Annotated in this window: 53 protein-coding genes and 1 pseudogene (1 of these 54 running past the window's edge); 24 read left to right on the top strand and 30 right to left on the bottom strand. The window is 75.2% G+C overall.

The window, feature by feature from the left end:
• A protein-coding gene (modA, locus tag ACZ6Q9_RS26410) for a molybdate ABC transporter substrate-binding protein (protein WP_393450167.1) crosses the window boundary here: on the bottom strand, window positions 1–533 show its 5' portion. It extends 238 nt beyond the left edge of the window; the window shows 533 of its 771 coding nt (coding positions 1–533); it begins with the start codon at window positions 531–533; its stop codon lies off the left edge, out of view.
• Window positions 534–577: 44 nt separating this feature from the next.
• Entirely contained in the window at window positions 578–1,003 is a 426-nt protein-coding gene (locus tag ACZ6Q9_RS26405) for a TOBE domain-containing protein (protein ID WP_393266523.1), read from the bottom strand.
• A gap of 214 nt (window positions 1,004–1,217) precedes the next feature.
• On the opposite strand from ACZ6Q9_RS26405, the gene ACZ6Q9_RS26400 reads away from it, so the two are divergent.
• Complete coding sequence (locus tag ACZ6Q9_RS26400) at window positions 1,218–2,351, top strand: transporter substrate-binding domain-containing protein (protein WP_393448507.1); 1,134 nt, start codon at window positions 1,218–1,220, stop codon at window positions 2,349–2,351.
• Window positions 2,243–3,349 (top strand): hypothetical protein, encoded by a 1,107-nt coding sequence (locus ACZ6Q9_RS26395; protein WP_393448510.1) that lies wholly within the window; start codon window positions 2,243–2,245, stop codon window positions 3,347–3,349. Before ACZ6Q9_RS26400 ends, ACZ6Q9_RS26395 begins: the two co-directional genes overlap by 109 nt.
• A gap of 89 nt (window positions 3,350–3,438) precedes the next feature.
• On the opposite strand, the gene ACZ6Q9_RS26390 is transcribed toward ACZ6Q9_RS26395, so the two are convergent.
• The 3 genes from ACZ6Q9_RS26390 to ACZ6Q9_RS26380 form a co-directional block, all read right to left on the bottom strand.
• Entirely contained in the window at window positions 3,439–3,831 is a 393-nt protein-coding gene (locus ACZ6Q9_RS26390; protein WP_393266516.1) for an SCO5389 family protein, read from the bottom strand.
• Window positions 3,832–3,998: 167 nt separating this feature from the next.
• The gene (gene smpB / locus ACZ6Q9_RS26385; protein WP_396829875.1) at window positions 3,999–4,493 is read right to left on the bottom strand and encodes an SsrA-binding protein SmpB; all 495 of its coding nucleotides are present in this window, start codon (window positions 4,491–4,493) and stop codon (window positions 3,999–4,001) included.
• Window positions 4,494–4,544: 51 nt separating this feature from the next.
• Complete coding sequence (locus ACZ6Q9_RS26380; RefSeq protein ID WP_396829876.1) at window positions 4,545–5,438, bottom strand: LysR family transcriptional regulator; 894 nt, start codon at window positions 5,436–5,438, stop codon at window positions 4,545–4,547.
• Between the two features lie 94 nt (window positions 5,439–5,532).
• Between ACZ6Q9_RS26380 and ACZ6Q9_RS26375 the strand changes: the two genes are divergently transcribed.
• The 6 genes from ACZ6Q9_RS26375 to ACZ6Q9_RS26350 all read left to right on the top strand — a co-directional run bounded on the left by ACZ6Q9_RS26375 (window position 5,533) and on the right by ACZ6Q9_RS26350 (window position 10,845).
• Window positions 5,533–6,351, top strand: coding sequence for an NAD(P)-dependent oxidoreductase (locus ACZ6Q9_RS26375; protein ID WP_396829878.1), 819 nt, complete (start codon window positions 5,533–5,535; stop codon window positions 6,349–6,351).
• Window positions 6,348–6,770, top strand: coding sequence for a RidA family protein (locus tag ACZ6Q9_RS26370; RefSeq protein ID WP_393448519.1), 423 nt, complete (start codon window positions 6,348–6,350; stop codon window positions 6,768–6,770). Before ACZ6Q9_RS26375 ends, ACZ6Q9_RS26370 begins: the two co-directional genes overlap by 4 nt.
• Window positions 6,771–7,049: 279 nt before the next feature.
• Complete coding sequence (locus ACZ6Q9_RS26365) at window positions 7,050–7,676, top strand: hypothetical protein (protein WP_466021439.1); 627 nt, start codon at window positions 7,050–7,052, stop codon at window positions 7,674–7,676.
• Entirely contained in the window at window positions 7,568–9,010 is a 1,443-nt protein-coding gene (locus tag ACZ6Q9_RS26360; RefSeq protein WP_466021438.1) for an ABC transporter ATP-binding protein, read from the top strand. The genes ACZ6Q9_RS26365 and ACZ6Q9_RS26360 overlap by 109 nt, the downstream gene beginning before the upstream one ends.
• Before the next feature lie 184 nt (window positions 9,011–9,194).
• Window positions 9,195–10,244 (top strand): aldo/keto reductase, encoded by a 1,050-nt coding sequence (locus ACZ6Q9_RS26355; protein WP_393266505.1) that lies wholly within the window; start codon window positions 9,195–9,197, stop codon window positions 10,242–10,244.
• 61 nt (window positions 10,245–10,305) lie between these two features.
• On the top strand, window positions 10,306–10,845 hold the full coding sequence (locus ACZ6Q9_RS26350) for an RNA 2'-phosphotransferase (protein ID WP_393266502.1): 540 nt from the start codon (window positions 10,306–10,308) through the stop codon (window positions 10,843–10,845).
• Window positions 10,846–10,974: 129 nt separating this feature from the next.
• Here ACZ6Q9_RS26350 and ACZ6Q9_RS26345 read toward each other — a convergent pair whose 3' ends face one another.
• From ACZ6Q9_RS26345 to ACZ6Q9_RS26335, 3 genes are read right to left on the bottom strand one after another with little or no spacing between them, the layout of a single operon-like run.
• Window positions 10,975–11,487, bottom strand: coding sequence for an NUDIX domain-containing protein (locus ACZ6Q9_RS26345; RefSeq protein WP_396829881.1), 513 nt, complete (start codon window positions 11,485–11,487; stop codon window positions 10,975–10,977).
• A gap of 53 nt (window positions 11,488–11,540) precedes the next feature.
• Window positions 11,541–12,101: an NADAR family protein gene (locus ACZ6Q9_RS26340; RefSeq protein WP_396829882.1), complete on the bottom strand. Its 561-nt coding sequence runs from the start codon at window positions 12,099–12,101 to the stop codon at window positions 11,541–11,543.
• 57 nt (window positions 12,102–12,158) lie between these two features.
• The gene (locus ACZ6Q9_RS26335; RefSeq protein WP_357461723.1) at window positions 12,159–12,530 is read right to left on the bottom strand and encodes an ArsR/SmtB family transcription factor; all 372 of its coding nucleotides are present in this window, start codon (window positions 12,528–12,530) and stop codon (window positions 12,159–12,161) included.
• A gap of 273 nt (window positions 12,531–12,803) precedes the next feature.
• Between ACZ6Q9_RS26335 and ACZ6Q9_RS26330 the strand changes: the two genes are divergently transcribed.
• The 8 genes from ACZ6Q9_RS26330 to ACZ6Q9_RS26295 all read left to right on the top strand — a co-directional run bounded on the left by ACZ6Q9_RS26330 (window position 12,804) and on the right by ACZ6Q9_RS26295 (window position 23,639).
• Complete coding sequence (locus ACZ6Q9_RS26330; protein WP_357701971.1) at window positions 12,804–13,310, top strand: hypothetical protein; 507 nt, start codon at window positions 12,804–12,806, stop codon at window positions 13,308–13,310.
• Window positions 13,310–14,716, top strand: a complete 1,407-nt coding sequence (locus tag ACZ6Q9_RS26325; protein WP_396829883.1) for a hypothetical protein — start codon at window positions 13,310–13,312, stop codon at window positions 14,714–14,716. Before ACZ6Q9_RS26330 ends, ACZ6Q9_RS26325 begins: the two co-directional genes overlap by 1 nt.
• Complete coding sequence (locus ACZ6Q9_RS26320; RefSeq protein WP_396829884.1) at window positions 14,713–16,353, top strand: VWA domain-containing protein; 1,641 nt, start codon at window positions 14,713–14,715, stop codon at window positions 16,351–16,353. The genes ACZ6Q9_RS26325 and ACZ6Q9_RS26320 overlap by 4 nt, the downstream gene beginning before the upstream one ends.
• A 15-nt stretch (window positions 16,354–16,368) precedes the next feature.
• The gene (locus tag ACZ6Q9_RS26315) at window positions 16,369–17,481 is read left to right on the top strand and encodes an ATP-binding protein (RefSeq protein ID WP_393266487.1); all 1,113 of its coding nucleotides are present in this window, start codon (window positions 16,369–16,371) and stop codon (window positions 17,479–17,481) included.
• The gene (locus ACZ6Q9_RS26310) at window positions 17,478–20,309 is read left to right on the top strand and encodes a DUF5682 family protein (protein WP_393266485.1); all 2,832 of its coding nucleotides are present in this window, start codon (window positions 17,478–17,480) and stop codon (window positions 20,307–20,309) included. The genes ACZ6Q9_RS26315 and ACZ6Q9_RS26310 overlap by 4 nt, the downstream gene beginning before the upstream one ends.
• 304 nt (window positions 20,310–20,613) lie before the next feature.
• Complete coding sequence (locus ACZ6Q9_RS26305; protein WP_393266484.1) at window positions 20,614–20,964, top strand: YciI family protein; 351 nt, start codon at window positions 20,614–20,616, stop codon at window positions 20,962–20,964.
• A 2-nt stretch (window positions 20,965–20,966) separates the two neighbouring features.
• On the top strand, window positions 20,967–22,178 hold the full coding sequence (locus tag ACZ6Q9_RS26300) for an RNA polymerase sigma factor (protein WP_393266481.1): 1,212 nt from the start codon (window positions 20,967–20,969) through the stop codon (window positions 22,176–22,178).
• 324 nt (window positions 22,179–22,502) lie between these two features.
• Window positions 22,503–23,639: a carboxylate-amine ligase gene (locus ACZ6Q9_RS26295; RefSeq protein WP_393266479.1), complete on the top strand. Its 1,137-nt coding sequence runs from the start codon at window positions 22,503–22,505 to the stop codon at window positions 23,637–23,639.
• Window positions 23,640–23,682: 43 nt separating this feature from the next.
• On the opposite strand, the gene ACZ6Q9_RS26290 is transcribed toward ACZ6Q9_RS26295, so the two are convergent.
• Both ACZ6Q9_RS26290 and ACZ6Q9_RS26285 read right to left on the bottom strand, forming a co-directional pair.
• On the bottom strand, window positions 23,683–25,467 hold the full coding sequence (locus ACZ6Q9_RS26290) for an N-acetylglutaminylglutamine amidotransferase (protein ID WP_396829886.1): 1,785 nt from the start codon (window positions 25,465–25,467) through the stop codon (window positions 23,683–23,685).
• A gap of 202 nt (window positions 25,468–25,669) precedes the next feature.
• On the bottom strand, window positions 25,670–26,095 hold the full coding sequence (locus ACZ6Q9_RS26285; RefSeq protein WP_396829888.1) for a MarR family winged helix-turn-helix transcriptional regulator: 426 nt from the start codon (window positions 26,093–26,095) through the stop codon (window positions 25,670–25,672).
• Between the two features lie 78 nt (window positions 26,096–26,173).
• Between ACZ6Q9_RS26285 and ACZ6Q9_RS26280 the strand changes: the two genes are divergently transcribed.
• A complete protein-coding gene (locus ACZ6Q9_RS26280) occupies window positions 26,174–27,967 on the top strand; it encodes an ABC transporter ATP-binding protein (protein WP_396829975.1) in 1,794 nt (597 codons plus the stop codon).
• Between the two features lie 82 nt (window positions 27,968–28,049).
• Complete coding sequence (locus ACZ6Q9_RS26275) at window positions 28,050–31,142, top strand: NACHT domain-containing protein (RefSeq protein ID WP_396829890.1); 3,093 nt, start codon at window positions 28,050–28,052, stop codon at window positions 31,140–31,142.
• 51 nt (window positions 31,143–31,193) lie between these two features.
• Here ACZ6Q9_RS26275 and ACZ6Q9_RS26270 read toward each other — a convergent pair whose 3' ends face one another.
• Window positions 31,194–31,949 (bottom strand): TetR family transcriptional regulator, encoded by a 756-nt coding sequence (locus ACZ6Q9_RS26270; RefSeq protein ID WP_396829891.1) that lies wholly within the window; start codon window positions 31,947–31,949, stop codon window positions 31,194–31,196.
• Between the two features lie 108 nt (window positions 31,950–32,057).
• Between ACZ6Q9_RS26270 and ACZ6Q9_RS26265 the strand changes: the two genes are divergently transcribed.
• Window positions 32,058–32,999, top strand: a complete 942-nt coding sequence (locus tag ACZ6Q9_RS26265; protein WP_396829893.1) for an ABC transporter ATP-binding protein — start codon at window positions 32,058–32,060, stop codon at window positions 32,997–32,999.
• Window positions 32,996–34,621, top strand: coding sequence for an ABC transporter permease (locus tag ACZ6Q9_RS26260; protein ID WP_396829895.1), 1,626 nt, complete (start codon window positions 32,996–32,998; stop codon window positions 34,619–34,621). The genes ACZ6Q9_RS26265 and ACZ6Q9_RS26260 overlap by 4 nt, the downstream gene beginning before the upstream one ends.
• Before the next feature lie 87 nt (window positions 34,622–34,708).
• On the opposite strand, the gene ACZ6Q9_RS26255 is transcribed toward ACZ6Q9_RS26260, so the two are convergent.
• From ACZ6Q9_RS26255 to ACZ6Q9_RS26235, 5 genes are all read right to left on the bottom strand, one after another.
• Window positions 34,709–35,704: a transketolase family protein gene (locus ACZ6Q9_RS26255; RefSeq protein ID WP_396829897.1), complete on the bottom strand. Its 996-nt coding sequence runs from the start codon at window positions 35,702–35,704 to the stop codon at window positions 34,709–34,711.
• Entirely contained in the window at window positions 35,701–36,594 is an 894-nt protein-coding gene (locus ACZ6Q9_RS26250) for a transketolase (protein ID WP_396829899.1), read from the bottom strand. The genes ACZ6Q9_RS26255 and ACZ6Q9_RS26250 overlap by 4 nt, the downstream gene beginning before the upstream one ends.
• A gap of 20 nt (window positions 36,595–36,614) precedes the next feature.
• The gene (locus tag ACZ6Q9_RS26245; protein WP_363703302.1) at window positions 36,615–37,937 is read right to left on the bottom strand and encodes an MFS transporter; all 1,323 of its coding nucleotides are present in this window, start codon (window positions 37,935–37,937) and stop codon (window positions 36,615–36,617) included.
• 17 nt (window positions 37,938–37,954) lie between these two features.
• Entirely contained in the window at window positions 37,955–38,929 is a 975-nt protein-coding gene (locus ACZ6Q9_RS26240; protein ID WP_396829901.1) for an NAD(P)-dependent oxidoreductase, read from the bottom strand.
• A gap of 101 nt (window positions 38,930–39,030) precedes the next feature.
• Window positions 39,031–39,765, bottom strand: coding sequence for a FadR/GntR family transcriptional regulator (locus ACZ6Q9_RS26235; RefSeq protein WP_396829903.1), 735 nt, complete (start codon window positions 39,763–39,765; stop codon window positions 39,031–39,033).
• 165 nt (window positions 39,766–39,930) lie between these two features.
• Between ACZ6Q9_RS26235 and ACZ6Q9_RS26230 the strand changes: the two genes are divergently transcribed.
• Window positions 39,931–42,309, top strand: a complete 2,379-nt coding sequence (locus tag ACZ6Q9_RS26230) for a hypothetical protein (protein WP_396829905.1) — start codon at window positions 39,931–39,933, stop codon at window positions 42,307–42,309.
• On the opposite strand, the gene ACZ6Q9_RS26225 is transcribed toward ACZ6Q9_RS26230, so the two are convergent.
• Both ACZ6Q9_RS26225 and ACZ6Q9_RS26220 read right to left on the bottom strand, forming a co-directional pair.
• On the bottom strand, window positions 42,261–42,593 hold the full coding sequence (locus ACZ6Q9_RS26225; protein ID WP_396829978.1) for a hypothetical protein: 333 nt from the start codon (window positions 42,591–42,593) through the stop codon (window positions 42,261–42,263). The genes ACZ6Q9_RS26230 and ACZ6Q9_RS26225 overlap by 49 nt on opposite strands.
• Window positions 42,587–42,823 carry a DivIVA domain-containing protein gene (locus ACZ6Q9_RS26220; protein WP_396829980.1) on the bottom strand — a complete coding sequence of 79 codons (237 nt, stop codon included), beginning with the start codon at window positions 42,821–42,823 and terminating at the stop codon, window positions 42,587–42,589. Before ACZ6Q9_RS26220 ends, ACZ6Q9_RS26225 begins: the two co-directional genes overlap by 7 nt.
• 371 nt (window positions 42,824–43,194) lie before the next feature.
• Between ACZ6Q9_RS26220 and ACZ6Q9_RS26215 the strand changes: the two genes are divergently transcribed.
• A complete protein-coding gene (locus tag ACZ6Q9_RS26215) occupies window positions 43,195–43,434 on the top strand; it encodes a winged helix-turn-helix domain-containing protein (protein ID WP_393448552.1) in 240 nt (79 codons plus the stop codon).
• Here the strand turns inward: ACZ6Q9_RS26215 and ACZ6Q9_RS26210 are convergent.
• On the bottom strand, window positions 43,400–44,308 hold the full coding sequence (locus tag ACZ6Q9_RS26210) for a hypothetical protein (protein ID WP_396829907.1): 909 nt from the start codon (window positions 44,306–44,308) through the stop codon (window positions 43,400–43,402). The genes ACZ6Q9_RS26215 and ACZ6Q9_RS26210 overlap by 35 nt on opposite strands.
• 341 nt (window positions 44,309–44,649) lie before the next feature.
• Here ACZ6Q9_RS26210 and ACZ6Q9_RS26205 point away from each other — a divergent pair, with 341 nt between their 5' ends.
• Window positions 44,650–44,883 carry a hypothetical protein gene (locus ACZ6Q9_RS26205; protein WP_396829909.1) on the top strand — a complete coding sequence of 78 codons (234 nt, stop codon included), beginning with the start codon at window positions 44,650–44,652 and terminating at the stop codon, window positions 44,881–44,883.
• 103 nt (window positions 44,884–44,986) lie between these two features.
• A complete protein-coding gene (locus tag ACZ6Q9_RS26200) occupies window positions 44,987–46,003 on the top strand; it encodes a DUF559 domain-containing protein (RefSeq protein ID WP_396829911.1) in 1,017 nt (338 codons plus the stop codon).
• Between the two features lie 120 nt (window positions 46,004–46,123).
• On the opposite strand, the gene ACZ6Q9_RS26195 is transcribed toward ACZ6Q9_RS26200, so the two are convergent.
• The 11 genes and pseudogenes from ACZ6Q9_RS26195 to ACZ6Q9_RS26145 all read right to left on the bottom strand — a co-directional run.
• On the bottom strand, window positions 46,124–46,852 hold the full coding sequence (locus ACZ6Q9_RS26195) for an HD domain-containing protein (RefSeq protein ID WP_393266435.1): 729 nt from the start codon (window positions 46,850–46,852) through the stop codon (window positions 46,124–46,126).
• A 90-nt stretch (window positions 46,853–46,942) separates the two neighbouring features.
• The gene (locus ACZ6Q9_RS26190; protein WP_396829913.1) at window positions 46,943–47,713 is read right to left on the bottom strand and encodes a hypothetical protein; all 771 of its coding nucleotides are present in this window, start codon (window positions 47,711–47,713) and stop codon (window positions 46,943–46,945) included.
• 16 nt (window positions 47,714–47,729) lie between these two features.
• The gene (locus tag ACZ6Q9_RS26185; RefSeq protein ID WP_393448561.1) at window positions 47,730–48,188 is read right to left on the bottom strand and encodes a hypothetical protein; all 459 of its coding nucleotides are present in this window, start codon (window positions 48,186–48,188) and stop codon (window positions 47,730–47,732) included.
• The gene (locus tag ACZ6Q9_RS26180; protein ID WP_396829915.1) at window positions 48,185–49,114 is read right to left on the bottom strand and encodes a hypothetical protein; all 930 of its coding nucleotides are present in this window, start codon (window positions 49,112–49,114) and stop codon (window positions 48,185–48,187) included. Before ACZ6Q9_RS26180 ends, ACZ6Q9_RS26185 begins: the two co-directional genes overlap by 4 nt.
• The gene (locus ACZ6Q9_RS26175) at window positions 49,111–49,626 is read right to left on the bottom strand and encodes a phage tail protein (protein ID WP_357460080.1); all 516 of its coding nucleotides are present in this window, start codon (window positions 49,624–49,626) and stop codon (window positions 49,111–49,113) included. The genes ACZ6Q9_RS26180 and ACZ6Q9_RS26175 overlap by 4 nt, the downstream gene beginning before the upstream one ends.
• Window positions 49,607–52,249, bottom strand: a complete 2,643-nt coding sequence (locus ACZ6Q9_RS26170; RefSeq protein WP_396829917.1) for a putative baseplate assembly protein — start codon at window positions 52,247–52,249, stop codon at window positions 49,607–49,609. Before ACZ6Q9_RS26170 ends, ACZ6Q9_RS26175 begins: the two co-directional genes overlap by 20 nt.
• Window positions 52,246–52,746, bottom strand: a complete 501-nt coding sequence (locus ACZ6Q9_RS26165; RefSeq protein ID WP_396829919.1) for a GPW/gp25 family protein — start codon at window positions 52,744–52,746, stop codon at window positions 52,246–52,248. Before ACZ6Q9_RS26165 ends, ACZ6Q9_RS26170 begins: the two co-directional genes overlap by 4 nt.
• The gene (locus tag ACZ6Q9_RS26160) at window positions 52,743–53,081 is read right to left on the bottom strand and encodes a hypothetical protein (RefSeq protein WP_393448575.1); all 339 of its coding nucleotides are present in this window, start codon (window positions 53,079–53,081) and stop codon (window positions 52,743–52,745) included. The genes ACZ6Q9_RS26165 and ACZ6Q9_RS26160 overlap by 4 nt, the downstream gene beginning before the upstream one ends.
• The gene (locus ACZ6Q9_RS26155; RefSeq protein WP_393448578.1) at window positions 53,081–54,670 is read right to left on the bottom strand and encodes a contractile injection system protein, VgrG/Pvc8 family; all 1,590 of its coding nucleotides are present in this window, start codon (window positions 54,668–54,670) and stop codon (window positions 53,081–53,083) included. Before ACZ6Q9_RS26155 ends, ACZ6Q9_RS26160 begins: the two co-directional genes overlap by 1 nt.
• A complete protein-coding gene (locus ACZ6Q9_RS26150) occupies window positions 54,667–55,413 on the bottom strand; it encodes a CIS tube protein (protein ID WP_393448581.1) in 747 nt (248 codons plus the stop codon). Before ACZ6Q9_RS26150 ends, ACZ6Q9_RS26155 begins: the two co-directional genes overlap by 4 nt.
• Window positions 55,413–55,628: pseudogene (locus ACZ6Q9_RS26145) on the bottom strand (hypothetical protein); the annotation flags it as partial. The gene ACZ6Q9_RS26150 and the pseudogene ACZ6Q9_RS26145, both read right to left, overlap by 1 nt.

Here is a 55,628-nt window from a genome sequence, read left to right as displayed (position 1 = left end):
AGCGCGCCCCGGACGTCCTGCTCCAGGGTGACCGGGGTGAGGCTGACCGAGGCGGCGTCGAGCGCCGTGCGCGCCGCCGCGCCGCAGGGCACCTGCTCGGCGCAGAGCGCGACGGTCAGCCCGGGGCGGGTCAGGTCGGCCAGCCCGGTCACGCCGCGCGGGTTGCCCTTCGGCACGGCGACGACGAGCTGGTTGCGGGCGAAGACGGCGGGGTCGCCGTCGGCGTTGCCGGCCTCGGTGACCGTGGCCATGTTCCGCGTCGCCGCCGCGGCGAACACGTCGGCCGGCGCGCCCTGGTTGATCTGGGCGGCCAGCGCCGAGCTGCCGGCGAAGTTGAAGACCACGGTGGTGCCCGGGTGGGCCGCCTCGAAGTCCCGGCCGAGCCGGGTGAACGACTCGGTCAGCGAGGCCGCGGCGAACACCGTCACCGTGCCGCCGACGCCCGTGCCGCCGGCCGGGCCCCCGGCGGCCGAGCCCTCGCCGCCGCAGCCCGCCAGGCCCGCGAGGGCGAGCACCGCCGCCACCGTACGCAGCCAGCGCCGGCCCGGGCGTCCGGGCCGTGGCCGAGGTGTCGCCGTCACGATGTCTGCCTTCCCTTGCTGCTGGCCGGGGTGGTGGCCCGTTCCACCACCACCGTGGTCGACTTGATCACCGCGACGGCCAGCGAGCCGACCCGCAGGTCCAGCTCGTCGACGGCCTCCCGGCTCATCAGCGAGACGATCCGGAACGGCCCGGCCTGGATGTCGACCTGCGCCATGACGGTGTCCTTGACGACGTTGACCACGATGCCGCGCAGCCGGTTGCGGGCCGAGGAGGAGTCCGACCGCTCGTCGGGGTCGGCGGCCTGCCCACGCGCGAACGCGGCGAGGTCGACCCCGTCGATCACCCGGTGCCCGTGCTCGTCGCGGCCGGCGGTGAGCCGGCCGGCGTCCACCCACCGGCGCACGGTGTCGGCGCTGACCCCGAGCAACTCGGCCGCCTCGCCGATGCGGAACGTCGTCACCGGCCCATCCTAACCATCCGGCAGATGCGATGAGTTGGCCCGCTCTGCCCTCGCGATTGCCGCCTCCTGGGCAGATGGCCCTGGCGTTCGCGAGAGGCGGCACGCATCACCCGGGGCGTCGACACGGGCGGTGTCGGTCGCTTTCCGTACTGTCGCGGCGGTGCGGCGTGGACCACAATGGAGGGCTCGCGCGGGCGGCGACCGGGAGGCCGAGTTGGGTCAGGACAAGGAGACCGGCGGCGACTCGCCGGGGCTGCCGGCCGTGGCGGCGGCGTCCGGTGGCATGTCGCGGTCCCGGCAGGTGCGCCTGGCGGCGCTGCTGCTCCTGCTGGTGGTGGTCGCGGTCGCCGCGGTGCGGGTGATCGTCGCCAGCGGCCCGCCCACCTGGGACGAGCTGCGCGAGCGGGCCGGGCTGACCAACCGCGACAGGCTGCTCATCGGGGTGAAGGACGACCAGCCCGGGGTGGCGCAGAAACTGGAGAACGGCGCGTTCGAGGGCTTCGACATCGACATCGCCTACATGATCGCCGAGGACCTGGGCTTCGACGCGCCGGAGGTGACGCTGCTGCCGATCGAGAGCGAGGACCGGGCCCGACGGCAGGCCCGCGACACCGACGGCAGCTTCGTCACGGTCGACCTGGTCATCGCCTCCTACAGCATCACCGAGGAGCGCCGGGACCAGGGCGTGGTCTTCTCCTTCCCCTACCTGGAGACCGAGCAGTCGGTGCTGACGCGGGCGTCCGACCGCCGGCAGGTCGCCAGCCTGCGGGACCTCGACAAGGCGAAGGTCTGCACGCTGGGGACGTCCACCTCGGAGCAGCGCCTGCGCGAGGCGGGCGCGAACCCGATCGGTCGCAACCGGATCAGCCAGTGCGTCCAGGCGCTCTACGACGGCGAGGTCGACGCCGTCACCACCGACGCGGCGATCCTGGCCGGCTTCGTGGGCCCGCGTCCGCCCGGCGAGCTGCCGCCGGCGACGAAGCTGCTGCGGCGTACGGAGTTGCGGCACTGGGACATCGGCGCGGACGCGGCGGAGAAGTGGGGGGTGAACACGGGGCCCAACCCGGCGATGCGGGACCTCGTCAACCTCTCCCTCTACCAGTCGGCGAAGGGCCCGGACGGCGACCGGTGGAAGGCGGCGTTCGACCGCTATCTGGCCTCGGAGCAGCAGTACAGCAACCCGCAGCAGGTGGCGGTCGGCCGGCAGCCGGAGCCCGAGGAGAAGGTGGAGGTGCGGCAGTGGCCGTGGGAGAGATGGGCGCTGCCGTCTCCGAGCCGGCCGCCGTCGGGCGTCCGGACCGCCGCCCGGGCACGAAGCAGGCGCAACAGGCGCAGCAGTGGCTGCTGACGCTGCTGCCCGCGTTCCCGGTGCTGCTGCTCGTGCTGCGGCTGTGGCGGCTCAGCCGGCAGGACATGCCGACGATGCTGCTGCTGGTGCAGTACGTCAGCCCGCTCGGGCTGCTCAGCGCCCTGCTGATCGCGCTGGTGTGGGCGTTTCCGCTCGTCGTGCTGGTGCTGGCCGTCCTCGGCCGGCTGCTCCAGGTCAGCGCGCCTGACCGGTTCGACCCCGAACGCTCGCTGCTCGCCTACGGCACCGTGCGTACCCCCGGCTGGGTCCTGGTGGCGGCGATCGCGCTGGCGGCCCTCACCTGGCAGTTGCGGTTCCTGCCGCTGCTGTTGATGCTCGCCCTCTGGCTGCTGGCGCTGCGGACCCGGCTGCGCCACCCGGACCGGCCCCGCCGGCTCCTGGTCACCGGCCTGCTGCTGCCCGTCGTCGCGGGGGCCGCGAGCTACGCGTGCCTGGCGCCGGCCGTCCTGGCCGCCGCCCGGCACGGGGAGCTGGCCACGGCCCTGCTGCTGGTCGTGCCGCCGCTGGGGGCGGCGGTGCTCACCGGCCCGGTGCCGCGCCCGGTCGCCCCGGCGCTGACCCGCACCCTGGCGTACGCGGTGGCGGCGGTGGTGCCGCTGGTGATGGGGGTGGTCTTCCTGCGGGTCCCGCTGCTGCCCGCCGTCGCCGTGGAGGTCGGCGCCGAGTCGGGCCCGGCCCGGGAGGTGGTACGCGGCCAGGCGGTCACCGTCACCGACCGGATGACGATCGTGCTCGACGCTCGGGGCGAGGTGCGCTTCCTGCCCAACGACCTGGTACGCGGCCAGCGGCTCTGCCCCGACCCCGGGCGGATCCCGGTCAGCCGGGTCGACGTGTACGGCTGGCCGGTGGAGGAGACGGCGCTGGACTGGATGATCCCCCGGCAGCCGGTGGGCCGGCCGGACCCGCGCTGCCTCGGCCGCCTGCCGGCCCCCGGTCCCGCCGCCCCGCCCGCGCCGCCCTCCCCGGGCCCCCGCTGACCCGACGCGGGCTGCGTGTCCGCGGCCTGTCCGTCGACCGGCGGGCGGAACGGCGTCCCGTCCCGCCCGCGGTCGCGCGACCGGGCGGATCAGCAGTTGCGCAGCTCGGGGGACTGGTTGAGCAGCTGGCCCCGGGCGGAGACGAACCGCCGGTAGGCGTCGGAGTCGACGGCGGCCGGGCGGAACGCGGCGACCCGGTGGCAGTTCTGGAACGCGAGCTTCACCTGGAAGTGCCGCTCCAGCCCGGCCCGGATGGCGTCGCTGGCGAGCGCCCGCAGCAGTTGGCCGCGCTCGGCGTCGCCGGGCGGCGGGATCACGTTGTCGGCGTGGTCCGTGCCGGTGGACTCCAGCTCGGCGACCACCCGGCTGACGGTCTGCCAGGCGTACGGCAGCGAGTCGCGGACGCAGGCGATGAACTCGGTGTCGTCGACGGGGCCGCGCTCGGCGGCGTCGAGCAGGGCGGGGGAGACGGTGAGAGACATGCTTCTCCTCGGGCTCACTGATAATGACTACGATTGCCATTACCGACTCGCGTCGAGCAGACCACGGGCGGCGACGCCCCGTCAAGCACCGACAGGCGCGCCGCGGCGACGCAGCGTGACGTGAGGGCACCGCAGGCGGCGAACCAGGGAAGAGGTGGTGGCGGCGGTCAGCCCCGCCGGGTGGTGCGGCCCTTGAGGCGGCGGCCCAGCTCGCGGGCGATCTCCCGGTCGGCGTCCCGCGCGGCCAGCGCCTGCCGCTTGTCGTACGACTTCCGGCCCTTGGCCAGGGCGAGTTCGACCTTCGCCCAGCCGCCCGCGAAGTACATCGACAGCGGCACCAGGGTCAGCCCGCCCTCGCGGGTCTTCTCCAGGATCCGGGCGATCTCCACCCGGCGCAGCAGCAGCTTGCGGGTCCGTCGGGGCGCGTGGTTGGTCCAGCTGCCGAAGCCGTACTCGGCGATGTGCAGGCCGTGCAGCATGAGCTCGCCGTCGTGTTCCTGGGCGAACGCGTCGACCAGCGACGCCCGGCCCTCGCGCAGCGACTTGACCTCCGTGCCGGCCAGCACGATGCCCGCCTCGTAGGTCTTCAGGATCGTGTAGTCGTGCCGCGCCTTCTTGTTCGAGGCGATCAGCGTGCGCTCGGTCTGCCGGCCCGCGTTCACCCGGTGGAGGATATCCGCCCGGCGCCCCGGGCGACGGGCCCGGTGTTTCGTTCAGAGCCGGCGGGCCTCCCCGGCCAGGCCGGCGAGCAGGCGGGCGACCGCGGGCGGGTGGTGCCGCCTGGCGGCGGTGGCCGCGTACACCCGGCGGGCCGGCGCGTCGTCGGCGTGCAGGCGCAGCAGGGCCAGGTCGGCAGGGGCGGCCCGGACCGCCAGCGCCGGCACCAGCGCGACCCCGAGACCGGCCGCCACGCAGCCCAGCTTGCCGGTCCAGTCGGCGGCGACGATGTCCACCCGGGGCCGGAAGTCGGGCGGCATGGTGGCGCGCATCAACGGGTCCTCGCCGCCGGGCGACCCGGCGACGAACGGGTCGTCGGCCAGCTCCGCCAGGCGCACCGTGCGGCGCCGGGCCAGCCGGTGCTGCCGGGCGACCGCGACCAGCAGGCGCTCGTCGAGCAGGTGGTGCAGGTCGAAGCGCCCGGGGTCCAGCGGGCGGTCGGGCGGCGCGCTCACCACGGCGACGTCGGCGTCGCCGGCGAGCAGCAGCTCCAGCAGGTCCGGCGTCCGCCCCTCCACCACCGACAGGGCCACCCGCGGGTGCGCGTCCCGGAATCCGGCCAGCGCGCGCGGCACGAGGGCCGCCATCGCGGTCGGGAACGCGCCCACCCGCAGCCGGCCGCCACCCAGCCCGCGCAGCGCGTCGAGGTCCCGGTGCGCGGTGGCCAGCCGCTCCAGCACCGCGTCGGCGTGCGGCAGCAGGCACCGCCCCGGCTCGGTCAACGCGACGCCGCGCGGAAGGCGGTCGAACAGCGCCACCCCGAGGTCGGCCTCCAGCGCGGCGACCTGCCGGGAGACCGCCGACTGCGTGTAGCGCAGCTCGCGGGCGGCGGCCGTGATCGAGCCGTGCCGGGCCACCGTCCGGAACACCTCCAGGGCCAGCGGCTGCATCCCGCGAGCGTACGTGAACCCATGCACCACCCGCATGGCGGCCATCGGAAAGATTCGTTGGTCGCATGGCAGCGCGCTGCCTACGGTTTCCCGCATGACGAAGATCGCCGTACTCGGCACCGGGCGGATGGGGGCGTCGATCGCCCTGCGCCTGCTCGACGCCGGCCACCAGGTGACGGTGTGGAACCGCACCGCCGCCCGCGCCGCCCCGCTCGGGCAGGCCGGCGCGGACGTGGCCCGGACGCCGGCCGGGGCCGCCCACGACGCCGAGGTCGCCATCACGATGCTCACCGACGCCGCCGCCGTCGAGGCGGTGCTGTTCGGGCCGGACGGGGCCGTCCCGGCCCTGCCACCGGGCGCCTGCCTGGTCGAGATGTCCACCATCGGCCCAGCCGCCGTCCACGACCTGGCGACGCGGCTCCCCGCCACCGTCGACCTCGTCGACGCCCCGGTGGGCGGGAGCGTGGCCGCCGCCCGCGCCGGCCGGCTGCGCGTGCTCGCCGGCGGCACCGACGCCGCCGCCCGGGTCGCCCCCGTCCTGGCGGCGCTCGGCGCCGTACGCCACTGCGGCGGCACCGGCAGCGGGGCCGCGCTGAAGCTCGTGCTCAACACGGCGCTGCTCGTGGCCCTCGGCGGGCTGGCCGACACCCTCGCGGTCGCCCGCGCCGTCGGCGTCGACCCGGCCGCGGCCCTCGACGCGCTGGCCGGCGGTCCGCTCGGCGGCGTGCTCGGGCGGGCCGCCGCCCGCGACGCCGACTTCCCGGTCGCCCTCGCCCGCAAGGACCTCGACCTGGCCCGTGCCGCGCTCGGCGCCACCGCGGCCCCGCTGGTCCGGGCGACCCGCACCGTGCTCGACGCCGCCCCCGACCCGACCACCGACATCGCCACCCTCGTCAGCCTGGAGCGCTCGTGAACCTCACCCTCGACAACCCGCCCGCCGTCGCGGCGCCGTTCGGCGACCGGTTCGCCCACGTGGCCCGCCTCGACCTGCCCGGCGGCGCCCTGCTGGTGCTCGCCGGCCAGGTCGCCGTCGACGACGCCGGCCACCTGGTCGGGCCGGGCGACATCGTCGCGCAGTCCGAACGGATCTTCGAGATCGTCGGCGGCGTGCTGTCGGCCCACGGCGCGGGACTGGCGGACGTGCTGCACATCCGGACGTTCCTGACCGACCTCGGCGACCTGCCCGGGTACGCCTCGGTCCGGCGTCGGCTCTTCACCGCCACGCCCCCGCCCGCCAGCACGACGGTGGAGGTGAACCGCCTCTTCCTGCCGGGCGCGTTGATCGAGGTGGAGATCACGGCCGCCGTCACCGGCCCGGGCGCCGCGGCCTGATCCATGCCGGCCCGGTCACCTCCGGCGGTGGCCGGGCCGGCGTGCGTGGTCGCGGGCACCCGGGGCCGACCGTAGGGGCCGGGCGTCGCCGGACCAGCCGGGCGGTGGCGCGGGCCGGCCCCGCGACACGCCGTTAGCACGCTCGTTCGACACGCCGAACACGTGGAGACATCGTGCGATCGCAGCCAGTAGTCTCGGGCGGTCCTCGCCGGTCGGACGCGTCACGGCCACCCCGCCCGGCGGGGGCATCCGGTCAGCCCCGCCGCCCGAGGAGCGTCCGTGGAGTCGATGACCCGCCAGCGCCGGCCGTCCGGGGAGGACGACCACCCCGACGACGCCTCCGCCACCGCGCTGCTGCCGGAGCTGGAGGACGCGGACTGGATGCACCACGCGCGGGAGTTCGCCCACACCAGCTTCTGGGCGGTCGCCCGCCGACTGCCCCGGCTGGTCCGGGAGGCGGTCGCGCTGGCCTGGTCCACCAGCCGCCGGGACACCGTCGCCTCGATCGGCCTGAACGTCGCCGCCGGGGTGATGACCACCTTCGGGCTGCTCGCCACGACCAGCGTCCTGCGCGAGCTGTTCACCGCCGGGCCCACCCCGGACCGCGTCCGCGCCGCGCTGCCGGCGCTGACCCTGGCGGCGGCGGCTGTGGCGGCGCGGGGCGGGCTGACGATCGCGGCCGGCTGGGCGCAGGCCCGGCTGACGCCCCAGATCAACTACGAGGTCGAGCTGCGGCTCTTCGAGGCCACCACGGCGGTCGACCTGGCCGCGTTCGACGACGCCGGTTCGCCGAGGAGATGGACCGGGCCCGGGACCGGGGCATGGGCGAGGCGGCCTACATCGTCGACCACACCGTCAACCTGGTCACCGGGGTGGTGGGGATGCTCGCCACCGCGGTGGCGGTGACGGTGATCCAGCCGGTGCTGCTGCCCTGCCTGCTCCTCGCGGCGGTGCCGCAGGCGGCCACCGCCGTCCGGATCGCCCGCCGGCAGTATCTGGCCATGCTGGCCAGGATCACCCGGCAGCGGCGGATGCGGATGCTGGCCCAGCTGATGGCCAACCGGCACACGGCCGCCGAGGTCCGGTCCTACCAGATGCGCGACTTCCTGCTCGCCGAGTACCGCGCCATGATGACCGTCGAGACCCGCGCCCACCTGCGGCTCGTCCGGGCGCAGACCACCACCCGGGTGGCCGGCGCGACCGCCGCGGGCCTCGCCACCTTCGGCGTCTACGCGGTCCTCGCCGCGCTGCTGCTGAACGGCATGGTCGCGCTCGCCGCCGCCGCGACCGCACTGTTCGCCCTCCAGTCCGCCCGCACGAGCCTCAACGTCGCGGTCCTCGCCACGAACTCGCTCTACGAGGACGCCCTCTACTACCAGGACTACCGCGACTTCCTCGACCGGGCCGGGGCGCGGGTCCCGGCCGGCGGCGGGCGGGCGGTGGACGGGTTCGACGCGGTCGAGTTGGACCGCGTCAGCCTGCGCTACCCGGACACCGAGCGGCCGGCCGTCGACGAGGTCAGCCTCACCGTGCGGCGCGGCCAGGTGGTCGCCCTGGTTGGCGAGAACGGCTCCGGCAAGACGACCCTGGCCAAGCTCATCGCCGGGCTCTACCGGCCGACCGGCGGCGCGGTCCGCTGGGACGGGGTCGACGCCCGCGAGCTGGATCCGCGGGCCACGGGCGGACACGTGGCGGTGATGACGCAGGACTGGTGGAAGTTCCCGTTCACCGCCCGGCAGAACATCCGCATCGGCCGGCACGACCGGGCGCCCGAGCGGCCGGGGCCCAGCGTGCACGACGCCGCGCGGGCGGCGGCCGCGCACGACATGATCGCGGGCCTGCCCTTCGGGTACGACACCCTGCTCGACCGCGAGTTCAAGGACGGACAGGACCTCTCCGGCGGGCAGTGGCAGCGGCTCGTCGCCGCGCGGGGCCTCTACCGGCACGCCGCCCTGTTGATCTGCGACGAGCCGTCGGCCGCCCTGGACGCGCGGGCCGAGCACGCGCTCTTCCAACACCTGCGTCGCCGTCCCGACCGGGCCGTCGTGCTGATCACCCACCGGCTGGCCAACGTCCGGCACGCCGACCAGATCTTCGTGATGGAGCGGGGCCGGCTCGTCCAGCAGGGCACCCACGACGAGTTGATGTCGGCCGACGGCCTCTACCGGGAGCTGTTCGACCTGCAGGCCAGCGGCTACCTCGCCCGTTCCCCGGCGGCCGACGACGGCCTGCCCCGCTGACCGGCCGCCCCGCCGTGGCCGTACGGTCCGCCGGCCGGCGGCCCGACGTCGGCGGCGCGGCGCACCGGAGACCGACCGGCGGTCCGGGTGGCTCCCGTGTTGACTTCCAGCGCACTCGAATTCCTAGCGTGGCCCGGACGCCCGGCGGACCCACGCCGGGCGCGGCGACACGAGGAGCACGAGCATGCGTTACCGCGTCCTGGGCGGCACCGGCATCGAGGTGAGCGTCCACGCCCTCGGCACGATGATGTTCGGCGCGGTCGGCAATCCCGACCACGACGACTGCGTCCGGATCATCCACGCCGCCCTCGACCGCGGCGTCAACCTGGTCGACACCGCCGACATGTACTCGGCCGGCGAGAGCGAACGCATCGTCGGCCGGGCGCTGCGAGGCCGCCGGGACGACGTCGTGCTCGCCACCAAGGTGCACTTCCCGATGGGGGAGGGGCGCAACCGGGGCGGCAACTCGCGACGCTGGATCCTGCGGGCCGTCGAGGACAGCCTCCGCCGGCTCGACACCGACTGGATCGACCTCTACCAGGTGCACCGCCCCGACCACACCACGGACATCGAGGAGACCCTCGGCGTCCTGAGCGACCTCGTCCGGGCCGGCACGATCCGGGCGTTCGGCTGCTCCACGTTCCCGGCCGAGGAGATCGTCGAGGCGCAGCACGTCGCCGAGCGGCGCGGCCTCGGCCGGTTCCGCACCGAGCAGCCGCCGTACTCGATCCTGGCCCGGGGCATCGAGGCCGACGTGCTCCCGGTCTGCCAGCGGTACGGCATGGGGGTGCTCGTCTGGAGCCCGCTCGCCTCGGGCTTCCTGTCCGGCCGCTACCGCCACGGCCGCCCCGTCGACCTGGCCGCCGGCCGACCCGCGCTCACTCCGGCCCGGTTCGACCCGTCGATCCCCGGCAACGCCGCCAAGTACCAGGCGGTCGAGCGGCTGGTCGAGCTGGCCGGGGACGTCGGCTGCTCGCTGCCCGAGCTGGCCGTGGCGTTCACCGTGGCCCACCCCGGGGTCACCTCGGCGATCCTCGGGCCGCGGACGATGGAGCAGCTCGACGGGCTGCTCGCCAGCGCCGCGCTGACCCTCGACGACGCCACGCTCGACCGGATCGACGAGATCGTCCCACCCGGCACCGACCTGTACGCCCCGGACGGCGTCTGGCGCCCGCCGGCGCTCACCGACCCGGCCCGCCGTCGCCGCCCGACCGCCGACCGGCCCGCCGCCTGACCGCCGGCCTGCCCGCCCAATCGCCTGGCGCGGATCATGCTCGGGGAGGCAGACTTCGGGGGTGGATCATCGGGCGATGGTGGGGCTGAGCAAGCGGATGTCCCTGGCGTTGCGGCACCAGCCCGCCCGGTTCGGCCTCGTGCCCGACGGGGCCGGCTGGGTGCCGGTCGACGACCTGCTCACCGCGCTGCGGGTCGGCCGCGTCGACCTCGACGCCGTCGTCGCCGGCAACGACAAGCAGCGTTTCGCCGTCGAACGCGGCCCCGACGGCGTCGAGCGGATCCGGGCCAACCAGGGGCACTCCATCCCGGTCGACCTGGGGCTCACGCCGTGTCCGCCGCCGGCGCGGCTCTACCACGGCACCAGCAGCGTCGCCCTCGACTCCATCCGGGCGACCGGTCTGCACCGGGGCGGCCGGCACCACGTCCACCTGTCACCGGACGTGGCGACCGCCCGGCAGGTGGGCGCCCGCCGGCGGGGAGACGTGGTGATCCTGACGGTGGACGCGGCGGGGATGGCCCGCGACGGGCACGCCTTCTACCGCAGCGCCAACGGGGTCTGGCTCACCGACGCGGTGCCCGCCCGCTACCTCGCGGTCTGACCGGCCACGCCCCGAGCCCGACCGAACCGGCGCCGATGGTACGGGCCCGGTCAGGCCGCGCGTCGGTGCCGGCCCGGGTCAGGTAATGCGGTGCCGGCCCGGGTCAGGGTAACGCGGTGCCGGCCCGGGTCAGGCCGCCCGCTGCGCGAGGAAGTCGGCGAGCACCCGGGTGTGGGTGGAGAAGGCCAACTCCGTCGGCTGGGTGAGCACCAGCCACTCGGTGGCCTCCTCGGTGGGTGCCGAGGGCGGCAGCGCCTCGGCCCGCTGCTCGGGCAGCTCCCCGAAGACCATCATCGTGCCGCCGGCCGGGGCGCTGTGCACCGCGAAGAGGCGGGCGTCGGCGGCGTCGGCGCGCAGGCCGGTCTCCTCCCACAGCTCTCGGACCAGGGCCTCCTGCCACTCCTCGCCGTACTCGATGAAGCCCCCCGGCAGCGCGAGCAGGCCGCGTGCCGGCTCGATGTCCCGGCGGACGACGACCACGCCGAGGCCCGCGTCCGTGCGGACCGGCAGCACCGCCACCGCGACGGGCAGCGGGTTGCGCCAGACGGTCTCGCCGCAGGCCGCGCAGACCCGCGGCCATCCGGCCGCCGCCGGGTAGGCCACGCCGCAGAAGGAGCAGTGGGAGTACGCGGCGGCCGTCATGCCGCAGGACGTTACCCGCCCCGCTCCGGAGCCGCCCGGCAGCGGTCCCGCGGTCACGAACCGCCCGCGCGGAGGGCGTCGCGGGCGTCCATCAGGGCGAAGCCGAGCAGGTTCGCGCCCTGCCACGCCTGCGGATCCTCCGCGCGCGGATCGTCGGCGGCCAGCCCGATGCCCCAGACACGGTCCACCGGGCTGGCCTCCACGAGCACCCGCTCGCCGGTGGCCAGCAGGAACGCCCGCAGGCCGTCGTGCTGGCCGAACTTGGCGACGCTGCCCGCCACCACGATGTCGTAGCGCCGGGCCGCCCAGGTCGCCTCGTCGAAACCGCGCACGCGGCGGCCGAGCGACTTGGCGCGGTGCGGGTGCCCGGCCGCCAGGACCTGGGCGGCGACGTCCGCGTCGCCGAACAGCATCGCCTTGTGCCACATCATCCAGTGCTCGGCGGTGGCATACGTCCGGCCGCCGTCGCGGAACGGGGCCGGCCACCACTGGCTCAGGCAGCCGGGCCCGACGCCGCCGTCGCGGCGCGGCCGGTGGCCCCAGAAGTGCAGGTAGCGGACCCTCTCGCCGGCCTGCGTGGCGGCGACGAGGGCGGCGACGGATCGCGGCGACATGCCGGAGAGTCTGCCCGACGGCTCCGACAGAACGCCGCACGTTTCTCCGGGGCGCCCTCAGCGGTCGCCGTCGTCGTCGGGCGCGTCGCCGGGCCGCCCGCGTAGCCGCCGTTCGCGCATGCCCCGGGCGAGCTCGGTCGCGAGGGCCTGCAGGGGCGGCGTCCAGAACCGACGGAAGTGGTCGAGCCACTGGTCGACCTCCCGCAGGGGCCGGGGGTCGACGGCGTAGAGCCGTCGGGTCCCCTCCGCGCGCACGGTGGCGAAGCCGTTGTCCCGCAACACCTTGAGGTGCTGCGAGACGGCGGGCTGGGAGATCCCGAACTCGCGCCGGATCACGTCGCACAGCCCACCGGCGGTCATCTCACCGTCGGTGAGCAGTTCGAGGATGCGGCGCCGCACCGGGTCGCCGAGCACATCGAAGGCGTGCACCCGTCATTTATATCAACTTCAACTTAATTAGGCGAGACCTGATGAACGCGGGTCGGTGTCGGAGACGCGACCCCAGGTCGTACGCCCGGGCTGCCCTGACCGCGACCAACCGCGCCACCCCGCGCCGGCGGTCGTCGCCCCTGGGGCCGCCGGCCCCCGGCGACGATGTCGCACCCGTGGTCCATGATCCTCGTCGTGACGGCGGCGCCGGGTCCATCCGGTGTCGGCGTGGTCACGGCGGCGCCGCGCGGCGGCGGACGGGAGGTTCGGACAGTGGCGGACGCGGAACTGGCCGCGTGGAGACGGCGCAGCACCGTGCGGGTGGTGCCGCCCGCACGGCCCCGCAAGCTGGCCAAGGTGCCCTTCGTGGAGCTGGCCGACGGGCGGCTGCAGGGCGTGGTGTCCAGCGGGTCGGACGTCGAGCGGGTCTACGTGTCCTCGATCGCGGCCGGCACCCACGCCTACCACTGCAGCACCAACAACAACCGCCCCTGCGGCGGGCTGCGCGGTGCCCTGTGCAAGCACCTGCACGCCCTCGTGGACGAGGCCGTCCTCCAGTACGGCGTCGACCGGGTCGCCCGCTACCTGCGGGTCGAGGTCGGCGACGGGGCGAGCGGTGGCGCGGACCTGATCGCCGCCCTGGACGCGCGGCACGAGCCGACGCCCGCCGCGGTCGTGTTCAGCCGCTTCCTGCGCCACCTGTCCTATCTGGAACTTCCCGGCAGCACGGCGCCCCTGCCCGAGCTGCACTGGTTCCCGGCCACCGGGGCGGGCCGCTGATGCTCGGCACGCAGCTCGCCGTCCTGCGCGACGGCGCACCGACCGGTCTGACCGACGCCCTCGACCTCGTCGCCGGTCTCGACGGCGCCCTGGTCCGCGGGTTCGCCCGGGTCAACGAGGAGGACGCGGCGGCGCTGGCCGCGCTGGCCGGAGCGCTCGCCCCCACCCCGCTCGGCGACCTGGTGGCCGAGGCGGTCGGCAAGGTGACCGCCGGTTCGGTGACCGAGGACCATCTCGTCGCCCTCGCCGGTGCCCGGTGCGCGCTGCTCGGCGCGGCCCACGACGCGCTGCTCGGGCAGCTCGACACCGCCCTGGGCCGGGCGCGCGCCCCCTGGGCGCCGGGCCCGCCCGGGCCCGCTGCGGACGCGCCGCCGCCGCTCGCCGGCGTCCGCGCGTGGCTGCACGAGCTGGCGCTCGCGGGGTGGGCCGGCGTCGACCACGAGCTCGTCGCCGCGGCCGCGACCCCGATCGAGGCCGCGCTCGCCGAGCCGGGCCTGCGTCGGCTGGCGGTGCTGCTCGACGGCCTGGCCGCCGAGCTGCGGGCCTGCGCGCCGGTCGCCACGATGGCGCATCCGCCGGTCCGGCGCTGGGCCGACCTGTGGGCGCGGGGCCTGCTGCTCGCCCAGGACGCGGCGGCCGTGGCCGCCCCGCCGGCCGTCGAGGAGGTGTCCGGGCGGCTCCTCGTGCTCGGTGTCGACGTGCACGAGCACGACACCGCCGTGCAGGCACAGGTGCACGGCATCCTCGAGCCGGCCGATGGTGGGACGCCCCGCCTGGTCCGCGCCGCCGTCGGGGCGGTCAAGGTGGAGACGATCGTCGGGCCGGCGCTGTGGCGCCTGCTGGACGCCCACCCCGTGCTGTTGGCCGCGCTGGCCGAACGACGGGGCCTGACGGTCAGCGGCCTTCCGCTGCGCGGCGCCGATCTGATCTGGCGTGACGACCGGGCGCGACCCGGCGAGGCAGCCGACCCGTTCGCCACCGCGCGGGTCCTGCTGCCGGCGGCGGTCGCGGCGGCGCCGGCGCCGCTGGACCGGCACCCGGTCGGGATCGCCGAGCCCGTCCTGCTGGAGGGCTACACCGTGCGCGACGACGACGGCGCGCTCACCGTCGAGCTCGACGGCCACCCGCTCGCCGTCGCGGTCGACCGGCTGCCCTCCTGCGGCCCGCTCACGCCCGACCTGGTCGCGGCCTCGTCGGCGTGCCTCGGCCTGGTCCGGTGGGACGACGGCCGGTGGCTGCTCCAGCCGCTGGCGGTGCAGGCCACCGTCAAGCGCAAGCCGGTCGGCGCGCACGCCGGCGACTGGGCGTGCGGAGTCACCGACCCGAAGGCCGCCAAGGCCGACGCCAAGGCGGGCGACGCCGTGGCGGTGCTGCGCGAGCGCGCGGGACGGTTGCTGCGCCGATGACCGACTCCCTCGCCCCCGCGGACCACGCCGACGCCAACCGGCGCCAGGTGCTCTACTGGCGCCTGCTCGCCCGGCTCTTCGACCCCGACGAGCAGCCCGCCCTGGAGTCGGCCAGCATGGCGGTCGTCGACGACCTCGGCCTGCCGGCCGCCCTGCTGGACCCGGCGGTGTCGGTGGACACCGTCGTCCAGCGCTTCCCGGCCCTCGCCGCCGAGCTGCGCGGCCTGCTCCAACCGGAGCAGGACGCGGGCGCGGGCGCGCCGCCGGGCGGTGGGCCCACCCCGCCCGACCCCGCCGCCACCACGGACGCCGGGGCCGGCGCCGACACCGGATCGAGCGCCACAACGGGCACCGGATCGAGCGCCACGACGGGCACCGGGTCGGGCGTCGACCTCGGGTCCGGCGCCGATACCGGGTCGGGCGTCGACGGCGGATCGGGTGTCGACCTCGGGTCCGGCGCCGATACCGGGTCGGGCGTCGACAGCGGATCGGGTGTCGACCTCGGGTCCGGCGCCGACGCCGGGTCGGGCGGTGCGGGATCGGGCGGTGACGGGCCGGCGACCGGGCCGGGCGCCGCGGAGGTGCGCCGCGCCGCGCTGGTGTCGAAGCTGCTGCTCAACGTGTTCGCCACCGGCCACGGGGCGGTCGACGCCGGTCAACTGGCCCGGTGGCAGTCCGACGCGGGCTGGTTCGAGCAGGCGCTCGGCCTGGAGCCCGGGGGGCTGCGCCGGCAGGGCGGCACCGACGGCCTCGGCGGGGTGCTCGCCGGCCTGGAGGGCGACCTGGTCCGCCGGATGCACCTGCGGGAGGTGCTGGCCGACCCGGCGCTGGCCAGCCGGCTGACGCCGAGCATGTCGCTGATCGAGCAGCTCCTGCGGGACAAGGCCAACCTCTCCGGCGTGGCTTTGGCCAACGCCAAGGCGCTCATCCGCCGCTTCGTCGACGAGGTCGCGGAGGTGCTGCGTACCCAGGTCGCGCAGACCAGCGTCGGCGTCGTCGACCGGTCCGTGCCGCCGAAGCGGGTGTACCGCAACCTCGACCTCGACCGCACCATCTGGCAGAACCTGACCAACTGGAGCCCGGAGGACGAGCGCCTCTACGTCGACAAGCTCTACTACCGGCAGACGGCCCGCCGGGTCACGCCGGCCCGGCTGATCGTGGTGGTGGACCAGTCGGGCTCTATGGTCGACTCGATGGTCAACTGCACCATCCTCGCCTCGATCTTCGCCGGGCTGCCCAAGGTGGACGTGCACCTGATCGCGTACGACACGCGGGCGCTGGACCTGACGCCGTGGGTGCACGACCCGTTCGAGGTGCTGCTGCGCACCAACCTGGGCGGCGGCAACGACGGCCCGGTCGCGATGGCGCTGGCCCGCCCCAAGATCGTCGAGCCGAGGAACACGGTCATGGTGTGGATCTCGGACTTCTACGAGTTCAACCGCTCCCAGCCGCTGTTCGACGGCATCGAGGCGGTGCACCGCTCCGGGGTGCGGTTCATCCCGGTCGGCTCGGTCAACAGCTCGGGCCAGCAGAGCGTCAACCCCTGGTTCCGGCAACGCTTCAAGGACCTGGGCACGCCGGTGATCTCCGGCCACATCCGCAAACTCGTCTTCGAGCTCAAGAGCTTCCTCACCTAGGAGAACGAACCCCTCATGTCCGAGATGCTGCGTGCCCCCGCCGAGGTCAAGTACGCCGAGGAACTCGACTACCTGGAGTCGGTCGACACCGACCCGAAGCCGTTCTCGTGGCGGCTGAGCCCGCGGATGGTCCGACTGTTCGTCCTCGGCTCGGAGCGGGCCGACGGGCTCGACCGGGAGATCCCGCAGAAGTGGTTCGGCGACCGTACGTTCGTCGAACGGAGCATCGTGACCCTGGCGTCGGACCGGGGCCTGCTGCTGATCGGCGACCCGGGCACCGGCAAGAGCTGGCTCGCCGAGCTGCTGGCCGCCGCGGTCTGCCGCAACTCGACCCTGGTGGTGCAGGGCACCGCCGGCACCACCGAGGACCACATCAAGTACTCGTGGAACGTGTCGATGGTGATCGCCAGGGGGCAGTCCCGGGAGTCGATGATCCCGTCGCCGATCATGACGGCGATGGAGCAGGGCGTGGTCGGCCGGTTCGAGGAGTTGACCCGCTCCACCAGCGACGTGCAGGACGCGCTGATCTCGATCCTGTCGGAGAAGTACGTCTCCATTCCGGAGCTGGACCGCGACAACATCGTCTTCGCCAAGCCCGGCTTCTCGATCATCGCCACCGCGAACAGCCGGGACCGGGGCGTGAACGACCTCTCGTCCGCGCTCAAGCGGCGGTTCAACTTCGTCCGGATCCCCGTGGTGACCAACAAGCGCAGCGAGGCGGAGATCGTCCGCTTCCGCACCGAGGAGCTGCTGCGCCGGCACCAGATCACGCTCGACGTGCCGCCCACCCTGCTGGACATCCTGTTGCAGAGCTTCGCCGACCTGCGTGCCGCGGCCTCCTCGGCGACCAGCGACGACGAGAAGCTGGAGTCGGCGCTGTCCACCGCCGAGCAGATCGGCGTCCTGGAGGACGCCATCCTGCACAGCCAGTTCTTCGGCGACCGCACCCTGCGCGCCGCGACGCTGGCCGGGTCGCTGGTCGGCTCCCTGGCCCGGCGTAGCCCGGAGGACCTGGCGATCCTCAACAAGTACCTGCACGGGGTGGTGGAACCGCGCGCCAAGCAGGACGGCGGCCCCTGGGAGGGCTTCCTCGACGGCGGCCGCCAGGCCATCGCCTCCCTGTCGTGACCGCGCCCACCGAGGCCGGGCCGTTCGGTGAGCTGCGCCAGCAGCTCACCGCCGCCGCCACCGCCTTCGCCGACAGTCCGGGCGCCGTCGCCGACATCCTCGCCGGCATGGTCGACGACGTCGACCGTGCCCTCGGCGAGGAACTGGAGATCTTCCCGGTCTGCCACCACTCGCCGGCGTCCGCGCTGGCCATGGTCCGGCGGCTGCGCGCCAAGCAGCCGAAGGTGATCTACCTGGAGCTCTGCGAGGACCTCCAGCCGCTGCTGGGCGAGCTGCGCAACTGCCGCCTCCCGGTGGCGGTGCAGGCGTTCGCCTCCGAGCTGGAGGGCTTCCCGGCCGACTGGGGGCCGCTCAGCGTGGTCGCGCCGATCACCGAGGCCAGCGCCGAATACCAGGCCATCGCGTACGCGCTGGAGACGCCCGGGGTCGAGCTGGTCCTGGTGGACCGCTCCACCGACCACGTCTTCCAGTGGCTGCCCCGCCCACCCGGCACCGCCGACGATGCCCCGGCGGGCGGGGACGTCGAGCCGACCGCGCCGGCGGAGGAGGAGGCGGCCCTGCACGGGGACGCCGTCGGGGTCGAGATCGGGGACCTGCGGCCCCGCTTCGCGGAACTCGAGGCGTACCTGCTGCACCACGGCAAGGTGCGGCACTGGTCGGAGTGGTGGGACCAGTACGTCGAGCAGCCGCTCGCCGACGCCGACCACGACACCTACCGGCAGGTGATGCTGCTGATCGGCAGCCTGTTCCGGCGGCTGCGCCCGGCCGGGGCGGACCGGCGCGACCGCGACGAGGACCGGGAACGCCACATGTGGACCCGGATCCGGGAGCACCTGGCCAGTTCGGGTGCGGATCCGGCGGAGTGCCTGCACGTCTGCGGGGCGTTCCACGCCGCCAGCCGGGTCGAGCAGTTCGGCCTGCGTTCCGACGTCCCGTTCGAGATCAGCCCACGTACCGGCACCCGGTGGCACTACGGCTTGATCCCCTCCAGCCACTCCGCCATCGAGGCGCAGTTCGGGCTCGCGGCCGGGTCGGTGTCGATCGCCGCGGCGACCTGGACGAAGGCGGTCGCCCGGTCCGGGCTGTCGCCGTTCCAACTGGAGGGGCAGCGCGGCACCCGCACCCGCGCCGGGCGCCGCCGCGCCGCACCGGTCCCGGTGCCCGCCGCCCCGGTCGCCGACCGGCTCTCCGGCTACCTCGGGCGGCCACCGGCGGTGCAGGGCCTCGACGAGGCGGAGCTGCGGGGCTGGTGCGTCGACATCGTCCGGCTGGCCCGGCGCAACGGCTACCTGGCCAGCACCGCCGACGCCATCGCCGTCTTCGAGACCTCGATCCTCCTCGCCGGCCTGCGCAACCGGGCCCGCCCCACGCCGTACGACTTCGCCGACGCGGCGGTCACCTGCATCGAGAAGGACGTCGTCCCGGGGCGCCGGGACGTCCGCCGGCTCTGCGAGATCCTGTTCGGCGGCGACCGGATCGGCCAGGTGGGCTACGAGGCCCTTCCGCCGCTCGCCCGCGACGTCCACGACCGGCTCGCCCCGCTCGGGCTGGACCTGGAGAAGCGCCCGGTCCAGCGGGCGCTGCTGGACCTGCACGCCGACCCCGGGCTGGCGCCCTGCTCCGACCTGCTCTGGCGGCTGCGACACCTGCTGCCCCCCGACGCGGTACGACCCATCATGGGCGAGCGCCGGTTGGGGCACCGCTCGATCCAGGAGAGCTGGGACCTGGCCCTCGGCCGCCACCAGCGGGCGCTGATCGAGCTGGGCTACGAGGGCGTCACCGTCGAGCAGGTGCTGGAGCAGCGGCTGCGGCGCGCCGTCCGGGGCCCGGACGCCACGGCCTCGGTCGCGCTGGAGGCCGTCGAGGACGCCGTACGACTGCTCGACAGCCCGCGCCTGGTCGACGAGCTGGGCAACCGGGCGGTGGAACTGCTCGCCGCCGAACGCACCGTCGACGACGCCCCCGAGGTGCTGCGCCGGATCCGGCGGCTGCTGGCCCACCATCGCGCCACCGGGCCGCTGCCGGCCTGGTGCGAGGCGTTCGTGACCACCGGGTACGCCCACTACTGCACGCTGCTGCCCACGGCGTTCGTCGACGAGGGGAGCGGGGTCCGGCAGGTCGGCGCCATGCTCGGCTTCCTGTTCGGCATGGAGAGCCTGGCGCTTTCCCTGGGCTGCGACCGGTCCCAGCTCGAACTCGCCGTCGCGCAGTCCCACCCGGAGGCGCCGGCCAAGGTCGCGCTGCTCTGGGTCGCCCGGCACCAGCTCGGCCTGCTGTCCCTGGCCGAGCTGCGCCGGCGGTGCGCCGACCTGCTCGGCAACCCGCTGGTGGTGCCCGCCTTCCCGCAGTACCTCAGCGGCTTCGTGCAGGCCCTGGAGTCGGTGCCGGGGCTCGCCCCGTTCGTCGTGGAGGTGATGTCGTCCGCGTTCGCCCGGCTGCCCGATCCGGTCCTGCTGCCCTGGCTGCCCACGCTGATCACCACCCTGCGCGACCACGGCCCGGAACTGGTGCCGCTGCTGGTGCGGGAGGCGGGCCGTACCTTCCCCGCGTCGCTGCCTGCGCTGGACGCCTGGGTGCCGCCGTGGTCGGCGTCGGCGTCCCCGCCGGCGCCGGCGGTCCCCGCCGTCGCGTCCGGCCCGGTGGCCACCCTGCTGTCCGGCCACCCGCAGGCCGTCGACGCCGTCGCCGCCCTGCTCGGCTGCGACGGCGGGTGGCGCGAGGAGGCTGCCGCCACGCCCGCCACCCCGCCGGGGCTGACCGCCCTGCTGGCCACGCATCCGGCGGCCGCCGACGCCGTGGCCGCGTTGCTGACGGGCGAGCCGGGCTGACGGCGGGCCGGCGGGACGTCCGACCCGCACGGCGGGCCGATGGCGCTCGTCGGCCCGCGGACCACCGTCGGCGAGCTGGTCCGGCGGCCCTGACCGTCGTCGGCGTCGGAGGCCGCCGGACCCGGAGACCGGACGTGGCCGGGTGTCGTCTCCACGCTCGTCGCGCGTCCGTCAACGACGTGGCCCAACCCGTCGGCGGCCGGGTCGCCGGATTTCGCGCGCGGGTTGTCGATCCGGGCTCGCCTCGTTCGTGTGGAGGATGAGAGGCCGGCGGTGGCGCCGGCCGTCGACACGAGGAGAAGCCATGAAGCAGTACCTGCTCAGCATCTACCAGCCCGGCGGCGAGGAACTGGTGGCCCCGGAGTTCCTGGCCGGGGTGATGCGCGAGCTGGGCGCGATCCGCGAGGAGCTGGAGGCGTCCGGGTGCTGGGTCTTCGGCCAGGGGCTGCACGCGCCGGACACGGCGACCGTGCTGCGGCCGTCCGACGGCGACGTGCTGGTCACCGACGGGCCGTTCGCCGAGGGCAAGGAGTACCTCGGCGGCTTCACCGTCATCCGGGCGCCCGACCTGGACGCCGCGCTGGCGTGGGGCCGCCGGTACGCGCTGGCCACCACCCTGCCGATCGAGGTGCGCCCCTTCCAGGGCGAGGACTGAGCGTGTCGGACGTGGAGGCGGCGTTCCGCGCGGAGTACGGCCGTGCGGTCGCCGTCCTGGTCCGCCTCCTCGGCGACCTCGACCTCGCCGAGGAGGCGGTGCAGGAGGCATTCACGGTGGCGGTGGCGCGGTGGCCCGAGACGGGGCCGCCGCCCAGCCCGGCCGGCTGGATCATCACGACCGCCCGGAACCGGGCGATCGACCGGCTGCGGCGGGAGGCGTCGCGGGCCGACCGGCACGCCCAGGCCGTCCTGCTGCACACCCGCGACGTGCCGGCCGGGGAGGGACCCGTGCGCGACGACCGGCTCCGCCTGATCTTCACCTGCTGCCACCCGGCGTTGGGCCAGGCGGCCCGGGTCGCGCTGACCCTGCGGCTGCTCGGCGGGATGGGCACCGCCGAGATCGCCCGGGCCTTCCTGGTTCCGGAGGCGACGATGGCCCAGCGGATCGTCCGGGCCAAGGCCAAGATCCGCGACGCCCGCATCCCGTACCGGGTGCCGGGGGACGCCGACCTGCCGGACCGGCTCTCCGCCGTGCTGGCCGTGCTCTACCTGATCTTCACCGAGGGGCACACCGCCAGCTCCGGCGACCGGCTGGTCCGCGACGACCTGTGCGCCGAGGCGATCCGGCTGGGCCGGCTGCTGGTGGAGTTGATGCCGGACGAGCCGGAGGCGCTGGGGCTGCTGGCGCTGATGCTGCTCACCGAGGCGCGCCGCCCCGCCCGCACCACCGCCGACGGCGTGCTGGTCCCGCTGGGCGAGCAGGACCGCCGCCGGTGGGACGCCGGGCTCGTCGCGGAGGGGCAGGCCCTGGTCCGCCGGTGCCTGCGCCGCGACCGGCCCGGTCCGTACCAGATCCAGGCCGCGATCGCCGCCGTGCACAGCGACGCGCCCAGCGCCGCCGGCACCGACTGGGCCCAGATCCTCATGCTGTACGACCAGCTCACCGCGTGTGCCCCCGGGCCGGTGGTGGCGCTGAACCGGGCCGTCGCGCTGGCCGAGGTGGCCGGGCCGGCGGTGGCGCTGGCCGCCGTCGACCGCCTCGACCTGGCCGGCTACCACGCGTTCCACGCCGTCCGGGCCGACCTGTTGCGCCGGCTGGGCCGGGCGGGGGAGGCGGCCGAGGCGTACCGGACGGCTGCGGAGCGGACGGACAACGCGGCCGAACGCGCCTTCCTGGCCGCGCGGGCGGTCGCGGCACGATCCGGCGTATAGCGCCGCCCGACGGCGGTCGCCCCGGCTCGCCAGCGCGCTGCGGGCGGCCGGGGCTGCGCTGCGGGGCCGCCGGGCCGCCGGGCCGTGCTGCGGGCCGCCGGGACAGCGCTGCGGGGCCGCCCGGCCGCCGGGCCGTGCTGCGGGCCGCCGGGACAGCGCTGCGGGGCCGCCGGAGCGTGCAGCGGGCCGCCGGCGGTCCCCGGGCACCGCCGGACGGCCGGGCGGCGGTGCCCGGCGTTTGCTCGCTCCCGGGGCCGGGAACGCGGGTCTCCCGGCAGCGCGGCGCCCCGGCGCGCCGCCCGACGAACGGACGCTCGACGGCCCATGACGTACCGCCCGGCAGTCACCACCGCGGTGCCCGACCTGGCCGCCCTCACCCTCGGGGTCGAGGAGGAGTACCTGCTGCTCGATCCCCGGACGGGGGAGAGTCTTCCGGTCGCCGACCGGGTGCTCGCCGCCCTGTCCGGGACGGCCCGGGACCAGAGCCGCCAGGAGTTCCGGCACAGCATGGTGGAGATGGTCACGCCGGTCACCGCCGACCTGACCGAGCTGCGCGCCCACCTGGTGGCGCTGCGCCGTTCGGCCGCCGACGCGGCCCGTGCCGCCGGGGCCCGGCTCGTCGCGGTCGGTGCCACCCCCGTGCACGAGCCGCACCGGACGGTACCGGACAAACCTCGCTACCACGCCATGTCCCGCCGCTTCGGCCCGGTCGCGCACGATCCGGCGGTCTGCGGCTGCCACGTCCACGTCGGGCTGCCCGACCGCGAACTGGCCGTCCAGGTGTGCAACCACCTGCGCCCGTGGCTGCCGGTGGTGCAGGCGGTCACCGCCAACTCGCCGCTGCACGACGGCCGCGACACCGGGCACGCCAGCTGGCGCTCGATGCAGCTGGAACGCTGGCCCAGCATCGGGCCGACCCCGCACTTCGAGTCGGCCGCCGACTACGACGCGACCGTGGACGACCTGATCCGCGCCGGGATCATGCTCGACGCCGCGATGGTCTACTGGTACGCCCGCCCCTCCACCGCGTACCCCACGGTCGAGATCCGGGTGGGCGACGTCTGCCCGGGCGTGGACGACACGGTGCTCGTCGCCGGCCTGGTCCGGGCGCTCGTCGCGACGCTGGCCGACGACGTCCGCGCCGGTGTTCCCGCCCCCCGGATCCGGGACTGCCTGGTCTCCGCCGCGCACTGGCGGGCCGCCCACGACGGACTGGAGGGCGACCTGATCGACCTGCGCTCCGGCGACGCCCGTCCCGCCTGGGACCTGGTCGACGAACTCGTCGCCACCGTCGCGCCCGCCCTGGCGCGCCACGGCGACCTCGACCACGTACGCGACCAGGTGGCCCGGGTGCGCCGGGACGGCAACGGCGCCACCCGGCAGCGCCGGGTGATGGCCCGCACCGGCAACGACGTACGGGCCGTCCTGGACCACCTGGCCGCCGAGACCCTCGCCTGCTGAAGCCGCCCGACCCGGGTGCCGAGGCGGACCGGGGGCGTGCCGGTCAGCGGATGTCGTGGGACTGGAGCCACAGCTCCAGCAGGCCGAGCTGCCACAGCTTGTTGCTGCCGGCAGCGGCCTGCGCCCGGTCCGGCACCGCGAGCAGGTCGTCGAGGTACTCACGGCGGAACAGGCCGCGTTCCCGGGCGGCGGGGGCGGCGAGGGCCTCGGTGACGAGCTGCCGCACGGGGCCGTCGACGTTGCGCAGCGCCGGCACGGGGAAGTAGCCCTTCGGCCGGTCGACCACCTCGGCCGGCAGCACCTCCCGGGCGATCTCCTTGAGCACGCCCTTGCCGCCGCCGGCCACCTTGTGCTCGGGCGGGCAGGCCGCCGCGAGGGCGACCAGGTCCTGGTCGAGGAAGGGCGTGCGCACCTCCAGCCCCCACGCCATGCTCATGCTGTCCACCCGCTTCACCGGGTCGTCGGGGAGCATCAGGTGGGTGTCCAGGCGCAGCACGGCGTCCAGCGCGGTGTCCGCCCCGCTCGCCGCCAGGTCGGCGGCGAGCAGTTCGCGGCTGGCGTCGCGGTCGCAGGCGTACGCGGGGCTGACCACCCGGCACAGTTCGGCGTGGTCCCGGTCGAAGAACGCGTCGGCGAAGGCGTCCGCCGCGCCGTCGCGGGGCACCCGGGCGAGGGGCTGGTGGTAGCCGTAGCCGGCGAAGACCTCGTCGGCGCCCTGCCCGGACTGGGCCACCTTGACGTGCCGCGCGACCTGCTCGGACAGCAGGTGGAAGGCGACCACGTCGTGGCTGCCCATCGGCTCGGTCATCGCGTGGACGGTCCGGCGTACCGCCGGGACCAGGTCGTCGTCGGCGAGCCGGATGCGGTGGTGGTCGGTGTCGAAGGCGCGGGCGACGAGGTCGGAGTAGTGGAACTCGTCGCCGACCTCGCCGCCGCGGCTGTCGAAGCCGATGCTGAACGTCTGGAGGTGGTGCTGCCCGGCCTCGGCCAGCAGCGCCACGATCATGCTGGAGTCCAGGCCGCCGGAGAGCAGCACGCCGACCGGGACGTCGGCGACGAGGCGCCGTCGAACCGCCGTGCGCAGCGCGCCGCCGATCGCGGCCCGCCAGTCCCGCGCGTCCATCCCGCCGTGGGCGGGGTCCCGGGCGTAGTCGGGCCGCCAGTAGACGTGCTCGCGGCTGCGCCCGTCGGCCTCCACGACCCGTACGGTGGCCGGGGGGAGCTTGCGCACGCCGCGTAGCACGGTGCGGGGCGCCGGCACGATCGAGTGCCAGGACAGGTAGTGGTGCAGCGCCACCGGGTCGATCGTGGTGTCCACGTCGCCGGCGCGCAGCAGCGCGGGCAGGGTGGAGGCGAACCGCAGCCGGCCGGGGGACTCGGCCAGGTACAGCGGCTTGATGCCGAGCCGGTCGCGGGCCAGCACCAGCCGCCGCCGCTGCCGGTCCACGAGGACCACGGCGAACATGCCGACCAGGTGGTCGACGAAGCGTTCGCCCCACTGCGCGTACGCCGCCAGGATCACCTCGGTGTCGCTGGTGGAGTGGAAGGTGTGCCCGGCCTCCCGAAGTTCGTCGCGCAGTTGCGGGTAGTTGTAGACGCAGCCGTTGAAGACCAGCCCCAACCCGAGGTCCTCGCGCACCATCGGCTGGCCGCCCGCCTCGGAGAGGTCGATGATGGTGAGGCGGCGGTGCCCGAGGGTCACCCAGCCGTCGTTCCACAGGCCCTCGCCGTCGGGGCCCCGGGACCGCATCGCCTCGGTCATCCGGGTCACCGCGTCGGCGTCGGGCGTCGACCCGTCGAACCTCGCCTCGCCACTGATGCCGCACATCGTCAGCGGTCACCGGCTTTCGGGGGAACCGGACCCACCGTCACCACTCCCGTCGGCGTCGCAGGTGGCGGACCACCCGCTCGCAGGGGCCCGGTCCCGTCGCCAGGACGGGCGGCTGGGCTACCCGACCCCGGGCGGGCCAAACCCCCGGCACGTGGCCCGGGCCGGCCCGCGGGGCGGTGCCGGCCCCGTCGGCGGCCGGTCAGTCGCGCAGCGTACGCAGGATGCGGGCGAGCTGTGCCCGGTCGGCCGGCGTGAGGCCACCGAAGAGGTCCTCGGCGGCGGCCCGGCGGGCGGCGTGGATGGCCTTGCCGGCCCGCGTGCCCTCCTCGGTCGGGGCGACCAGGGTGGCGCGCCGGTCCGCGGGGTCGGGTCGGCGTCGCACGAGGCCGCGCGCCTCCAGGTCGTCGACGACCTCGGTGGCCGAGCGCGGGGCGATGCGGAGGTGCTCGGCGAGCGCGCCGGGCCGCAGCGCGCCGTGCCGGATGAGCACGCCGAGCGCCCGGGACTGGCCGGGCGTGACGTCCCAGGGCGCGAGCGCCTCCCGGGTGCGGTGCCGAAGCCGCCGGGTCACCGCCCAGAACGCCTCGGCGAGGCCGTCCCCGGCATCGTCGGTGTCTCCGGTCACGGGAATACGGTAGCAGGAGGAGCTGTTGTTCCCTCATGTTGAGGTAACCTCAGCATCCCCGACGTGAGGAAGTACCCCTTGGAACCCCACCCCTCCGGCCGCGACCGCGGTCCCCGCAAGGTCAGCGCCGCCGAGAAGGCACAGGCCCGCCAGGTGTCGCTGCGGCGCATCGGCCGGCTGTTCGCCCGGCACCGGGGCGCGCTCGCCACGGTCACCGCGATCATCGTGGTGTCCTCGGTGCTCGCCATGGCCTCCCCCTTCCTGCTCCGCGCCGTGATCGACCGGGCCCTGCCGGAGCGCGACCTGGCGCTGCTCGGCTGGCTGGTGGCCGGCATGGTCGCGGTCGCCGCGGTGACCTCGGTGCTCGGCGTCCTCCAGACCTGGATCTCCACCCGGGTCGGGCAGCAGGTCATGCACCGGCTGCGCACCGACGTCTTCACCCACCTGCAACGGCAGTCGCTGGCGTTCTTCACCCGCACCCGCACCGGCGAGGTGCAGTCGCGGATCACCAACGACATCGGCGGCATGCAGAGCGTGGTCACCTCCACCGCCACCTCGATCGCGTCCAACCTGACCACCGTGGTGGCCACCGCGGCGGCGATGGTCGCGCTCTCCTGGCGGCTCTCGCTGGTCTCCCTCGTCGTGCTGCCGCCGGCCGTCTGGCTGACCCGCCGGGTCGCCCACCTGCGCCGCGAGATCACCGCGCGACGCCAGCGCGAACTCGCCGACCTCAACGTCACCGTCGAGGAGGGGTTGTCGGTCAGCGGCGTACACCTGGCGAAGACCCTCGGCACCGGCCCGGCGCTGGCCGCGCGCTTCACCGCCTCGTCGGCCCGCCTGGTCGACCTGGAGCTGCGCTCCGAACTCGCCGGCCGCTGGCGGATGGCCTCGATGAGCGTCGTCTTCGCCGCCATCCCGGCGGTCATCTACCTCAGCGCCGGCCTGCCCGGCGCCGCCGGCACGCTCAGCATCGGCACCCTGGTCGCCTTCACCGCGTTGCAGGGCGGGCTGTTCCGGCCGCTGATGGGCCTGCTCAACGTGGGCGTCTCGGTGACCGCCTCGCTGGCGCTGTTCGCCCGGATCTTCGAGTACCTGGACCTGCCGGTCGAGGTCGACGACCCCGCCGAGCCGGTCGACGTCGACCCGCGCCGGGTCCGGGGCGACCTGCGGTTCACCGACGTCACCTTCAGCTACCCGGGCAGCGACACCGCCGCGGTCGCCGGGATCACCCTCGACGTGCCGGCCGGCACCGGCCTCGCCCTGGTCGGCGAGACCGGCTCCGGCAAGAGCACCCTGGCCGCGCTGGTCAGCCGGCTGCACGACCCGACGAGCGGCCGGATCACCGTCGACGGCGTCGACCTGCGCGACCTGCGCCTGGCGGACCTGGCGGCGATCGTCGGCGTGGTCAGCCAGGAGACCTACCTGCTGCACACCACCGTGCGGGAGAACCTGCGCTACGCCCGCCCGGACGCCACCGACGCCGAGATCGAGGGCGCCGCCCGCGCCGCCCGGATCCACGACCTGATCGCCGGCCTGCCCGACGGGTACGACACGGTCGTCGGCTCGCGGGGGCACCGCTTCTCCGGCGGCGAGAAGCAGCGCCTCGCCATCGCCCGCACGCTGCTGCGCGACCCGCGCATCCTGATCCTCGACGAGGCCACCAGCGCGCTGGACACCGAGACCGAACGCGCGGTGCAGCGGGCGTTCGACGAGGTGGCCCGGGGCCGCACCACCATCACCATCGCCCACCGGCTCTCCACCGTGCGGGACGCGGACCGGATCGCCGTGCTCGACCACGGCCGTATCGTCGAGTCCGGCACCCACGACGACCTGCTGGAGCGCGCCGGCCGCTACGCGACGCTGGCCGCCTGACGGCCGGGGCCGCCGTCGGCGGTGTGCGTCGACACCCGACCCCGGGCCGCCCGCGCGGCCGGTGGACGATCACAATCAGGCGGTGCAGCGTCGGGGGTGGACATGGGCCCTGCTCGTCCTCGTGGCCGTCGTCGCGGCGGCCGGGACCGCCTGGGTCTGGTTGCGGTACGACTTCGAGAAGGTCAACTGGGCCTGGGGCGTGATCGCCGGTGTCATCGCCGTCTACGTCGTGCTGGACCAGGTCCTCACCAACCGGCAGGCCGGCTCGGCAGCGGCGGCGGTCCACCGCCGGGCGGCCGCGGACGAACTCTTCGAACTGGTCCGGCGCGAGCCGGGCGACGAGGCGCTGCTGCGGGCGGTCGACGAGCCGTACCCGCTCCCGGTGACCTGGCGTACCGCCGCCGAGCGGCTCCTGCCGTCCTGGCGGGCCATCGGCCGGTCCAGCGAGGCCGGTCCGATGGACCTGTCCGGCCGCCACGGGACACTGTGGAGCCGCTACCGGAGCATCCCGTCCGGGCGGTTGCTGGTGCTGGGACCGGCCGGATCCGGTAAGTCGGTCATCGCCCTGCGGATGGCGCGTGAGCTGCCGCCGCACCGGGACCCCGAGGCGCCCGTGCCGGTGCTGCTGCCCGTCGCGTCGTGGGACCCGACCGTGGAGACGTTCCGTGACTGGCTGGTGGACCGCCTCGCCCGGCGGTACACGCAGCTAGCACCCCGCCATCCCCGTCGCGTGGCGGTGCTGCGGGACCTGGTCGAGACGGACCTCGTCGTGCCCGTGCTCGACGGCCTGGACGAGGTGCCCGAGGAGCGGGTGACCGCCTGCCTCGAGAAACTCAACGAGTTGCCCACGCAGCGCTTCGTCCTGACCTGCCGGACGTCGGTGTACGAGAGGTACCTCGACCAGGGCGAGAAGGTGCGCGGCGCCGCGGTGGTGGTGATCGAGCCGCTGGTGCCGGACGAGGTGGCGGAGTACCTGGTCGACGCCGCGCCCCTGCACCAGGCCGGCAACTGGTCGACCGTCGCGGCGCGCATCGACGGCGACGCGGAGCTGAGCGGGGCGCTGGCCACGCCGTTGATGGTGGCGATGGCCCGCAGTGCGTTCGACCAGCCCGGCACCGACCCCCGCGACCTCGTGCCGCTGGCGGCCAGCCGGGGGCGGGGCGCCGTGGAGGACGAGCTGCTGTCCCGGGCGGTCGACGCCGCGCTGCGGTCGCGCCGGGGCGCCCAGGGGCTGCGCCGGTGGGAACCGGAGCGGGCCCGGCGCTACCTGACCTTCGTGGCCGCGCACCTGGAATCGCTCGGCGTCCGCGAGTTCCGCTGGTGGCAGCTGCCGGCCGCGCTGCCCCGGTTGTTCTGGGCCGTCGTCGGCGGCCTGCGTACCGGGCTGGCGGTGTGGCTGGCCCTCGCCCTCGCCGGGGAGGCCCTCCGGTCGGTGGCCGGGATGGTCGCCGACCCGGGCACCCGCGAGCTGCTCACCGCCCTCGCCGACCATCCCGCCGACCTGGGGGTGGCGGCCGCCGCGGTGGCCGTGCCGGCCGCCGCGCTGGGCGGTGGCGCCCGCGACCCGGGCAGCCGGCCCACCCGGGTGGTGTTCGTCGGCGGCCGGGGCGCGCTCCGCGAGGGGGTGCTCGACGGGCTGCTCCGGGGAGCGTTCTGGGGGTTCCTGACCTGGTTCGTGCTGTGGCTGTTCACCCCGCCGCCCGAGCTGGCCGCCGCGACGGGCCGGCTGCCCGGGCTGACCGGATGGCCGGTCGAGCTGCGCGCCGCGGTCGTGCTCGGCGCCGCCTGGTTCGCCCTCGTCGCGGTCCGGTCCGCGCTGCGGATAGACGTCGCCGCCCCGGCCGCGGAACTCGGGGCCACCGGCGTGGTCGAGACCGTCCGGGCCGACCGTGCGGCGACGATCGCGTCGGTGGTGCCGAGCGTCGCCGCCGGGTTCGTCGGTGTGCTGGCCGGCTCCGCGCTGCTGTGGGTGACCGGCCTGCTGCCCCGGCTGCCCTCGCCGCAGGCCCTCGGCTACGCCGGGCTCGGCGCGGGGCTGGGCTGGTGGGTGCACACGCGCGGGGACGGCGCGTGGGTCCGGTTCTGCCTGGCCCGGGTGGTCCTGGCGGCAGGCGGCCGCCTGCCGCACCGGCTGCTGGCGTTCCTCGGCCACGCCGAGACGGTCGGCCTGTTGCGGCACGGCGCCGGGGCGTACCGGTTCCGGCACGGCCGCCTGCAGAGCCGGCTGGCGGCGGGCTCGCTGGCGGGGCGGCGGGGCGGCCGGCCGCGCGAGGAGTTCGGTGTCGAGCTGGCCCGGGCGGGATACTGGCCGGAGGCGCTCGGCGTGTTCGCCGCCGTCACGCGGGCCCGCGCGGCGAACGTCGGGCCGGCCGACGACCTCACGCTGGCCGCGCTGCGCAAGGCGCTGCTGGTGGGCGCCGCCGCCGGGGAGTGGAGCCGGCTGGGGGAGCTGTTGGCGCCCATGCCGGCACCGCTCGCGCGCACGGGTGCGACGCCGGTGGCGGCGCAGCGTCGGCGGGTGTCCGAGCTGGTTGCCGCCGCCGCGCCGCTGGCCGAGCTGCGGGCCGCCGGCGACGAGCTGCTGCGTGGGGAGGAGCAGGCGGGCGAGCCCCTGTCCGCCACCCGGGAGTTCCTGGCGGCCGTCCGCTACGCGGAGGGCGACGTCGACGCGGCTCGGGAGCACCTGGAGCGGCTGGTCGCGGTGGAGAGCGACGACGACGGCGCGGGCCGGTCGACGCCCCTCGGCGCGGGAATGCTGGCCCGGATCATGCTCGACGGGGACGGGGACACCGGCGCGGCCCTCGCCCTCTGCCACGAGCAGCTGCTCCTGGCCGACTGCCCCGACGACTCCGACGACCGCACCGATCCGCTGCTGCTCGTGCAGGCATGGTGCTGGTCGGTGGCGGTGCTGCGGCGCGTCGTCGACGAGCGGGCGGAGGTGCGCGACCGGCTCCGGGCCGTGCTCGCCGAGCGGCGGGCCCGCGGGCGGCGGATGGAGCTGGGCCGACGGGAGCTGGCCGAGATCGGCTTGCAGGCGTGCCACGCGGTGGTCGGCCACCCGACGCTGGGGGCACCTGCGGCGGCCGCGGCCCGCAGGCTGGTCGACGTGTTGTCCGCCCCCGACATCGCGGCGCGGACCCTGCGCCGCGGCGCCCCGATGTGGCACGACGGCTGACCGGTCGGCAGACTCCTGCCGCGTCTCAGAACCGTCTCGTAACGTGTCTCATTATTCGACGACCGGGTCCAGGTGGCGGTAGACGGTGGCCCGCGAGACCCCCAGCGCGGCGGCGATCTCGTCCGCCGAGTGGCTGCCGGCGGCGTGCATCCGCCGCGCCGCCTTGACCTGCTCCGGGCTCATCGCCCGCGGCCGGCCGGGCCGGCGTCGGCCGCTCGCCGCGCCGCCACCGTCCCCGGCCGCGCCCGGTTGGTCCCCGGGCGGCGCGCCGTCCAGCAGGCGGTGCGCGCCGTCGAGCATGTCCGCCCGCAGCACCTCGTCGGGCACGTCGGCGAAGAAGACGACGGGGTCGCTGCACATGGCGACCGCCTGCACCGCCCGGACCCGCTCCCGCCGCCCGGCGTCGGGCCCGGCGATGAGGTCGTTGGCCCGCATCGCGATCCGCATCAGCCGGTTGAACGTGTCGCCGCGCGTGATCAGGGCGATGTCGTGGAAGAGCATGCCGAGCGGGCGGCGGTGGGTCAGCATGGTGTCCACCCAGCCCTCCAGCACCGCCCGACGCGCCCGCTCGGGCGGCCCCGCCTCGGCCGCGTCCAGCAGTGCCTCCAGGTCGGCGACCAGCGGCTCGACCAGGGCCGTGAGCAGGTGCTCCTTGGTGGGAAAGTGGTAGAGGATCGCGGCCTTGGTCAGCCGCAGCCGCTCGCCGATCTGGCGCAGCGGGGTGCGCTGGTAGCCGTGCTCGGCGAACAGGTCGAGCGCCGCGCGCAGGATCCGGGTGCGCGTGTCGTCGGGTGCCTCGACGGTCATGCCGGCAAGCCTAGCCGCGTCTGACCGGTGGGTGACACCACCGTTGATTCGGCTGACCATCGGTCAGTACAGTGGGGACGGTCGGCACCGCCAGCGGCAGGAGGGGTCATGCCCGTCATCTCCATCGACAACCTCGTCAAGACGTTCGGCAGCGTCCGGGCGCTCGACGAACTGGACCTGCGGGTCGAGGCGGGGGAGGTGCACGGCTTCCTCGGCCCCAACGGCTCCGGCAAGTCCACCACCATCCGGATCCTGCTCGGCCTGCTGCGCCGCGACGCGGGCGACGTGCGGGTGTTCGACGCCGACCCGTGGCGGGAGGCGGTCGCCCTGCACCGCCGGCTGGCGTACGTGCCGGGCGACGTGAACCTGTGGCCGAACCTCTCCGGGGGCGAGGCGATCGACCTGTTCGGCAAGCTGCGCGGCGGGCTCGACCGGCGCCGCCGCGACGCCCTGCTGGAGCGCTTCGACCTCGACCCGACGCGCAAGTGCCGCACCTACTCCAAGGGCAACCGGCAGAAGGTCGCGATCGTCGCGGCCTTCGCGTCCGACGTCGAGCTCTACGTGCTCGACGAGCCGACGTCCGGGCTGGACCCGCTGATGGAGGCCGTGTTCCAGGACGAGGTTCGCCAGCTCAAGCGCGACGGCGCCACCGTGCTGCTCTCCAGCCACGTGCTGGCCGAGGTCGAGGCGCTCTGCGACCGGGTCAGCATCATCCGCGAGGGCCGGGCCGTCGAGTCCGGCACCCTCGCCGAGCTGCGCCACCTCACGCGTACGGCGGTCACGGTCGAGACCGCGCGGCCGGCGACCGGCCTGGCGGCCCTGCCGGGCGTCCACGAGGTGCGCGAGGTCGACGGCCGCATCCACCTGGAGATCGAGCCCGCCCACCTCGACGAGCTGCTCGGGCACCTCGTCCGCTTCGGCGTCCGGGCCCTGACCAGCGCCCCGCCCACCCTGGAGGAACTGTTCCTGCGCCACTACGGCGACGAGCGCGCGGCCATCGCCGCCAACGGTCACCGGGCCGGCGCCGAGCGGCAGGCGGGCACCCGATGAGCGCGTTCACCGGCACCGGGCGGCTCGCCCGGCTCGTGCTGCGCCGCGACCAGGTCCGGCTCGCCGTCTGGGTGCTCGGCACGCCCCTGCTCGGCTACGCCCTCGCCGGGAGCGTCAAGGAGTTCTACCCGGACGAGGCGTCCCGGGTCGGGTACGCCACCACGTCGGCGTCCAGCCTGGTCGCCCGCGCGTTCAACGGCCCCATCGCCGGCACGGAACTCGGCGCGGTGGTGGTCGCCGAGACGTACGTGACGCTGGCCCTGCTCGCCGCGCTGCTGAGCACGTTCGCGGTGGTCCGGCACACCCGGCAGAACGAGGAGACCGGCCGGGCGGAGCTGCTGGGCGCCTCCGTCGTCGGCCGGTACGCGCTGCTCACCGCCGCCCTGCTGGTCGTCGTCGCGGCGAACGTGCTGGCCGCGGCCCTGCTCGCCGTCGCCCTGGCCGGCGCCGGCCTGCCGCTTGCCGGGTCCGTCGCGGCGGCGGCCGCCGTCGGCGGCGTCGGGGTGGCCTTCACCGGTATCGCCGCGGTCACCGCCCAGGTGTCGGTCACCTCGCGGGGCGCGAACGCGCTCGCCGCCGCGACCGTCGGGGTCGCCTTCCTGCTCCGGGCCGCCGGCGACGTGCTCGGCGAGCAGACCGACGGCGGCGTGCGCGTGGTCAGCGCCTGGCCGTCCTGGCTCTCCCCGCTCGGCTGGGGCAACCAGGTCCGCGCGTACGTCGGCGACCGGTGGTGGGTGCTCGCGCTGCCCGTCGCGCTGCTGGTCGCCGGCGTGGCGCTCGCCTACGCCCTCGCCGACCGGCGGGACGTCGGCGCGGGGCTCGTCGCGCCCCGACGGGGGCCGGCGACGGCCGCGCCCCGGCTGCTCAGCCCCGCCGGGCTGGCCTGGCGGTTGCAGCGCGGCGCGCTGCTCGGCTGGGCGATCGGGGTGGCGGTGCTCGGGCTCTCGATGGGCATCGCCGGGGACGAGTTCAACGCCATGATCGAGGAGAACCCGGCCGCCGCCGAGGCGATCAGCGCGATGGGCGGCGGCGCGAAACTGATCGACGCGTACCTGGCGGCGATGCTGGGGCTGTTCGCGCTGACGATCGGGGCGTACGTCGTGCAGGCGCTGCTGCGCACACGCGGCGACGAGACCGACGGCCGGCTGGAGGCGATCCTGGCCACCGCCGTCAGCCGCACCCGCTGGCTGACCACCCAGGTGGTCGCCGCCACGCTCGGCGCGCTCGCCCTGGTGCTGCTGGGCGGCCTCACCACCGGGCTCGGCTACGGCCTGGTCACCGGCGACCCGCTCGGGCAGACCGCCGAGCTGGGCGGGGCGGCGCTGGTGCGGCTGCCGGCCCTGCTGGTGGTGGCCGGGGTGGTGACGGCGCTGTTCGGGCTGCTGCCCCGCTGGTCGGTGGCGCTGTCCTGGGCGGCGCTGATCGGGTTCCTGCTGCTCGGGCAGCTCGGCGCGGTGCTCGACCTGCCGCAGGCGGCGCTGAACCTGTCCCCGTACACGCACGTGCCGTCGGTGCCGGCGGTCGACCTGGCGGCGCTGCCGCTGGTCGTGCTGACCGGGGTGGCGGTGGTGCTGCTGGCGGCCGGCCTGGCCGGCTTCCGCCGCCGCGACGTCCCGAGCTGACCGTGTGAAAGGAAGGGACCCCTGTTAACGCATCCGGTAGTACAAGGGTCCCTTCCTAACATCTCGGGCGGGCCGCCGTGCTCACGGTCAGGCCAGCTCGGCGAGGACCTTCTCGACCACGGCGTCGGTGGCCAGGCCGTACCGGTCGTGCAGCGTCGGCAGGGCGCCGGCGGCCAGGAACTCGTCCGGCAGCGCGACCGGCACGACCCGCTTGCCGAGCCCGGCCCGGACCACGGCCGAGGCGACCGTCTCGAAGAGCCCGCCGACCACCGTGTGGTTCTCCAGCGTGAGCACCAGCCGGTCGCTGTCGACCTCGGCCAGGACGGTCTCGCTGTCGAACGGCTTGATCGTCGGCGTGTGGACGACCGCCACGTCGACCCGGTGCCGGGCCAGCCGCTCCGCGGCCTGCAACGCCCGCATCGTCATCAGGCCGCTGGAGACGAGCACCACGTCGGCGCCGCCGCGCAGCACGGCCGCCTTGCCGAGCCGGAACGTGTAGTCGTACTCGTCGAGGACCGTCGGCACCTTGCCGCGCAGCAGGCGCAGGTAGGTCGGCCCGTCGCTGGCGGCGAGCTGGGGCACCGCCTGGGCGATGTCGACCGAGTCGCACGGGTCGACGATGGTCAGGTTCGGCATGCCCCGGAAGATCGCGATGTCCTCGGTCGCCTGGTGGCTGGGGCCGTACCCGGTGGTGAGGCCGGGCAGGCCCCCGACGATGTTGACGTTCAGGTTCGGCTCGGCGATGTCCAGGCAGAGGAAGTCGTACGCCCGCCGCGCGGCGAACACCGCGTACGTCGAGGCGAACGGCACCAGGCCGACCTCGGCCATGCCCGCCGCCGCCCCCAGCAGCAGCTGCTCGGCCATGCCCATCTGGAAGAACCGCTCCGGGTGGGCCTTGGCGAAGATGTGCATGTCGGTGTACTTGCCCAGGTCGGCGGTGAGCCCGACGATCCGCTGGTCCTGCTCGGCGAGGGCGGCCAGGGCGTGGCCGAAGGGCGCGTCCGCGGTCTTCTGCCCGGGGTCGGCGAAGGACGCGATCATCGCCGACGTGGTGAGTCGCTTCGGTGCCGTCGCGCTGGTCATCGTGCCTCTCCTGCCTGGTGTCGTGCCGTCAACTGCTGGCGGCACAGCTCCCACTCGTCCGCGTCGATCCGCATGAAGTGGGCCTTCTCGCGGGTCTCCAGCAGCGGCACGCCGCGCCCGATCCGGGTGTCGCAGAGAATCACCGAGGGGCGTCCGTGCGACTCGGCCTGCGCGGCGACCGCGTCGAAGGCCGCCAGCAGCGCCTCGACGTCGTTGCCGTCGACCCGCTGCGTGAACCAGCCCGACGCCGCCCACTTCTGCTCGGCCGGCTCGATCTGGAGCACGGACTCCGTCCGGCCGTCGGCCTGGAGGGCGTTCATGTCGACCAGCGCGGTCAGGTGGCCCAGCCGGTGGTGCGCCGCGCCCATGGCGGCCTCCCACGTCGAGCCCTCGTTCAGCTCGCCGTCGGAGAGGAAGTTGACGACCCGGGCCGCCCGGCCCTGGTGGCGCAGGCCGAGCGCCATGCCCACGGCGACGGTCAGCCCGTGCCCCAGCGAGCCGCCGGAGATCTCCATCCCCGGGGTGTACGAGGCCATGCCGGACATCGGCAGGCGCGAGCCGTCCGAGCCGTACGTCTGCAACTCCTCGACCGGCACCACGCCCGCCTCGGCGAGGGCGGCGTAGAGGGCGATGGCGTAGTGGCCGGTGGAGAGCAGGAACCGGTCCCGGTCCGGCCAGTGCACGTCGTCCGGCCGGTGCCGGAGCTGGTCGACGTAGACGGCGGCCAGCACGTCGGCGGCGCCGAGCGCCTGCCCGACGTAGCCCTGCCCCTGTGCCTCGCCCATGTCGAGGATGTGGTGTCGCATCCGGTACGCCGCGTCGCGCACCCGCGCGGCCCGGGCCGGCAGGGCGAGCCGGGTCTCGGATCGCGGTTCGCTGATGGTGGTCACGTCGTTCACGGTCCTTCGGATCAGACGAGGGCTGGCTGGGACTTGGCCGGTGTGGCCTGAGGGTCGCCGACCTTGGCCGGTGCGGTTTCGGGCGTGAAGGCGGCGGCGGCCGTGGAGACGACGCCGAGCAGCATGAACAGCACCGCCGGCCCGATCCAGCCGATCCAGCCGTAGAGGGCGGTCGCCCCGAAGGGCAGCAGCCCGGCGACCAGGGAGGCCCCGTTGTAGCCGAGCGAGATGCCGGACGAGCGGACGTCACGGGGGAACTGCTCGGAGAACCAGGACGACTCGACGGCGAAGATCGGGTCGTGGCTGAGCAGCAGCCCCAGGGCCACCGCGACGATCACCATGATGACCGCCCCGGTGTTGATCAGCAGGAACATCGGGATGCCGAAGGCGATGGTGAAGACGGATCCGATCAGGAAGACCGGCTTGCGGCCGACGCGGTCGGAGAGCGCGCCGAACAGCAGGTGGCTGCCGAGGCCGAGGGCGGAGCCGACCATCGTGCCGATCAGCACGTTCTGCTTGTCGGTCAGCTCGGCCAGCACGACGTACGAGAGCATGAAGCTGGTGGTGACGTAGTAGCCGCCGGTCTCCGCCAGGCGCAGCGTGACGATCTTGAGGATGACCCGCCAGTCCCGCCGGATCACCTCCAGCGCCGGGGCCTTGCGGATCTCGTTGTTCGCCTTCATCTCGGTGAAGTCGGGGGACTCGGCGACCCGCATCCGGATGAACAGGCCGACGGCGACCATCACGATGGAGAAGAGGAACGGCGCGCGCCACACCCAGCTTCCCTCGAACAGCGCCTCGCTGAGCAGGAAGGCGCCGTTGGCCAGCAGCAGCCCGGCGGGGATGCCGATCTGCGGCACCGCGCCGAAGAAGCCGCGGCGCCGGGCGGGGGCGTGCTCGACGGCCATCAGGACCGCGCCGCCCCACTCGGCGCCGAAGCCGATGCCCTGGACGATCCGCAGCAGGATCAGCAGGATCGGCGCGATCACGCCCGCCTGGGCGTACGTCGGCAGCACGCCGACCAGGACGGTCGCCACGCCCATGACGACCAGCGACCACATCAGGATGGTCTTGCGGCCCAGCCGGTCACCGTAGTGCCCGGCGAGGTAGCCGCCGAGCGGGCGGAAGAGGAAGCCGATGGCCAGCGTCGCGAACGACGCGAGCACACCGACGAGCTTCTCCTCGGTGTGGAAGAAGACCGTGCCGAAGTACGCCGCCGAGGCGGTGCCGTAGATGAAGAAGTCGTAGCTCTCGACGGCCGTGCCGATCATCGAGGCGAAGGAAACCTTGCCGGGGTTGTCCGGGCGTGTGGCCACGCCGGTGGCAGCACTCATTGTCCTGCTCCTTGCTGTTACCGATGGGGGTCGGTGGGGGACGGGTATGTCTCGATGACGCGCGAGTCGTCGCGCGTCGCCAGGCCGGCGTCGGCGGCCTGTTGGTAGCGCGCCCGGGCGATGTCCAGCAGCGGGGTGTCCGCATCGGCGGCACGGGCGGCGGCGGCCACGAGGCCGCTGTCCTTGACGAAGATGTTGATCGTGCTGGTGACCTCGACGTCGGTGCCCCGCAGCATCCGGGGCCCGCGATCGGAGAGCATCCAGGAGCCGGCTGCGCCCTGCTCGACCAGGGACAGCACCTGCTCCCGGTCGAGCCCGAGCCGCCCGGCCAGGGCGAGCGCCTCGGCCGCCGCCACGATGTGCACCGCGCAGAGGTGCTGGTTGACCACCTTGATCGCCTGGCCGTCGCCGACCGTCGCGCCGACCGGGCGGACGGTGCCGAACCGGTCGAGCACCACCCGGGCGGCGTCGACGTCGGCCGCCGCGCCCGAGGCGAACAGGGTCAGCTCGCCGGTGCGGGCCCGCGCCACCCCGCCGGTCGCGGGCACGTCGACGACCCGCGCGCCGGCCGCCGAGAGCCGGTCGGCCTCCTGGCGTACGGCGTCCGGGCCTACGGTGCTCATCACGATCCACCGCTGCCCGGTCAGGTCCGTGGCGACCGCCTCGGTGACCAGGTCCGCGAGCTGGGCGGGGGTGGCGACCATGACCACCACGAAGTCCGCCCGGGGTGCGGCGGCGAACCGGTCGACGGCGGCCAGTCCGGCGGTTGCGGCCCGTTCCCGGGCGGCCGGCACCGGGTCCACGCCGGTCACGGGGTGGCCGGCGGCGACCAGTCGGCTCGCCATCGGCAGCCCGATGGCGCCGATGCCGACGAAGACGACGCTGGGGTTGCTCATCGCTGTCCCTCCGGTCCGGCGCCGGGTGGCGCCCTGTGCGGTCAGGCTGTTTTCGGGTAGCAGCCACCCGGTGCGCGGCCGGGATCGCCGCGTCACGGGTGGGTGTGCAGTGCTGTGGGCGGTAGGTGGCGGCCTTCCCGTCCGGCTTCCCGTCCGGCTTCCCGTCCGGGCCTACCGGCGGGGCTTCCCGGCCGGGCCTACCGGCGGGGCTTCCCGTCCGGCGTACTGGCGTCAGGGGAGGCGGCGGTGAGGGAGGACCAGACCGTGAAGTGCCGGCGCATCGCGATCCGGGCGCCCTCGCCGTCGCGCTCGCCGATCGCCTCCACGATCCCGTAGTGCACGGTGTCGATCACCCGGGTCTTGCCCGTCTGGAGGGGTTCCCGCTCGACGGCGCGCCGGCGGCGCTCGACCACCTCGCTGCGCAGCGCGTGGCTCAGGCCGTCGTGCAGCAGTGTGAAGATCGGGTTGTCGACGATCCGGTAGAGCCGGCGGTGGAACTCCAGGTCCGCCTCCAGGGCGCGGTCGTCCTCACCGGCGGCACTGGCCTGGACCATCTCGTCGACCAGGCCCCGCAGGGCGTCGACGTCGTCGGCCGTGGCCATCCGGGCGGCGGCCTCCGCGACCGACACCTCCAGCATCTCCCGCGCGGAGGTGAACTGGTCGTCGCTCAGGTGACCGAGCTGCCGGCAGAGGTCGAAGTAGAGCTGGATGAAGCTGGCGTCGGGCACGTCGAGGTAGGAACCCCGGCCCTGCGTACGGTCGAGGAAACCGAGGATCTCCAGCATCGACAGTTGCTCCCGCAGCGCGCCCCGGCTGACGTCCAGCGACGCGACCAGCTCGCGCTCGGTGGGCAGCCGGAGGCGGCCGGTCTGCGGCTCGGGGTTCGCCTGCTCGGCGAGGCTCTGCACCAGCAGCGCCAGGTCGGTGCCCATCCGCCCACCTCCGGGTGAGATTGGTCGTACCAATGCCCCGAGGTTATGTCGACGTTACGTGCTCGTCAACAAATTGGTCCAACCTTTCTGGGGTAGGCGGGTGGCGGGTGCGCCCCGGCGGCGCCACCGCCCGAGGGTGAGTCGGATGCGTAGAGTAAGGTGTCCGTGACTTGGGGTAGTCGCCGTTGGGGTCGGTTCGAGATGCCGGTGCAGAAGCACGATGCCCGTCCGGTGGCGCGGCCCTCGGGTCTGGTGCCACCGGCCGTCGCGCTCGACGGCGTGACGGAACTGCGGCTGCACGGGGTCGGGGGCACGACACCGGAGAACCTGCTCGCCGACGTGGCACCGCAGCTCGTCTCCGGCGACGGGGTGGCCGGCTTCTTCCGCACCGCCGACGCCAAGGGGCGCCACGTCGAGGCGTACTCCTGGGGCGGGCTGACCTCGCGCAGCGCCACCCGCGCGCTGTGGTTGCTGCTGCTGCCGTTCACGCTGGTCAACGTCGCGGGCTGGATGTGCACGCCGACGGCGTGGCGCGGCGCGCTCCGGTTCCGGGTGCACCGCGCGGTGGTCCGCTGGGCGGCGCTGGGCCTGACGGTCAACCTGCTGCTGCTCGTCGCGATGACCACGATGGACGTCGTCGCCTACCAGTGCGGCGTCCGGGTCGCCTGCGCCGACCGGTGGTGGCTGCGGTGGCTGCACACGGACGGATTCGTCGACCATCCGGCGCGCCGGATCCTCGTCGGCGCCCTGGTGCCGTTGCTGGTCGCGATCGGGCTGCTGGCCCTCAGCGGCCGGTCGCTGTCCCGCTACGAGCAGGTGCCGCCGCCGCAACGGGGCGAGTCGCTGCGGGCGATGAGCGACGTGACGCCGGCCCGGCCCGGGGTGGGCCTGGCCGACCCCGACTTCTGGAACGGCGGCGGCAGCGTCGCCCGGCTCGCGCTGCTGCACCTGGGCGCGGCCTGCGGCTTCGTCGGCTGGATCACCGCGTACACCGCCCGGTCGATCCCCCTGGCGGCGGGTGTGGTGCCGGCGTACGACGGACTGGCGACCCTGGTGACCTGGCTCGCGGCGGCGGTCGGCCTGGGCGCGGTGCTCCTGCTGACGCCGGCCCGGATCGGGCGGGCGGCGGCGCTCTCCGTCACCGGTCTCGGCCTGCTGGCGGTGACCGGGGCGGTGGTCGTCGCGCTGGCACAGCCGGCGGTCGCCCCGCCCGGGGCCGGCCGGTGGGCGCCGCTGCCGGGCATGCAGACGGCGGTGGACTGGACGTACGCCCTCTGCCTCGGCGCGACGGCGGCCGTGCTCGCGTCGGCCGCCGTCAACGGGCACCGGCGCGGGGCGTTCCGCTACGCCGGCCCGTTCGCGCTGACCGTGCTGGCGGCGGTGGTGCTCAACGCGGTCGGGGTCGGCACGATGATCCGCGTCGCCGACCTGCTCGGCACGGTCTCCAACCCCGGCACCGGCGACGGCCGCCCCGACCGGCTTTACGTCTACGACATGGTCTACGCCCTCACGCCCTACCTGACGCTGCTGCCGATCGCGATCGTGGTGGGCTTCGCGCTGGTGCAGGCGGTGGTGCTGTGGCGGGCAGCCGGCCCCGACCGCCGCCAGCGCATCCACGACGAGTACGCCGCCCTGTCGACACCGGAGCCGCCGAGCGCCTGGGACGCGTCCGCCCTGAACGAACCGGCGCGCCACAACCGAGCGTGGCCCGGCGGCTGGACCGCCCGGATCGCCCGGGGCCGGCAGTTGGCCGTGTTGGCCCGGGACGTCGACCTGCTGTTCAGCCTCCTGACCGTCGCCGCCCTCGCCGTCTTCGGGTACGTGCTGGTCACCGCCGGGGTCCACCACTCGCTGCCGTGGGCGCCGCGCGGCGCGCTCACCGTGTCGACCTGGCTCGCCGCCGGGGCGCCGGTGGCGGTGCTGACCCTGATGCTGCGAGGCTGGCGCGGGCTGGCGGACCGCCGCCATCTCGGCGTGCTGTGGGACATCGGCACCTTCTGGCCCCGCGCCTACCATCCGCTCGCCCCGCCGTCGTACACCGAGCGCGCCGTGCCGGACCTGCAGCGCCGGCTGTGGCGCGTCCACGACCACGGCGGCGCGGTGGTGCTGGCCGCGCACAGCCAGGGCACCGTCATGGCGGTCGCCGCGCTCCTGCAGGAGACCAGCCGGCCGCAGCGCGAGGGCCGGCCCGCCGGTCACGTCGCGCTGGTCACCTTCGGCAGCCCGCTGACCAAGCTGTACGCGTGGGGCTTCCCCGCCTACTTCGCCGACGGCGCGCTGGGTGCGGACCGGCCCACGGTGTGGCGGTGGCGGAACTTCTACTACGAGACCGACTTCATCGGCGGCCCGATCTTCCCGGACGACCCGGCGAACGAGATCGACCAACTGCTCACCGACCCGCCGACCGCCTGGTACGTGCACGGCCAGCAGCCACCCGTCCTCGGCCGTCACTCCGGCTACTGGACCGACCCCCGCGTCTGGGACCTGGTCGACCGCTACGCCGAGGAGTTGCCGCTGCCCGGGAACCCGCCACCCGCCCCCTGACCCGGACGCACTCGCCGGTGGGTCGTCGTGGCTGCGGACCCGCGCCGCCGGGACCTCCCCACCGCGCGGCGGAGGCCGGCGAGTCGGACGTAGACCTCGCGCTTGGCGGTCGCCTCGCCGCGACGGTCGAGGACGTAACCGGTCAGCCAGATCCAGCCGTCATACGTCGGTTGTTCGGACACCGAGACGACGCGGAAGGTCAGGGCGCGCTCCCCGGCGAACTGCACCGAGGCCCGGCCGTCGATGACGAGCAGGTCGCCGGGGGAGGGGCGCGCGGTCACCAGCGGCCGTGGTCGGGGTGTTCCTGCGGCGGCCGACACTCGCGCGCGTGCAGGGTCTGCCAGTCGCGCAGCGCCCGCCTCACCCGGCCGTTCTCCAGGGTGAGCAGCCGTACCGTCTCGTTGAGCATGGCGAGTTCGTCGGCCACCCGGGCCTGGAACTCGCGTACCTCCACCGGGTCGACGCCCCGTCGGCGGGCGGCGAACTCCCGGGTCCGCACCTCGTGGGGCGTCATCCGGCCCGGGTAGCCGCCTCCGGAGAGCCGGCCACCTCGATACACCTGAGCCACGACGATCCTCTCTCCGGGAAGGCGGGAGCGAAGGCTCCCTGCCGTGGGCATGGAAGGGCGGGTCGTCCGCGCGGGGGCCGCGGACGACCCGCCCGCTCCGCCGTCGCAGCTCTCGGGTCAGCGGTACGACAGCAGAGCAGCCCGTCGGGTCGGGGCGGGCACCCACGCCCGCCCCGACCGGGGGATGAGCCGAACTCGTTGCCACGCGAGGAGCGGCCCGGTTTCCACACTAACGGCTTAGCCGTTTAAGTCAACCACTGGTTGTTGTCGTTCGTGGGCGGTTCGTGATCGAATTGGCGAGCCACGCAAGGAGCGCCATGCCTACAACACCCGACTACATCCGCATCGCCGACGACATCATCGCCGCTGTCCGGGCGAAGAGGCTCAAGCCCGAAGACAAGCTGCCGTCGATCGCCCAGATCGCGGCGGACTACAAGGTGGGCACCTCCACCATCCAGATGGTCTACGTCCGGCTCGAAGCGTTGCGCGTCATCCGGCGACATCAGGGCAAGGGCATCTTCGTCACCGACCCGAAGACCTGGATGCGGGAGCCGTAGCGGTCGGCGGGTCGCTCGGCGGCTCCGGAAGCTCCTGGCCCGGACGGTCCCTGGTACCGTCCGACCCGTCTCCTTCGTGTGGGGTGCCGTCGTGGCGCAACCGGTGGCCGAGCAGCTCCTCGATCCACTGGGCGGCGGCCTTCCGCCTCGCCGTCATCTCCTGAAGCGCCCTGGTCAGCTCGTCCTCCAGCCCCTGCGCCGCCTGGTCGGCGGCGAGGCCGTCGACGTGCCTCTGCAGGATCGTCATCCACCTGCGGCTGAGTTGCTCGGCGCTGCGGGCCTGTCTGAGGTGTACGTCGAGCTCGTGCTCCAGTTTCAGTCGCGCCTCCGCGTACGGCAGGAGAGCGTCCTTGACGCGGTCGTCGAGCTGCACCCAGGCGTCGGGCTCACACGTGAGCTTCCTGCCGTTCCGGGTGTAGGGCCACGGTTCCATCGCGCGCAGCCTCTGTTGCAACTCCTCTTCGAGTTCCCTGGCGGCGTGCGGTGGGAAGCTGCGGGAACGCTCGGCCGCGAAACGCGCCAACCTCTGCGTCGCGTGCGGCATGAAGGACTGGGCGTGCCAGCTCAACAACTCGGGATGCAGCCCAACGGACGACCAGGTGAACGTGGCCTGCACGGTGAAGGTGAAGACGTAACCTCGGGCCGGCACCACGATCGGCTCCGCCCTTCGCTGCTCGACGACCCGGCCGGGCGCGGGCGGGTCCGGCGCCGGGGCGAGTTCCAGCCGCTGGAGTGTGGCGTGCAGGCTCTTCCAGCGCTTCTTCGACCACTCGCCGACGTCTTTGCCCGCGTCCCGCGCGGCCCCGAGCGCGCGGCTGCCGCGCTTCTTCCAGCCTTCCGAGGGTGTCGACTCGGGGCTGGGGGTGTCGGTCACGTCAGCCCTCCCCTCGTCGCGGTCTTCCTCTGCGTGAGCGGCCAGGCTGGGCGGCTCCCTCTGGTGCGGGTCCGGGCGGGGATGGGCTCCTGACCGACGAACGCCAGGGCGATGAGCAGCATCGACTCGTCGTCCGTGACGTGATGATCCGTCCTGAAGTTAACAAGGCGGCGGCCAGACTGGCTCCCGCCGCGCGGAGGTGAGAGCGTCCAATCAAGATATTTTGACAAATGCGGCTATCCGGGCATCTTGCATGCCATCCGGTGCCCCCGCGGCGGTGCCCGTCACGGCGATCGACATGTCACAGCCAGCCCTGCCCGCTGCTCCGAGAGCCCATCGACATGCGGCCCTGGCGGCCCTGGCGGCTCGCCGGGCTGGCCGGGCTCGTCGGGCTCGTCGGGCTGGCCGGGCTCGTCGGGCTGGCCGGGCTGGCCGGGCTCGTCGGGCTGGCCGGGCTGGCCGGGCTGGCCGGGCTCGTCGGGCTGGCCGGGCTGGCCGGGCTGACCGGGCTCGTCGGGCTCGTCGGGCTCGTCGCGAGCGCACGAGCACGAGGTGGCGCTCGGCCTGGTCCATAGCACAGTCAGCCGCCCCTGCGGAGCCTGTCCACAGGCGGTCGCGTCGTCCACACCGGTGCCGATCGCGCTGGTGGGAAAGCGGACGGCGCGGCACCGTCGGGGCATGGACTCCGTCATCCAGGCGCTGGTCGAGCGCGGTGGTGGGCTGGTGACCCGGGACGACGTGCTCCGGTGCCGACCACGCTCGACGCTGGAGAGCGCCTGCCGCTCCGGCCGCCTGCTCCGGCTGCTGCCCGGCGTCTACGTCGACGCCGCCCTGGTCGACAATCCGCAGCGCACCTCACCGGCCGCAAGAGCCGGCAGCGCTGTCGACACCGCACCGCTCACCCGGGCGATCGTGCCGCCGCTCGCCCGGATCGCGCCGGCCCTGGCCCGACGGGCGGCGCTGGCGTACGCCGACGGGCGGGGCGCACTGAGCCACCTCACCGCGCTCGACGTGTGGGGCCTGCGGCGGCAACCCGCGGGCGAGCCGCTGCACATCGACGTGCCGATCACGTCCGGGCTGCGCAACCGCCCGCACCTGCTCGTGCATCACCGGCGCCGGTTCGCCCCGCAGCCACCTCACGCGCTGGTCCGAAACGGCGCGCCGGTCACCCGGCTGGACCGGTCGCTGGTCGTCGCCTGGCCGCTGCTGCCCGTGGTCGAGCGCGCCGGCACGGTCATCCGCGCCGTCAACGACCGACTGACCACGCCGGAACGGATCGGTACGGCGCTGGAGGGCGTGCCGAGACTGGCGGACCGGGCCACGCTGCGCGGGCTGCTGGACCGGCTCGCCGCAGGCTGCCGCAGCCCGCTGGAGATCTGGGGCCACGACCGGGTCTTCACGGGCCCCGGCATGCCGGCGTTCCTTCGGCAGGCGCGGGTGCAGGTGGGAGGCCGCGTCGTCTACCTCGACCTGTACGCCGAGGCGGAGGAGGTGAACATCGAGCTGGACGGCGCGACGACCCACGGCGACCCGCGCGAGCGCGAAATCGACCTGCGCCGGGACGCCCTGCTCGCCACCCGTGGCATCCTCGTGGTCCGCTTCACCCACCGCCGCCTGCTGCACCACCCTGACGACGTACGCCGCGAAACCCTCGCCATCCTCGCCACCCGGCGCCGGGCTCCCATGATCAGTTGATCGGAACCCGTCCGAATGCCCGCCTCGGCGACGGTTCTCCATCAACTGATCATGGGGCTGATCGGTGCGGCGGCGCGAGGCGCCGCCGCAGCGGGACGCGCGCCCCACCCCGGAGCATCGTCAGTTCGGGTGGACCGGTTGGTCGAGGATGGCGCTGAAGCGCTCCTCGGCCAGGTCGAGCTGGTCGAGGATGTGCCGCTTCACCGGCGCCGACAGGGGAGTGTCCGGCCGGGTGACGAGGTCCCGGTAGACCGGCACCAGCGGCCGGTACTTCGCCGCCGACGAGGCCACCTTCGGCCCGACGGTGTGGATGACGCCCACCCCGTTGTCGGTGAAGTCGGAGATCTTGATGACCCGCGCCCACGGCTCCCGGGCCAGGCTGGCCGCCACGTGCTCCCGGTACTGGACGTGCTTGTCGCGCCCCGGGTCGTACGCCGGGTTGGTGACCGCGCCGACCAGGCGGGCCACGCGCGGGCCGAACCGCTCGGCCAGGACGGCCAGCGCGGCGGCGGTCGGATCGTCGCCGGCGTGCTCGCCGGCCAGCTCGTCGGGGTGGTCCTCCACCGCGTCGTGCAGCAGGCCCGCCACGATCACGTCGACGTCGCGGACCTGGTAGTGGTGCATCATCCGGATCGCCACCCGCAGCAGGTGGTTCAGGTAGGGCTCGCGTACCCGCCGGTCGTCGCGGTGCAGCTCGGCGGCCAGGTCGAGGGCCTCGGTGAGCCGCTCCCGGGCGGCCTCGTCGAACGCGCGCAGCTCCAGCCGGAACCGGGCCAACAGGCCGGGCTCGCCGTGGATCTCGGTGATCGCGTGCATCGGCATGGTGGCCAGGTAGGCGGGAAACTCCATGCGCCACTTATAGCCGATCTTCACCATGCCGCGGGCCCCTGGCGTCGGGTGCCCGACGCACCGCCCCGCGCACGAGGGCCGGCGCGGGGCTCAGGCCCGGCCGTCGCCGGAGCGTTCGGCGGCGCCGCTGACCCGGACCGCCTTGACGATGGCCGGGATCGAGCCGATCAGCAGCACCAGCCCCCAGACGAGGGCGACGACGGCGAAGACCAGCGCCCCGAGGTCGTCGACGACGCTGACCAGGATCACCGGCACCAGCCGGTGCAGGAACTCCAGCACGACGGTGCACAGCAGCGTGGTGAGGGCGAGCAGCACCAGGCCCTTGTTCTGCAAGAATCGGGGTTGGGCCGCCACGAGCAGCCCGGCCCAGGCGAGCTTGAGCAGCAGCACCAGCCCGAGCAGCACCGAGGCGTCGCCGACCGGGAAGAACCCCCACAGGGCCAGGTAGGCCAGCGTGCCGAACGGTGGGGCCAGGAACAGCGACACCATGACGGTCAGCTCGACGAAGGCGACCAGCAGCGCGACGAACGCCACGACGATCAGCACGATCGAGAAGACCAGCGTCGCGACACCCTGCACCCGGCCCTGGACCCGGTCCGGCAGCACCAGGCTCAGGCAGAACAGCCCGGTGCTCCAGACCGCGACCGCGTCGACCAGGGCCAGGTAGCCGGTGCCCCGGCCGGACGGCTCGCTGACCCCGGACACGTCGGCGATCGCCACGTCGAGCGCCCCGGCGCTGTCCCGCAGCGCCGCGCCGGCGTCGCCGCCGCCGACGAGCAGCCCGGCGCCGACCTCGACGCCGAGCGCCAGGCCGACGGCGAGCATCGCCAGCAGCAGGAACGGCTTGCGCAGCTCACCCATGTCGGCCTCCGATGGGTCAGGACGTGGTGACCGTGACGGCGCAGCCGCCGACGCCGGGGCAGCTCAGCAGCACGTCGGTGGCGCGGTCGACGGCGATCCGGGCGACCGCCCCGGTGCCGTCGGCGGCCGGCGTGACCTCGTCGCGGACGGTGAACTCGGCGTCTCCGGGTGCCGGCGCCTCCACCGTGAACGGGGCTGGGCTGCGCAGGACCAGCGTCCGCAGCCCGCCCGGGTCGGCCACGCGCAGCACGCAGGTGCCGGTGAAGACCAGCCGGCCGGCCTCGGCGCAGTCGGCCCGTACCGTCGCCGGGTCCACCGCGGCGCGCCCGCCGCCGAGCCGGCCGAGCCGCTCCACCAGCCCGGAGGGGGCGCCGGGGTCGCCGGTGTCGTCCCGGCCGGCCCCGACGGCGACCGCGAACAGCGCCGCGAGCAGCACGCCCAGTGCCGCGAGCAGCGCCTTCTGCCCGCCGCTCATCGGGCGTCGGCCGGCGCGGGGACCTCGGTGAACCGGATCGCGTCGACGCCGGCGAAGTAGCGGTCCGTGCCCTGGGTCTTGCCGACCACGACGAGCGTGACCCGGTGCGGCCCCCGGGTCAGCGCGACCGTGCCGACGTCGACCCAGTCCGTCTTCCGCACTTCGGGGGTGAAGCCGAGGAACGCGCCGCCGACCTGGGCGCCGTCGATGGTGAAGACCGTGTTGGCGTAGTCGAACGAGGTGGTGCGGACGGCGGCGAACCGCCAGGTGCCGTCGGCGGGGATCTCCACCGTCACGCTCACCTGGTCGCCGATCGCGCGGCCCTGGAAGAACAGTTGGGCGTCCTCCGACCAGGTCACCCCGCAGCAGTTGGGCTGGACCTCCACCGCCACCGACGAGCCCATCGGCGGCCCCAGCACCGCGCCGGCCACCAGGCTCTCCGCCTCGACGGTGACCACCCGCGGCTCGCCCGGCGCCGGTTCCCCGTCGCGGGCCAGCAGCCAGACCACCGCCGCGCCGACGACGAGGACCAGTGCCGCCGCGGCGGCGATCCACGGCCACGGCGTACGCCGGGGCGGGGCGACCGCCCGGACCTCGTAGGTGACCCGCCCGCTGGAGCGGGAACTCTCCTCCGGCGCGGTGTTCGCCGAGTACGCGAACCCGGTCATGTCGTAGCGCCGGGGCGCGGTGCCCGGCGGCACGGTCAGCCGGACCAGGAAGGAGACGGAGCCCTGCCCGGGCACCACCCGCTGCGGTTCGGTGACGGTGAACCAGGACCGCTGCGAGCCCTCGCCGGGCGCCACGTCGAAGACGACGGTGTCCGGGGCCGCGCCCGGGTTGGAGACGGTGAACGTCAGCTCGCCGGTGTTGCGGGCGTCCAGGGTGAACTGCTCGGCGGCGGCGACGACCGCCCACTCGGTGGTCATGGTGGCTCCTCTGCGACGACGATCTCGGCGGTGGTCGACGCGGGCTTCTCCGCCTCGACGATGCGGGTGATCACGGCGAGCTGCCCGGCCGCGGCCGGCGGCACGGTGACCACGACGTGGAACGGCCGGTCCCGGGGCTCGTCGATGGCGAAGCCGCCCGTCCCGGTGGCCACCTCCAGGGCCCTGCGCATGCCGTACGGGGTGCCGCGCCAGCGGGCCAGCAGCGCGCCGTGGGACACCAGGTCCCGCAGCCGGCCCAGCGGCAGCGGCGGCGGGGCGTCCGGCCGGGGCGAGGCGACCACGTGGTCCATCGCCACCCAGCGGGCCAGGTAGGCGACCATCCCGTCCGGGGCCCGGTACGGGTCGAACAGCGCATCGACGTCGGCGAGCACCGCCTCGTCCGGGGCGTGCAGCGCCTCCATGACGTCCAGCAGCGCCCACAGCACGCTGCCCGGCACGCAGGCCCGCTGGTACGCCGCGGGCAGCAGCCGCTCAATCGCCGCGCGTCGCATCCTGCCGCACCACCTCGATGTCGTGCTCGCCGGAGCAGAGCAGCCACGTGTCGGGGACGGTCACCACGTCGGCGGTGGCCTGGTTGGCGCTGGCCGCCCAGTCGACCGCGTCGGTGCTGCGGTGCACCCCGCGCTCGCCGCCGGCCAGGATCAGCCGGTCCGGGCCGCCGGTCGCGGCGACGGCGTCCACCGGCACGAACCGGGTGCGGTCCCGCAGCGGCAGCCCGCAGTTGACCGACACCGGCGCCCACTGCGGCGCGGCGGCGAGGGTGTCCAGCCGCAGCACCCCGCCGCTCTGCGTCGCCGCGACCGCGAGCGGCCCGGAGAACGCGAGGTCCCGGCAGGTGCCGCCGATCCAGCCGGACTGCACCGCCTGCCACTGCACGTCGGACTCGAACAGCCGGGCCCGGCGGCAGCCCTGCCCGGGCTTCTTCGGGTCCGGCTCGCCCGCGCCGCTCCACAACAGGGTGGCCGGGCCGTCGTACTGGACGGCGAGCACGCGGTTGTCGACGTTGGCCAGCCCGACGTGGGCGAAGCTGCCCGGGCGGCCGGCCTGGGTGGACAGGTAGACCCCGAACCCGGCCTGCGCGGCCACCGCCACGCCCGGCGCGCCCCGCTCGGAGACGAACGCGCGGACGGCGTAGAAGCCGCGGTCGGCGTCGCCGGGGTCGACCAGGATCTGCAACGGCACCGCGCCGGGCAGCAGGGAGACCTCGTACAGGCCGGTGTCGGTGGCGACCAGCAGCGCGCCCGCGCCGTCCCGGTCGATCCAGGCCAGGTCGGAGACCCGCGAGTCCAGGTCGGTCAGCAGCGACCACGTCTCGCCGAGGTCGGTGCTCAGGTGCACCCGGGAACCGCCGTCGGCGCGGACGGTGGCGACCGCCACCGAGCCGGGCCGGGGCACGATGCCGGGGCGCACCGGGGCGGGGGCGGGCGTCACCCGCAGCACCGTCTCGCCGTCGGCGAACCGGCCGGCCGGCTCCCAGCCGGCGCCCGCGTTGGTGGAGCGGAACAGCACCGGCCCGCGCCCGGCGTACCAGGTCCGCGGCTGGTACTGGTCCACGGCGAGGGTACGCACCTGCGCGTCGGGCGCCTCGTCGACGACGAAGCGGACCGACTCGACGTAGCGCACCCCCGGCTCGGCGTGCTCCAGCAGCCGGTACACGTTCGACGCGCGCAGCGGCTCGCCGAACGCCCAGCCGGCCGGGTTGAGCGGGGTCGGCAGCGGGCTGAGCGTGGAGTGCAGCCGGTCGTGGACGCGGCGGCGGACCGCCTCGACGTCCTCCTCCCGGCGCACCACCACGCGGGCCCGCACCGACACCGCCTTGTAGCGGGCCCAGGTCGCCCGGCAGGAGGTGCCCAGGGTGCGGCGGCGCTCCAGGTCCGCCTCGACCCGGGCGCGGGCCTGGTCGACCTCGTGCTCCCGCAGCACCGCCACCGGTAGCCGCCCGCCGGGCCGCGCCGTCTCCGGCACGTACGGCACCAGCACCACCTCCACCTCGCCGGGCCGGGCGAAGCTGTAGACGGCGGCGCGGGTGAAGGCGCGCGCCCGGGCCACGGCCCCGGAGCCGGTGGCGAGCACCTCGAAGTCCCGCGCGGTGACCGCCCGCTGCTGGGCGAAGAACTCGTACGGGCCGCGCAGCAGCGCCGACTCCATGGACTCCATCTCCCGCCCGCCGGCCGCCGGCGCGGGGTTGTCGACGCGGACCCCGGGCAGCGGGTCGCGCAGGCTGGTCAGCGTGTCGGCCGCCACGTTGCCCGCCGGCCCGCCGCCGGCCCGGTACCACAGCCGCACCTGCCGCCCGGCCGGCGGCACGGCGGCGACGGTCACGGGGCCGTCCGCCGGCGTGGCGGGGCTGCCCGGCGTGCCGGTCGCGGCTGCCGGGCCTCCCGGGTCGGCGGGGTCACGCAGGTCCAGGGCGGGGGCGAAGGTGACCGTGCCGGAGCAGCGGTCGACCAGGTAGACCCGGTCCTGCGGGCCGAGCCCGGCGAAGCTGTCCACCGGCCGCCAGATCTCGAACGTGCGGCCGTCGTGCTCCCGGGCGGCGGCGCCCAGCTCCACCGTCCCGGCCGGCACCTCGACGCCGAGCAGCAGGTCCAGCGGCTCGGCGGTGCGCGCCAGCGGCGCCCGGGCGGCGCGCAGCACCTGACCGGGCTGGCCGGTGCCGACCCCGAGCAGTTCCGCCTCCACCGGCTCGCAGTGGTGCATCCGGACGGTGATCTCGTCCTGCCCGGCCGGCAGCAGCGCCGGCTCGGTGGTGACGAAGACGACCGGCCGGGGGTCGGCCCCGCGCGCGGCGGCGACCCGGGTACCGGCCGGGATCCGGACCGGCCCGCGGTCGCCGCCGGACCGGGCGAACCGGACGTCCGCCCAGGCCACCGTCGGGGCGTGCCGGGCCACCCCGAGCAGGTTCAGGAACGCCACGTACGCCTTCTCGGGCAACTGGTTGAGCCGGTAGATCATCACCTCGGTGAGGTGCGCGAACGCCTCCAGCAGCGCGATGCCCGGGTCGTGCGCGGACAGGTCGGTCCAGCCCGGGCAGGACTGCCGGATCCGCTCCCGGGCCTCGGTGACGAGGTCCAGGAAGGCGCGGTCGTCCAGGTGCGGCACGGGCAGCGTCATGACGTTCCTCCCTCCGGCGGCACCCGGCCGGGCGGTGGCGGGCCGCCGGCCGGGAGGTGACCGGCGTCGGGGGCCTCCCGCTCCGGGTCGTCGGCGGGCAGCAGGTCGACGGAGAACACCAACTGCCCCGGCGCGAGGCTGGCCCGGATCCGGTAGTCGAGCCGGATCACCAGCCGCCACTCCTCGTCGGGGTCGGGGCCGGCGTCGACGTCGAGGACCTCCACCCGGGGCTCCCACCGGGCGACGGCCGCCCGGACGTAGTGGATGGCCAGCCCGGCGGTGGTGTCGTCGTTCGGCGCGAAGACGAGGCGGTGCAGCCGGGAGCCGTACCCGGGACGCATCAGCCGCTCGCCCGGGGTCGTGGAGAGCAGCAGGAACAACGCCTGGCGTACGGTCTCGTCGCCCTCGGTCATGGCGAGGCCGCCGGCGGCGGTCAGCGCGAGCCCGCCGCCCCGCCCGGGGTCGAAGCCGGCGCCGACGAACCGGAAGGCCCTCACCGGTCCGCCCCCAGGAAGCCCTGCCGGGGGTCGCGTACCCGGTGGTGCACCAGGCCGGGCGGGGTACCGTCGGTGAACCCGTCGAGGTGGGACAGGACCACCCGCCGGCCGCCGACGCGCACCCAGGCGCTGTAGCCGACCCGCACCCGCAGGGTCTTCCCGCACGGCTTGATCGTCGGCCCGTAGTTCGGGCAGGCGGTGATCTCCCGGCCCTCCGGGTCGTCGTCCACCAGCACCGGCACGCCGGCGACGGTCACCCAGTCCTGCGAGGCCCGGTTGCCGACCCGCCCGTCGTGGTCGCACCTGATCAGCGAGTCGCGGTGGATCCAGCGCATCAGCCGCCTCCTTCGTGGTGGGCGCGGGCCAGCGTCCGGGCCCGCTGCGCGGCGGTCGCCGGGTCCTCGGCCGCCTCCGCGTGCAGGAAGTCCACGCTGCGGGCGCGCACGACCATGGCCCGGCCGGGCGCGGAGAGCACCAGGTCGGTCGCGGCGTGCAGGGTGGCCAGTTCGGGGGTCAGCTCCAGCCAGCTGCCGCCCTCGGTGGCCAGCCGCAGGCTCCGCGCGGCGTCGTCGACCACGATCGACTGGCCGCGCGCCGTCCGCAGCGACCAGCGTCGCGCCCGCCCGTCGTCGACCCCCGCGTCGTACGCGCCGGCGGCGCCGAACAGCGCGCCGAGCACGATCCCGGACGCCGGCTCGCCCCCGGGCAGCACCACCAGCACGGCGTCCTCGGGGTCGGGCAGCGCCACGAGGCCCTTGCCGGGGCCGGCCCCCGGGCAGAGCACGGCCAGCCACCCGGCGTCGAGCCCCCCGTACGCGGGCAGCTCGACCCGGGCCCGGCCCAGCCCCTCGGGGTCGGCCACGTCGGTGACCCGGCCGAGGGTGACCACGGCCGGGGCGGGCGGCCCGGCCGGCGGGACCGGGGGAGGGGCGGTGGAGAACCGGCTCAGCGGGCCGGCCGCGTCGACGGTGTGCACCACCTCGGTCAGCACGTACGTCCCCTCGACGGCGGCGGGCACGCCGGTGAGCGCGATCCGCCGGCCGGGCCGCAGCGCGGGGTCGGCGTCGGCCACCCCCTCGGCGGTGACCAGGGCGGCGACCCGCGCGTCCAGCCGCGCCTGGGCGAGCGCGGCCAACTCGTCGTCGCCCCGCCCGGGCTGGTCCACGGCGGTCCGTACGCCGTCCGCGCCCACGTCTGCCGGGTCGGGGTCGGCGACGATCCGCCGGCCGCTGCGGGCCGTGCCCACCTGCTGGCTGATCGGCTCGGCCCGCTGCGGGTGCCAGCCCAGCGCGCTGCTCTCCCCGCCGGCCGTGTCGAGGTTGGTCGACAGCCGCAGCGAGTGCAGCCCCCGGCCCAGCTCCAGACCGACCGGCTCGCCGTGGCCCTCCAGGGTCAGCAGACGCAGCCGGTCGCCGTCGGCGACCACGTGCAGGCCGGCCCGCCCGGTCACCTCCCGCAGCAACTCCAGGTCGCTGTGCCGGTGCTGGGACAGCCGCTCCAGCCGGGGGCCGTCGGCCTCGGCGTGCACGGTCAGCCCGACGTCCCCGCACAGCTCGCGGGCCAGGTCGGCGGCGGTCACCGCCTCGAACACCCGCAGCCGCTGCCGCCGGCGCAGCCGGTGCAGCGCGTCGTACGCCCGCACCCGCAGCAGCGCCGCGCCGTCGGCCGCGTACTCGACCTCGACGCAGGTGACCTCGCCGGCGAAGAGGGCGTCGGAATGACCGTCCAGGCGCAGCTCCAGGCTCGCCCCGGTGCGCACCGGCGGGGTGAGCGCGGCGGCGCCGGGCGCGGTGGTCAGCGCCACCTCGCACTGGGTCGGCCGGTCGAGCCGGGCCGCCACCCGGGCCGACACCAGCCGGCGGGCCGCCCCGTCCGGCAGCGGAGCCCCGTCGAGCAGCACGGCGAGCGCGCGCGCGGCGGTCACGGCGCACCCGCCGGGGGTTGGGCGGCCGGGGCCGGCTGCGGCGGGACCGCCAGCGGCGTACCGGGTGGCACGGCGAGCGGGTCGGTGATCCGGTTGTGCTCGGCCAGCAGCCGCCACCGCAGCGGCGAGCCGAGCGCGTCGTGGGCGAGCAGGTCGAAGCGTACGCCCGAGTGGTCGGGCCCGGTCGCGCCGTCGCCGGCGGCCACCACGGCGCCGCCCGGCGCGGCGGTCGGGGTGCTCGCCGCGGCGAGTTCCGCCGCGAAGCCCTCCCGCGCCCGGTCGGCGTCCTCCGCGACCCGGACCAGCTTCAGCCGCAGCCAGGACCGGTGCGGCGAGCCGGTCGCGGTGAACGCGTCGAAGCGCTCGGCCACCGCGACGACGACACCCGGCACGTTCCAGGTCTTGCCCCAGACCAGCCGCACCAGCGGCGGCCGGAGCCAGCCGTGCTCGGTGGCGGAGTTCTCGGCGAGCATCCACAGCGGGCGGGTGAGCGCCCGCACGTCGGTCGGTCGAACCTGGCCCTCGGCGAAGTCCACGTCGAACAGCAGGTCCAGCACCAGCTCGGTGCGGCCCCCGCCGGTGAAGACCAGCGGGTCGTCGGCGAGCCCGGCCCCGGTGAGCTGCCCACCCGCGGTGCCCCGGTGGCGCACGCCGGCCAGCCGGGTCACCTGCACCGTCTCCGGGTTGAGCAGGCAGTCCACCCGCTCGCCGGTGGCGTCGATGAGGAAGGCGACCCGTTCCATCAGCCACCCGCCTGTTCCCGGTCCAGCCGGCGGACGCGCTCGTCGTCGAGGGCGGGCGCGGGCACCGTCCACAGCGGCCGGTCGTCCGGCAGCGCCGGCCACGGCCCGTCGGCCCGCTCCGGCCCGTCGGCCCGCTCCGGCCCGTCGGCCCGCTCCGGCCCGTCGGCCCGCTCCGGCCCGTCGGCCCGCTCCGGCCCGTCGGCCCGCTCCGGCCC

The organism is Micromonospora sp. NPDC049139 (genome assembly GCF_055586845.1).
This window is presented reverse-complemented; position numbering and strand designations above follow the sequence as displayed.

Bases quoted from the DNA above. Each gene is read 5' to 3' on its own strand.
- ACZ6Q9_RS26390 (WP_393266516.1), bottom strand. From the start codon at position 3,831: ATGTCTCTCACCGTCTCCCCCGCCCTGCTCGACGCCGCCGAGCGCGGC.
- ACZ6Q9_RS26380 (WP_396829876.1), bottom strand. From the start codon at position 5,438: ATGCAGCCGCTGGCCCTGGAGGTGTTCCGGACGGTGGCCCGGCACGGC.
- ACZ6Q9_RS26375 (WP_396829878.1), top strand. From the start codon at position 5,533: ATGACGAAGATCGCCGTACTCGGCACCGGGCGGATGGGGGCGTCGATC.
- ACZ6Q9_RS26360 (WP_466021438.1), top strand. From the start codon at position 7,568: ATGGACCGGGCCCGGGACCGGGGCATGGGCGAGGCGGCCTACATCGTC.
- ACZ6Q9_RS26355 (WP_393266505.1), top strand. From the start codon at position 9,195: ATGCGTTACCGCGTCCTGGGCGGCACCGGCATCGAGGTGAGCGTCCAC.
- ACZ6Q9_RS26345 (WP_396829881.1), bottom strand. From the start codon at position 11,487: ATGACGGCCGCCGCGTACTCCCACTGCTCCTTCTGCGGCGTGGCCTAC.
- ACZ6Q9_RS26340 (WP_396829882.1), bottom strand. From the start codon at position 12,101: ATGTCGCCGCGATCCGTCGCCGCCCTCGTCGCCGCCACGCAGGCCGGC.
- ACZ6Q9_RS26325 (WP_396829883.1), top strand. From the start codon at position 13,310: ATGCTCGGCACGCAGCTCGCCGTCCTGCGCGACGGCGCACCGACCGGT.
- ACZ6Q9_RS26320 (WP_396829884.1), top strand. From the start codon at position 14,713: ATGACCGACTCCCTCGCCCCCGCGGACCACGCCGACGCCAACCGGCGC.
- ACZ6Q9_RS26315 (WP_393266487.1), top strand. From the start codon at position 16,369: ATGTCCGAGATGCTGCGTGCCCCCGCCGAGGTCAAGTACGCCGAGGAA.
- ACZ6Q9_RS26305 (WP_393266484.1), top strand. From the start codon at position 20,614: ATGAAGCAGTACCTGCTCAGCATCTACCAGCCCGGCGGCGAGGAACTG.
- ACZ6Q9_RS26295 (WP_393266479.1), top strand. From the start codon at position 22,503: ATGACGTACCGCCCGGCAGTCACCACCGCGGTGCCCGACCTGGCCGCC.
- ACZ6Q9_RS26290 (WP_396829886.1), bottom strand. From the start codon at position 25,467: ATGTGCGGCATCAGTGGCGAGGCGAGGTTCGACGGGTCGACGCCCGAC.
- ACZ6Q9_RS26270 (WP_396829891.1), bottom strand. From the start codon at position 31,949: ATGACCGTCGAGGCACCCGACGACACGCGCACCCGGATCCTGCGCGCG.
- ACZ6Q9_RS26265 (WP_396829893.1), top strand. From the start codon at position 32,058: ATGCCCGTCATCTCCATCGACAACCTCGTCAAGACGTTCGGCAGCGTC.
- ACZ6Q9_RS26260 (WP_396829895.1), top strand. From the start codon at position 32,996: ATGAGCGCGTTCACCGGCACCGGGCGGCTCGCCCGGCTCGTGCTGCGC.
- ACZ6Q9_RS26255 (WP_396829897.1), bottom strand. From the start codon at position 35,704: ATGACCAGCGCGACGGCACCGAAGCGACTCACCACGTCGGCGATGATC.
- ACZ6Q9_RS26245 (WP_363703302.1), bottom strand. From the start codon at position 37,937: ATGAGTGCTGCCACCGGCGTGGCCACACGCCCGGACAACCCCGGCAAG.
- ACZ6Q9_RS26235 (WP_396829903.1), bottom strand. From the start codon at position 39,765: ATGGGCACCGACCTGGCGCTGCTGGTGCAGAGCCTCGCCGAGCAGGCG.
- ACZ6Q9_RS26220 (WP_396829980.1), bottom strand. From the start codon at position 42,823: ATGACGCCCCACGAGGTGCGGACCCGGGAGTTCGCCGCCCGCCGACGG.
- ACZ6Q9_RS26215 (WP_393448552.1), top strand. From the start codon at position 43,195: ATGCCTACAACACCCGACTACATCCGCATCGCCGACGACATCATCGCC.
- ACZ6Q9_RS26205 (WP_396829909.1), top strand. From the start codon at position 44,650: ATGCGGCCCTGGCGGCCCTGGCGGCTCGCCGGGCTGGCCGGGCTCGTC.
- ACZ6Q9_RS26200 (WP_396829911.1), top strand. From the start codon at position 44,987: ATGGACTCCGTCATCCAGGCGCTGGTCGAGCGCGGTGGTGGGCTGGTG.
- ACZ6Q9_RS26195 (WP_393266435.1), bottom strand. From the start codon at position 46,852: ATGGAGTTTCCCGCCTACCTGGCCACCATGCCGATGCACGCGATCACC.
- ACZ6Q9_RS26190 (WP_396829913.1), bottom strand. From the start codon at position 47,713: ATGGGTGAGCTGCGCAAGCCGTTCCTGCTGCTGGCGATGCTCGCCGTC.
- ACZ6Q9_RS26185 (WP_393448561.1), bottom strand. From the start codon at position 48,188: ATGAGCGGCGGGCAGAAGGCGCTGCTCGCGGCACTGGGCGTGCTGCTC.
- ACZ6Q9_RS26180 (WP_396829915.1), bottom strand. From the start codon at position 49,114: ATGACCACCGAGTGGGCGGTCGTCGCCGCCGCCGAGCAGTTCACCCTG.
- ACZ6Q9_RS26175 (WP_357460080.1), bottom strand. From the start codon at position 49,626: ATGCGACGCGCGGCGATTGAGCGGCTGCTGCCCGCGGCGTACCAGCGG.
- ACZ6Q9_RS26170 (WP_396829917.1), bottom strand. From the start codon at position 52,249: ATGACGCTGCCCGTGCCGCACCTGGACGACCGCGCCTTCCTGGACCTC.
- ACZ6Q9_RS26160 (WP_393448575.1), bottom strand. From the start codon at position 53,081: ATGCGCTGGATCCACCGCGACTCGCTGATCAGGTGCGACCACGACGGG.
- ACZ6Q9_RS26150 (WP_393448581.1), bottom strand. From the start codon at position 55,413: ATGGAACGGGTCGCCTTCCTCATCGACGCCACCGGCGAGCGGGTGGAC.